Origin of the sequence: Pseudomonas sp. CFBP2511 (assembly GCF_030209255.1) — a bacterium.
GTDB classification, from domain to species: domain Bacteria; phylum Pseudomonadota; class Gammaproteobacteria; order Pseudomonadales; family Pseudomonadaceae; genus Aquipseudomonas; species Aquipseudomonas avellanae.
Genome location: NZ_JARVSI010000007.1, coordinates 1 through 57,243, shown reverse-complemented (window position 1 = coordinate 57,243; position 57,243 = coordinate 1). Strand labels below are relative to the sequence as shown.

51 protein-coding genes and 6 pseudogenes (1 of these 57 only partly in view) are annotated in these 57,243 nt (G+C 61.4%); 42 read left to right on the top strand and 15 right to left on the bottom strand.

All coding sequences use genetic code 11. From position 1 onward, the window contains the following. Positions 1-982: the 5' end (the start) of an XVIPCD domain-containing protein gene (locus QRN38_RS06570; RefSeq protein WP_057419151.1), read on the bottom strand. It extends 1,139 nt beyond the left edge of the window; only the first 982 of its 2,121 coding nucleotides appear in the window; its start codon is at positions 980-982; the stop codon falls past the left edge of the window. 595 nt (positions 983-1,577) lie between these two features. Here QRN38_RS06570 and QRN38_RS28005 point away from each other — a divergent pair. Beyond that, complete coding sequence (locus QRN38_RS28005; RefSeq protein ID WP_081025530.1) at positions 1,578-1,907, top strand: DUF4879 domain-containing protein; 330 nt, start codon at positions 1,578-1,580, stop codon at positions 1,905-1,907. Between the two features lie 156 nt (positions 1,908-2,063). On the opposite strand, the pseudogene QRN38_RS06565 reads toward QRN38_RS28005, so the two are convergent. Next, positions 2,064-2,579: pseudogene (locus QRN38_RS06565) on the bottom strand (IS5 family transposase); the annotation flags it as partial. A gap of 116 nt (positions 2,580-2,695) precedes the next feature. Between QRN38_RS06565 and QRN38_RS06560 the strand changes: the two are divergent. Next, positions 2,696-2,860 (top strand): annotated as a pseudogene (locus QRN38_RS06560) (DUF3577 domain-containing protein); the annotation flags it as partial. A gap of 31 nt (positions 2,861-2,891) precedes the next feature. Here the strand turns inward: QRN38_RS06560 and QRN38_RS06555 are convergent. Then, positions 2,892-3,994 (bottom strand): IS3 family transposase gene (locus QRN38_RS06555; RefSeq protein ID WP_095575461.1). Its coding sequence is split into 2 segments (ribosomal slippage): positions 2,892-3,736 and positions 3,736-3,994, totalling 1,104 coding nucleotides; the frame shifts between segments, so codons are not numbered across the junction. Here QRN38_RS06555 and QRN38_RS28000 point away from each other — a divergent pair. Continuing rightward, positions 3,933-4,241, top strand: a pseudogene (locus tag QRN38_RS28000) (DUF3577 domain-containing protein); the annotation flags it as partial. The gene QRN38_RS06555 and the pseudogene QRN38_RS28000 sit on opposite strands and share 62 nt — an antisense overlap. A gap of 38 nt (positions 4,242-4,279) precedes the next feature. Here the strand turns inward: QRN38_RS28000 and QRN38_RS27995 are convergent. The 8 genes from QRN38_RS27995 to QRN38_RS28190 all read right to left on the bottom strand — a co-directional run bounded on the left by QRN38_RS27995 (position 4,280) and on the right by QRN38_RS28190 (position 20,610). After that, positions 4,280-4,540: a transposase gene (locus QRN38_RS27995; RefSeq protein ID WP_350310299.1), complete on the bottom strand. Its 261-nt coding sequence runs from the start codon at positions 4,538-4,540 to the stop codon at positions 4,280-4,282. 88 nt (positions 4,541-4,628) lie between these two features. Beyond that, on the bottom strand, positions 4,629-5,390 hold the full coding sequence (drmC, locus tag QRN38_RS06545; protein WP_033836485.1) for a DISARM system phospholipase D-like protein DrmC: 762 nt from the start codon (positions 5,388-5,390) through the stop codon (positions 4,629-4,631). 1 nt (position 5,391) lies between these two features. Then, entirely contained in the window at positions 5,392-7,251 is a 1,860-nt protein-coding gene (gene drmB, locus QRN38_RS06540) for an MrfA Zn-binding domain-containing protein (protein WP_046833629.1), read from the bottom strand. Positions 7,252-7,253: 2 nt separating this feature from the next. Beyond that, positions 7,254-11,288 carry a DISARM system helicase DrmA gene (gene drmA, locus QRN38_RS06535; RefSeq protein WP_046833630.1) on the bottom strand — a complete coding sequence of 1,345 codons (4,035 nt, stop codon included), beginning with the start codon at positions 11,286-11,288 and terminating at the stop codon, positions 7,254-7,256. 205 nt (positions 11,289-11,493) lie between these two features. Then, positions 11,494-15,855 (bottom strand): Eco57I restriction-modification methylase domain-containing protein, encoded by a 4,362-nt coding sequence (locus QRN38_RS06530; RefSeq protein ID WP_057419148.1) that lies wholly within the window; start codon positions 15,853-15,855, stop codon positions 11,494-11,496. After that, positions 15,852-18,992, bottom strand: coding sequence for a DISARM system SNF2-like helicase DrmD (gene drmD / locus QRN38_RS06525; RefSeq protein ID WP_122223099.1), 3,141 nt, complete (start codon positions 18,990-18,992; stop codon positions 15,852-15,854). The genes QRN38_RS06530 and drmD overlap by 4 nt, the downstream gene beginning before the upstream one ends. A gap of 70 nt (positions 18,993-19,062) precedes the next feature. Continuing rightward, positions 19,063-20,109: a DNA cytosine methyltransferase gene (locus QRN38_RS06520; RefSeq protein ID WP_015471943.1), complete on the bottom strand. Its 1,047-nt coding sequence runs from the start codon at positions 20,107-20,109 to the stop codon at positions 19,063-19,065. Between the two features lie 66 nt (positions 20,110-20,175). Next, complete coding sequence (locus QRN38_RS28190) at positions 20,176-20,610, bottom strand: helix-turn-helix domain-containing protein (RefSeq protein WP_425510625.1); 435 nt, start codon at positions 20,608-20,610, stop codon at positions 20,176-20,178. A 160-nt stretch (positions 20,611-20,770) separates the two neighbouring features. On the opposite strand from QRN38_RS28190, the gene QRN38_RS28185 reads away from it, so the two are divergent. Beyond that, a complete protein-coding gene (locus QRN38_RS28185; protein ID WP_040150284.1) occupies positions 20,771-21,094 on the top strand; it encodes a hypothetical protein in 324 nt (107 codons plus the stop codon). A gap of 182 nt (positions 21,095-21,276) precedes the next feature. On the opposite strand, the pseudogene QRN38_RS28180 reads toward QRN38_RS28185, so the two are convergent. Further along, positions 21,277-21,393: pseudogene (locus tag QRN38_RS28180) on the bottom strand (TrbI/VirB10 family protein); the annotation flags it as partial. Between the two features lie 538 nt (positions 21,394-21,931). Between QRN38_RS28180 and QRN38_RS06505 the strand changes: the two are divergent. The 18 genes from QRN38_RS06505 (at position 21,932) to QRN38_RS06420 (ending at position 39,660) form a co-directional block, all read left to right on the top strand. After that, entirely contained in the window at positions 21,932-22,144 is a 213-nt protein-coding gene (locus QRN38_RS06505) for an AlpA family transcriptional regulator (RefSeq protein WP_015471948.1), read from the top strand. A 46-nt stretch (positions 22,145-22,190) separates the two neighbouring features. Further along, complete coding sequence (locus QRN38_RS06500) at positions 22,191-23,066, top strand: ParA family protein (protein WP_046833632.1); 876 nt, start codon at positions 22,191-22,193, stop codon at positions 23,064-23,066. After that, positions 23,050-23,310 (top strand): hypothetical protein, encoded by a 261-nt coding sequence (locus tag QRN38_RS06495; protein WP_015471950.1) that lies wholly within the window; start codon positions 23,050-23,052, stop codon positions 23,308-23,310. Before QRN38_RS06500 ends, QRN38_RS06495 begins: the two co-directional genes overlap by 17 nt. Next, positions 23,303-24,946 (top strand): ParB family protein, encoded by a 1,644-nt coding sequence (locus tag QRN38_RS06490; RefSeq protein ID WP_046833633.1) that lies wholly within the window; start codon positions 23,303-23,305, stop codon positions 24,944-24,946. The genes QRN38_RS06495 and QRN38_RS06490 overlap by 8 nt, the downstream gene beginning before the upstream one ends. A 15-nt stretch (positions 24,947-24,961) precedes the next feature. Beyond that, a complete protein-coding gene (locus QRN38_RS06485; protein ID WP_011269741.1) occupies positions 24,962-25,522 on the top strand; it encodes a DUF2857 domain-containing protein in 561 nt (186 codons plus the stop codon). A gap of 3 nt (positions 25,523-25,525) precedes the next feature. Further along, the gene (locus QRN38_RS06480) at positions 25,526-26,752 is read left to right on the top strand and encodes an STY4528 family pathogenicity island replication protein (protein WP_012438472.1); all 1,227 of its coding nucleotides are present in this window, start codon (positions 25,526-25,528) and stop codon (positions 26,750-26,752) included. 321 nt (positions 26,753-27,073) lie between these two features. Further along, positions 27,074-27,829, top strand: coding sequence for a PFL_4669 family integrating conjugative element protein (locus tag QRN38_RS06475; protein ID WP_011269739.1), 756 nt, complete (start codon positions 27,074-27,076; stop codon positions 27,827-27,829). Beyond that, positions 27,826-28,359 (top strand): DUF3158 family protein, encoded by a 534-nt coding sequence (locus QRN38_RS06470; protein ID WP_011269738.1) that lies wholly within the window; start codon positions 27,826-27,828, stop codon positions 28,357-28,359. The genes QRN38_RS06475 and QRN38_RS06470 overlap by 4 nt, the downstream gene beginning before the upstream one ends. A gap of 73 nt (positions 28,360-28,432) precedes the next feature. Then, on the top strand, positions 28,433-28,873 hold the full coding sequence (locus QRN38_RS06465) for a single-stranded DNA-binding protein (RefSeq protein WP_012438474.1): 441 nt from the start codon (positions 28,433-28,435) through the stop codon (positions 28,871-28,873). Positions 28,874-29,152: 279 nt separating this feature from the next. Continuing rightward, entirely contained in the window at positions 29,153-31,165 is a 2,013-nt protein-coding gene (locus QRN38_RS06460; protein WP_122223095.1) for a DNA topoisomerase III, read from the top strand. Positions 31,166-31,699: 534 nt separating this feature from the next. Then, positions 31,700-33,238 (top strand): DNA cytosine methyltransferase, encoded by a 1,539-nt coding sequence (locus QRN38_RS06455; protein ID WP_042825894.1) that lies wholly within the window; start codon positions 31,700-31,702, stop codon positions 33,236-33,238. Positions 33,239-33,710: 472 nt separating this feature from the next. Next, the gene (locus tag QRN38_RS06450; protein ID WP_015471956.1) at positions 33,711-33,923 is read left to right on the top strand and encodes a hypothetical protein; all 213 of its coding nucleotides are present in this window, start codon (positions 33,711-33,713) and stop codon (positions 33,921-33,923) included. Positions 33,924-33,944: 21 nt separating this feature from the next. Further along, positions 33,945-34,337, top strand: a complete 393-nt coding sequence (locus tag QRN38_RS06445; RefSeq protein ID WP_057417699.1) for a hypothetical protein — start codon at positions 33,945-33,947, stop codon at positions 34,335-34,337. 241 nt (positions 34,338-34,578) lie between these two features. After that, positions 34,579-36,699, top strand: coding sequence for an XVIPCD domain-containing protein (locus QRN38_RS06440; RefSeq protein WP_057417700.1), 2,121 nt, complete (start codon positions 34,579-34,581; stop codon positions 36,697-36,699). Beyond that, on the top strand, positions 36,699-37,625 hold the full coding sequence (locus QRN38_RS06435) for a hypothetical protein (protein WP_011269731.1): 927 nt from the start codon (positions 36,699-36,701) through the stop codon (positions 37,623-37,625). The genes QRN38_RS06440 and QRN38_RS06435 overlap by 1 nt, the downstream gene beginning before the upstream one ends. Positions 37,626-37,846: 221 nt before the next feature. Continuing rightward, positions 37,847-38,053, top strand: a complete 207-nt coding sequence (locus tag QRN38_RS06430) for a hypothetical protein (RefSeq protein ID WP_011269730.1) — start codon at positions 37,847-37,849, stop codon at positions 38,051-38,053. A gap of 297 nt (positions 38,054-38,350) precedes the next feature. Then, entirely contained in the window at positions 38,351-39,163 is an 813-nt protein-coding gene (locus QRN38_RS06425; RefSeq protein WP_057417701.1) for a hypothetical protein, read from the top strand. A 143-nt stretch (positions 39,164-39,306) separates the two neighbouring features. Further along, on the top strand, positions 39,307-39,660 hold the full coding sequence (locus QRN38_RS06420; RefSeq protein ID WP_011269728.1) for a DUF3085 domain-containing protein: 354 nt from the start codon (positions 39,307-39,309) through the stop codon (positions 39,658-39,660). Positions 39,661-39,818: 158 nt separating this feature from the next. Here QRN38_RS06420 and QRN38_RS06415 read toward each other — a convergent pair whose 3' ends face one another. From QRN38_RS06415 to QRN38_RS06405, 3 genes and pseudogenes are all read right to left on the bottom strand, one after another. Next, positions 39,819-40,445 carry an SEN1982 family lipoprotein gene (locus QRN38_RS06415; RefSeq protein ID WP_015471960.1) on the bottom strand — a complete coding sequence of 209 codons (627 nt, stop codon included), beginning with the start codon at positions 40,443-40,445 and terminating at the stop codon, positions 39,819-39,821. Between the two features lie 304 nt (positions 40,446-40,749). Then, positions 40,750-40,983: pseudogene (locus QRN38_RS06410) on the bottom strand (IS30 family transposase); the annotation flags it as partial. Positions 40,984-41,000: 17 nt separating this feature from the next. After that, positions 41,001-41,123, bottom strand: a pseudogene (locus QRN38_RS06405) (helix-turn-helix domain-containing protein); the annotation flags it as partial. A gap of 456 nt (positions 41,124-41,579) precedes the next feature. Between QRN38_RS06405 and QRN38_RS06400 the strand changes: the two are divergent. From QRN38_RS06400 to QRN38_RS06305, 20 genes are all read left to right on the top strand, one after another. Beyond that, a complete protein-coding gene (locus QRN38_RS06400) occupies positions 41,580-42,509 on the top strand; it encodes a DUF3577 domain-containing protein (RefSeq protein WP_011269726.1) in 930 nt (309 codons plus the stop codon). 61 nt (positions 42,510-42,570) lie between these two features. Further along, positions 42,571-43,251 (top strand): DUF3275 family protein, encoded by a 681-nt coding sequence (locus QRN38_RS06395; protein ID WP_011269725.1) that lies wholly within the window; start codon positions 42,571-42,573, stop codon positions 43,249-43,251. Positions 43,252-43,343: 92 nt separating this feature from the next. After that, complete coding sequence (locus tag QRN38_RS06390) at positions 43,344-43,667, top strand: hypothetical protein (protein WP_011269724.1); 324 nt, start codon at positions 43,344-43,346, stop codon at positions 43,665-43,667. A 127-nt stretch (positions 43,668-43,794) separates the two neighbouring features. Next, positions 43,795-44,445 carry a hypothetical protein gene (locus tag QRN38_RS06385; RefSeq protein ID WP_011269723.1) on the top strand — a complete coding sequence of 217 codons (651 nt, stop codon included), beginning with the start codon at positions 43,795-43,797 and terminating at the stop codon, positions 44,443-44,445. Positions 44,446-44,484: 39 nt separating this feature from the next. Further along, on the top strand, positions 44,485-45,618 hold the full coding sequence (locus QRN38_RS06380; protein WP_258077705.1) for a DUF6094 domain-containing protein: 1,134 nt from the start codon (positions 44,485-44,487) through the stop codon (positions 45,616-45,618). Positions 45,619-45,666: 48 nt separating this feature from the next. After that, entirely contained in the window at positions 45,667-45,987 is a 321-nt protein-coding gene (locus tag QRN38_RS06375; protein ID WP_015471964.1) for a hypothetical protein, read from the top strand. Between the two features lie 88 nt (positions 45,988-46,075). Next, entirely contained in the window at positions 46,076-46,375 is a 300-nt protein-coding gene (locus QRN38_RS06370) for a hypothetical protein (protein ID WP_042825931.1), read from the top strand. 149 nt (positions 46,376-46,524) lie between these two features. After that, positions 46,525-48,804 (top strand): helicase-related protein, encoded by a 2,280-nt coding sequence (locus QRN38_RS06365; protein WP_057417702.1) that lies wholly within the window; start codon positions 46,525-46,527, stop codon positions 48,802-48,804. A 139-nt stretch (positions 48,805-48,943) separates the two neighbouring features. Continuing rightward, entirely contained in the window at positions 48,944-49,528 is a 585-nt protein-coding gene (gene pilL2, locus QRN38_RS06360) for a PFGI-1 class ICE element type IV pilus protein PilL2 (protein WP_011269718.1), read from the top strand. Further along, the gene (locus QRN38_RS06355) at positions 49,525-50,172 is read left to right on the top strand and encodes a hypothetical protein (protein WP_029996184.1); all 648 of its coding nucleotides are present in this window, start codon (positions 49,525-49,527) and stop codon (positions 50,170-50,172) included. The genes pilL2 and QRN38_RS06355 overlap by 4 nt, the downstream gene beginning before the upstream one ends. Before the next feature lie 15 nt (positions 50,173-50,187). Continuing rightward, positions 50,188-50,910 carry a TIGR03759 family integrating conjugative element protein gene (locus QRN38_RS06350; RefSeq protein WP_057417703.1) on the top strand — a complete coding sequence of 241 codons (723 nt, stop codon included), beginning with the start codon at positions 50,188-50,190 and terminating at the stop codon, positions 50,908-50,910. Positions 50,911-50,915: 5 nt separating this feature from the next. Further along, on the top strand, positions 50,916-51,497 hold the full coding sequence (locus QRN38_RS06345; protein WP_011269715.1) for a transglycosylase SLT domain-containing protein: 582 nt from the start codon (positions 50,916-50,918) through the stop codon (positions 51,495-51,497). Further along, on the top strand, positions 51,494-52,042 hold the full coding sequence (locus QRN38_RS06340) for an integrating conjugative element protein (RefSeq protein ID WP_011269714.1): 549 nt from the start codon (positions 51,494-51,496) through the stop codon (positions 52,040-52,042). Before QRN38_RS06345 ends, QRN38_RS06340 begins: the two co-directional genes overlap by 4 nt. 4 nt (positions 52,043-52,046) lie before the next feature. Continuing rightward, entirely contained in the window at positions 52,047-54,236 is a 2,190-nt protein-coding gene (traD, locus tag QRN38_RS06335; protein ID WP_011269713.1) for a type IV conjugative transfer system coupling protein TraD, read from the top strand. Continuing rightward, a complete protein-coding gene (locus QRN38_RS06330) occupies positions 54,233-54,982 on the top strand; it encodes a TIGR03747 family integrating conjugative element membrane protein (protein WP_011269712.1) in 750 nt (249 codons plus the stop codon). Before traD ends, QRN38_RS06330 begins: the two co-directional genes overlap by 4 nt. A 98-nt stretch (positions 54,983-55,080) precedes the next feature. Beyond that, positions 55,081-55,461, top strand: coding sequence for an integrative conjugative element protein, RAQPRD family (locus QRN38_RS06325; RefSeq protein WP_011269711.1), 381 nt, complete (start codon positions 55,081-55,083; stop codon positions 55,459-55,461). Then, a complete protein-coding gene (locus tag QRN38_RS06320) occupies positions 55,458-55,691 on the top strand; it encodes a TIGR03758 family integrating conjugative element protein (protein ID WP_012438501.1) in 234 nt (77 codons plus the stop codon). Before QRN38_RS06325 ends, QRN38_RS06320 begins: the two co-directional genes overlap by 4 nt. Before the next feature lie 58 nt (positions 55,692-55,749). Continuing rightward, on the top strand, positions 55,750-56,067 hold the full coding sequence (locus tag QRN38_RS06315) for a TIGR03745 family integrating conjugative element membrane protein (protein ID WP_011269710.1): 318 nt from the start codon (positions 55,750-55,752) through the stop codon (positions 56,065-56,067). A 10-nt stretch (positions 56,068-56,077) separates the two neighbouring features. Next, positions 56,078-56,488 carry a TIGR03750 family conjugal transfer protein gene (locus QRN38_RS06310; protein WP_012438502.1) on the top strand — a complete coding sequence of 137 codons (411 nt, stop codon included), beginning with the start codon at positions 56,078-56,080 and terminating at the stop codon, positions 56,486-56,488. Beyond that, positions 56,485-57,174 (top strand): PFL_4703 family integrating conjugative element protein, encoded by a 690-nt coding sequence (locus QRN38_RS06305; RefSeq protein ID WP_012438503.1) that lies wholly within the window; start codon positions 56,485-56,487, stop codon positions 57,172-57,174. The genes QRN38_RS06310 and QRN38_RS06305 overlap by 4 nt, the downstream gene beginning before the upstream one ends. The last annotated feature ends 69 nt before the right edge of the window (positions 57,175-57,243 follow it).

The following is a 57,243-nucleotide window of genomic DNA, read 5'->3' as shown; positions in this document are numbered from 1 at the left end:
GGCTGGGCAAGCCCGCATGGCGCTCGGGCGCATACTCAGTGCCGTCGTGGGCGCGCGCACCAGCGCGTTCGGCACGCGCGGCATCGGCCAGGCCTTCGCTGGCCTCGGCGGCGGCCCGGGGGGCGATGTCCTCCATGATCTGCGCGGCCTTGCCGAGCTTGCTCACTTTGCTTGCCGGCACCAGGGTGGCCAGGATCTCCACTCCGGCCGCACCGGCCGCGCTGCCGATGTATTCGCGCTCGCGCCCATCGCGTTGCGCCTGTGCCAACCCCTGTTCCCAATGCTGCCACGCCTGCGTGACGGCGCTGCGGACCTGGTCGATCGGCTTGTGCGGGTCGGCGGCGACCTCGGCGGCATAGATGCGGACCATGCCGACCACCACGTCTCGGTAGTTGGGATCGGACGCCAAGCGCACACCCATGCGCGCCAGATCGACGGTATCGCTGAGCGTGGACAGGGCGTGCGTGGCACCGCCGGTGACGAAACCGTAGCCTTGCTGAGCCTCACCGATCACGTTGCTGCCGACATTCGCTGCAGCGCGCAACGCGGGCGAGGCACCGGGATCGGCGGCCGGGTGGCGGGCGGTGCGCTGCGCAGTGGCCAGGCCATCGCTGACTTGGGCGCCGGCCCGGCTCGCCGCTTTGCGCGTAGCGTCATAGGCCTGCCCACCGGCCTCAAAGGCCCGCTCGCCCAGCCGCTCGAGCAAGCTATCGCTGAGGTTGGCCTGGTCCAGCGCATCAGCAAAGCGCTGCCGTTCCTGCGGCGTCTCCAGGCGCTGGTCGATGGCGGAAAAGAAGGCGTTACGGTCGAAGGCGGCGAATCCCGGCGAGGCCGGCAGAGCATGCACCAGCGCAGCAGCATCCACGCTCCCCAGGCCTTGGTGCTGCAGGATCAACCGTTGCGCTTCGTAGGCCATCGGATCGACCCGGCCCTGTGCATCGGTGGCAGACAGCAGTGCTGCGATCTCGGTGGTGCTGGCCATGTGGCTGCCTCCGGGCATTTAAGGTGTGCGTTCTTCCCTGCGACCGTATTTTGAGCGCGGCGCAGCCAGTACTGCAAGTGTCGGCCAGACCCAGGGGAAGTGGCCGGAATATACGTTCCCCGGCATGTTGCATTCTCTACGACAGGCATTACAGCCCCGATTTTGGCAGGATCGACGGTCCGGTCGATCACGACATGCGCGTCGATCAAGAAGGCCGCAGGTACGCCCTGCGGCCCGCTCGCTTCGAGCCAATGCCGAACGACCCCGCGGGCGTATCCACTACTGTTAGTATCGGCGTCAGACCGCATCTTGCGGAGGGCGGCCATTGATCGCCATCAGCCTGGATGGTGCATAGGTTCTGAAGTCAATTTGTATACGAATTCCGAAAGCTGCTGCGGATCGCACATTACCTACCAAAGTATTATTGCTTCGCAGCAACCCGCTGCGCCTACCAAGAAACCGCTAGGAAACGGATATTCGGAATAGCAGTTGCATTGGCAATTCTGTCTTTGCGAACTCGGCCGCCGCTGAGGAAAGACAAAAGATCCACAGAGCCATTACAGTTTTTCCGCCGATCCTGTATCCGCAAAGCGCAATGGATCGCGCATCAGTCGGAACGACAATGCTCCCGCAGGGCGGACCCGACATGCACATCTTGGCACCGGCGGCGCCTCTCTCTCGGGTTATCGTCTACGCTGTCGGCTCTACCCTGTTCGGGGGTTGGGAGTACATGACGACGGTGGGTCAAGCATCAACAACCGGCAACCATGGAGTGACACAATTGCGCGTCGTTGTTCAAGAGGTTGGCTACGATGGGAGCGGGACGGCATGGATGAACGGTGCTGTTTTGCCAAGCAGCGCAAATTACTTCAATGATCCATTTTGTCAGACTGGCAGTTCCTACACAGCATGTAGCACAGGGTAGACCGTCGTCGGGTTTTATCATTACTACAACCTCGACGGTTACGGAAGGTCTGAATAACGCGGCCTGAGAGCGCGGAATGTCGAATCGTTCCGGCGAGTCGCGTTTGGATCTTCGGAGTTTGGCCATTTCTGGCGCTTTCCGTGGGAAAACCCCGGGCTACAGGCGCACGCTCCCCATAGCAGGCAGTAACTGCTTTCGCTTCATCCACAGGTTTGACAGCGCAAACAACATCAGCACCTGCGCCGTGTTCTTGGCCAGGCCGCGATAGCGGACCTTGGTGTAACCGAACTGGCGCTTGATCACCCGGAATGGATGCTCCACCTTCGCGCGCACGCTGGCCTTGAAGTGTTCCCAACGCGCTTGTCGAGCACGCTCGCGTCTGTTGCCGATGGCTTGAAGCGTCCAACGCTTGGCAGCAATGAAAAATGCAGCCTCGCAGTCCTGCAGTTCTTCGCGCTTATCGGCACCGGTGTAGCCGCTACCCCCAAACACGCTGTCTTCCTTCCCATGCAGCACTGCGTGCGTCACCGTCACATCGGCGACGTTGGCGGCCGTGCAACGGACGTGGCGCACCAGCCCGGAAAATTCATCCACGCCAATGTGCGCCTTCATCCCGAAATACCACTGATTGCCCTTCTTGGTCTGATGCATCTCAGGGTCGCGTGCATGGTCGGCGGTGATGCCAATTTAGTCACGGCAAATATCACGATTCATCAACCCACGCGGGGGTTTTTACACCTCCCTGTCAGGGTCGGTGTGTCTCCGCATTCTTTTTCAGGAGATCCACCATGACCACATCCAACGAAAAGTCCTTTTTCGACCTGCACATCACTGGCCTCGACTATCTCAATCGCATCCGCGAAGTGAAGCCGAAGAAAGGTTCTCCTTTCTTGGCCTGCGACATCGCAGCGCTCAACGGTCCAAGCGACGACGTCTCGTATGTGCGTTTCGACGACGTCCTCCCACCCTGAGTAGTGGCTTGGTTTAGAGTCCGGGGGTAATGATATCGGTGTTTGCCAGATGTTGGGCATACGCAGCCGGGGTCATGCCGCAGATTGCTTTTTTGGGTCGGTCCTCGTTGTATTCGCGTCGCCAGCGTTCGATTTCGGTGCGCGCGTGCAGCAGTGTCGGGAACCAGTGCTCGTTGAGGCATTCGTCGCGTAGTCGGCCATTGAAGGATTCGACGTAGGCGTTCTGGTTCGGTTTGCCGGGTTGGATCAGCCGCAACTGCACGCCACGGGCATGCGCCCAGGCGACCATCGCCTTACCGCAAAACTCCTTGCCGTTGTCAGTGCGGATCACCTTCGGCAAGCCGCGACTGTGTGCCAACCGATCCAGCACGCGCGCAACGCCATGTCCCGAGATCGCGCGCTCCACGTCGATGGCGACCGCTTCGTGGGTTGCATCGTCCACGATCACCAGACACTTGATCACCCGCCCTTCGGCAGTGCGGTCGAACACGAAGTCCATCGACCACACCTGGTTGGCCTGCGATGGCCGCAGCAGCGGCTGACGCTCGCCTATTTGCACTTTTTTGCGCTTGCGCCGCCGGACCTGTAGCTGCTGTTCGCGGTACAACCGCTCCACGCGTTTGTAGTTCACGATGCGCCCTTCCTGTCGCAGTTTGAGATAGATCATCCCCACGCCATAGCGACGATGGCGATGCGCCAGCGCAAGAATGCGCTCGCGCAGTTCGCCATTGCGGTCTTCGCGCGGGCAATAGCGCAGCGCACTGGCGCTCATGCCGATCGCTGCCAAGGCACGACGCTCGCTGGCACCGCGCCCGATCCACTCGCGCACCAGCGTACGACGCGCCGGTGCGCTTACCACTTTTTTCGCAGCGCATCCTTGATCAGGTCGTTCTCGAACAGCTGCTCGGCTAGCAACTTCTTCAGTCGAGCATTCTCGGACTCAAGGTCCTTGAGCCGCTTGGCATCGGGCACGCTCATCCCGCCGAACTTGCTGCGCCACAGGTAGTACGAGGCCTCGCTGAAGCCATGGCGCCGGCATAGGTCCTTGATCGCTATGCCCGCTTCGGCTTCGCGCAGGAAGCCAATGATCTGTTCCTCGGTAAAGCGCTTCTTCACGTCCAATCTCCTCGGGGTAGGGAATTGGACTCCAAACTGGGGCGCTACTCAAAATTGGGTGGACGTCGTCGATACGCGCGTGTCGGGCTCGGAGGCTCAACATCTGGTGCGCAAGTGCGAGCAGGCCACCAAAGACAAGAAGAAGGTGCTGATCGGCTTTCGCCTGGGCGATCTGTGGACCGACGTCTTCACCTATGAAAAAGGTGAGCGCGCCAGCGAACAGGGCGTCAGTGTCAAGGCTCGTCTGCTTTATATCAGCTGGATCAAGGTCGACGGCAACATGGTCTACAAGGCCGAGCCGAAGTCCGCCGAGTCCGCGAGACGAAGCCAGCGAGCGCGCCGCCACTCCTGTCGAGCAGGAAGCACCGGCTCCCGAAGCTGCAGAGCTTCCCATAGCGCGCCCGTGCGCAAAACATAGATAATGCCATTGAGGGCTTGCTCACCAATGATACGCGGCCGTCCACCTTTGGGCGAACGCTTCACTTGCGGAATCAGTGGCTCAATGCGCTTCCACAGCGCACTGGAGATCTCTTTGCGACGTGTCATGCCCTCATTTTGCCGCTGGCCAATAATATTCAAGGGGTGTTGTTAGCCGCTCTAAGTGAACAGCATTAAGCCTGTGAGAGGGACTACTTCATATTGGCGAAACTACTTTCATAGCAACCAGCGATTTCAGATGTTGACCTAGCAATGTGGGAATATGTCCCCCGGAGATGAGTACGCCCGCTTCCATATTCTTCTCCATCGCATGCCCGGTCAGGTTCGCGCTGGTGATGAAACAAATTTTGCTATCCGCGACCGCAACTTTGGCGTGGACGCGGCCGTCGGAAAACGGGTCGTTCTTGTCGCGCCAGGCATAGAGATTGGCGGCCGGAACCAGCGTCTTCATTTTGCCTATTGCATCGAAAGTGATGCTGCCACCATTATCTTGAGACAACTCGAGCAGCATTAAGATGCCCACACCGCGATCATTTGCCGCGTTCAGCGCCTTGACGATGGTGGACACGTCGTAGGCCACGAAGCTAGTAATGAACAACAATTGTTCTGCGGAGTTGATGACCTGCAAAAGCGCTTGCTCTGTTCGACGCGCCGATACGAAAGGTGTCGTCGGGCCAGTCCACACGAGTTCGGTGGATTGCTCGGAAGCGGCTTTGACGTAAACGTGGCTGGCGGCGATGAGCATTGATGCCAGTTCGTCAGAACCGACCTTGGTGTTTTGCCAGGCTGCCGCAAGGTGCTCGACCACGCTGCCGGCTACCGGGGTTCCGACCACACTCGACAACGTCGTCGCAGCCTTGCTGGCATCAGTTCGACGAACGCGGGCGGCAACGGCCTGCACCTTCTCAGGCGAGACCAGAGAGACCAAGGCTGCAATGGCATCCAAGAGTTCATCCATGTCAGAAACCCTTGAAGAAAGCAGCGTCGGCGCGTTCGAGTGTTGGTATGAGCAGCGATCGATCCAGATAGCGATTGCCTCGCTCGCAAGAGGTCTCCGCCACTAGAGAGCACGCATGGCAAGCAGCCCCATGCAATGAGCGGTCTTTTTCGGGGTCATGTTCCGAGCAGAGCGGATCGGATGAGCATATCTTCGAGCGATTCAGTGCTTGCTCCAGCAGGCGACCTAGGTTTTCTGGTTTGCCAAGATCAACAAGGCCGCCCAGCGTGCCGTCAGAATCTGCTGCTGCGGTGTAGATAAGGATGCCCGCCTGCGGGCTGTCGCCCGACGTATCGGCATAGATGCGCTCACGAATGCTCGCAGCGTTGTACCCGCACTCCAGCGCCAGTTCACGAATCAGCAAATGAGACAGGGTGTGCAGCATTGCATAGCGAATGCCGGGGTAGCCTTCGTTCGGTTCGAGATGACGCGAATTGCGCCATCCCTTATGCCCGCCACGGAGCATCTGGTCGACCTTTTTCACGCCATCCAATGCCTCCCATTTGACGAGCGCGGCTTCGTTAAACTGCACGAAGATTCCTTCGCCATGAACCTGATTGGCTGGCACCCAGTCTGGCTTGCTGCGCGACAGACTGGCCATCTGAGGGCGTTCATTCGGATCGCCAGACTCTTCGGGTGCTTCGACCCGAGTGAAGCCCAACAAGGCATTCACTTCGCGCAAGCGCTCAAGGAGCAAGACTCGACTGATAGGGCCGCTGAATCCTGATGGCGTGCGGACTTTCTTACTCATGAAGTGCGGGTAGTCCGTGGGCGGGTTGGCCTCTGTCAGCACATCCCACTCGGGCCCTTTGATGTCGGCCTCACCCACGGCCTCCTGCCCGCCGCCTTTGCGGTGTGCATCAATGGCCGACCAGATCGACGCCGCCTGATACTTGTCGATTCCTGGCAGCGCCCCGGTCTTCTTCAAGGTCTTCACCGTCACCGACACCTCGGCTTCGGATTCGAGTTCATCGAAAAACTCCCAGCCATCCTGGATCAGTTGACTGAGCGGGTCCTTGGTCTGAGGGATTGCAAGTGCGGAGAGCGTGATCGGGAACCAGCTATTCGTGGCACCCAATAGCACCGCCCGTGCTTCCTCATCGCATTCCTGGTCGAAGTGGTCTAGGTGCGGATGCCGTCCCCGGCACCCAGGAAGATTCTCTTTTCCCGCCTTGCCGAAAGCATGGGCCATGCTTCTGGATGCCCCACAGGCATCACACTTCACCCACAGGTTTTCCGTTTGCAGCGACGCGCCGCTCTCGAAGAAGCGCAGCGTGCCCTTGCACGAACTATTACCGCCGTGGACGAAGTAGTGCCAAGGGAAGTCATCAAGATGGCCGTCTCGGCAGGCCAGCAGGAAACGTGCGGGAACGGCATCCGCGTCCTTCGCAGGTTGGTCGCCTTTGGAGCCTCGGCAGCCTTTGTGTACAAAGCGGGTTCGCTCCGGCCTGAAGCGGTTCTCCTTGATCTCGAACAGACCGGCATCAAAGGGTGATAGCAGGCCGCACTTCACGCAGCGCATCCAGCGCGGGAATGGCCGAACGGGAACACCGATGTTGGCCTCTGCCGACCAGACATCGACGAGCTCACTCTTATGGAATGGAGGCATCCGCAGGTTTTCGACCTGCGCACCCAGAACCTTCCGAACAGCAGCGAGCAGACGTGCCTCCTGAATCGGCTGGCAGCGATCCTTTTCCCATCGGTCGATGCCAAGCGTCACCACTGACAGGCTCGGCAGGTCAATCAGAGCTCCGGGCCCATAGGTCCACAGCAATTGGCTGGGGCGTACTTCTCCGACTGGAGTTTTGTTGTTGATGATCATGTTCAATCCTCATCCTTCGTTGCGGGACGAGGCTTCCAATCGTGATCGTCCGTAATATGGCTCGTATTCATGATCAGGCGCACACCGGGCTCCACTTCCCGCATCGACATCGGCACGGTCCAGTTGTCCCAGGCTTGAAGGCCGGGCGATTTGATCAATGCAACGGTCTTGTCTTTTTCGGGGCCACGTTTCTCATACGACAAGATCCGTCCGCCCTTGCTGACTTCTTTCGCCCATTCGTCTGCGCGCTCTTTCAGCTCGGTCTCAGTCAGCTGCTTGCGTGAGTTGTCTTCAGCAACATTGCCTGCACGAGTCGCCAATACCTTGATGGCATCAGTCATCTCGGCCTGATTGGACATGCTCAGTTGACCAGCGCCTTCGTTCGGGCTGAAGACATTGTTCTTAAGGCGCATCAGACTCAGCATCACACCTGTCAAACCACGGTCCATCGCGCGCGGTGAGAACGGCGTTACCGATTGCGCCTCGACGTGTTTGTAGAACGTAGCGTGGTAGTGCTCAAAGGTTTCGTAATGCGACAGGTCCCGGGGCCTGGCCCATGTCAGCACCGTGCAGACCAAGCCCGGGAAGGAACGCCCGACACGACTGGTGGCCTGAATGTATTCAGCGGTTCCTTTGGGCTGCCCGTTCACTGCCATCAGCCCGAGTCGGTTCACGTCGACCCCTACGGACAGCATGTTGGTCGCTAGCACGACATCAATGGCGCGCGTATCGCCTTCTTGCCAGCGGGTCACGTACTTGCCGGTTGCAGTGTCGAACTCGGACTTGAACTTGATCTCCAGGTTGTCGAGGTACTTGGGAATATCCTGACTTGATACCCGAGACGTCAGCTCGCGAATGTTGCTGATACTGCGTTGCGCCAGTGCGGGCCGCTCGACCATGCTCATTTGCACACGGTAGGAACGTGTCTGCACATCGTCCTCTGCCAAGCGCTTCATCCCGCCCAACTCACGCAGGGAATTGAAGTAGCCGACCATGGTCATGTACGGGTCGGCGGGCTCGCCGAAGTGGTCGAATAGCTCCTGTGTTGCCGTTAAGAACGCCGTGTAGACGCGGATCAACATTGCGGGGCGTGAACTGCCGGGTGAGCACACCCCGAGATAACGCCGTCCCGGCTTCTCTGCGATTGGTCGTTGCACCGAGAAGAAGTTGTCTTCCACGTCTAGGCCGTGCGGAGGAAACACCGAAACCCGGCGCATGAAGACGTTGTTCACTTGCTCCTTGGCTTTGCGCACCGTCGCCGTGGAGGCGATGACTTTCGGTTTGACCGTCTTGCCATTGAGCGTCCAGCCGCACAGTTCATCCACGGCGGTCTCATATAGGCCCACCATGGTGCCCAGCGGCCCACTAATCAGGTGGAACTCATCCTGAATGATCAGGTCAGGCGGGCGTATCGAGTTAATGGCCTTCACCTTCGAGGAAGGAAGCCCCTTACCAGCTTGGTGATTGCCATTGCAATCGGCACCTTGCCAAAGCAGTCCGTGGCGCTCGCATTCCTGCCCGACACGACCAAACAGCGTGCGCACCTGACCACGCCACGCCATCATTGCGAACTTGTCCACGGTGCCGATCATCATCGTCGGTGGGCGGTGATAAATCTCCTCGTCGACCACCAGCACCGGAAGCCCCGGATGGGGCTGCTTTCTGGACTTGCCCTTAGAGAAGTCGCAGCGGCCCTTCTTGTCTCCGCAATAGACGAAAGTTCGGCCAGAGCCTTTGTCAACCTCAACATCTCGTCCGGGAGCCACTTCCGAGCCGCACCACGGGCAACTGGTGAGCTGCGCGGGTGATGCCGTTCCGGCGTTGTATTTGCCGGGATTACGCATATCCTCAATGGCTCGGTGGCTGTCCTTAGTCGTGCCCGGTGTGACCTTGTTGCCAACCCACAGGCCGATGGTAAAAGGCTCCGTGCCGAGGGATTTGTCGCCCTTGTCGAGCGCCTCTCGCCGCAACACTTCCATGGCGCAAATCAATGCGGTGGCGCGCTGGAATTGCTGTAACGTCAGCAAGCGCAGCGTGTAACGCATAATCACGGCCAAACCGCGTGAGCCGTCATACCCGCCGAGATTGCCCTGCATGCGCCGAATGGCCATGGTGAAGGCCGCCACGCCCAAATAGGCTTCGGTCTTGCCGCCACCGGTGGGGAACCACAGCAGATCGGCGTAGGCCTCGACAGGCTCAACACGATCCGGGTGGTTCGGATCTGCCAGTGACGGGATCGAGAGCAGCAGAAACGCCAGCTGGAATGGACGCCAACTGCGGTTCTTCAGTAAATCGAACTTGCCGATGGTGACGTCCTCGCCCCGGCGCATGGCCAGCGCGTATTGGCTGCGCACGCGTTGTGTGGCCATAGATCGGTTGGCAAACCGGAACGCAGCCAGCGCTTTCTCATTGCTTTTCAGCGTGTCGATACCCTGTTGCAGGCGTGCGTGGATCTCCTGGCAGCGGTCTGTCGCTTGTTGCGCCTGGGTGTCGTAGCCGGTGACCTCGGCCCCTACGCGAGCGCGCTGTTCATCAATCCACGCGGCGTAGTCTTTAGTCAGCATGCTCAAGGCATCAACGAGCGGGCCTATCTCCAAGGTCGCCAGCCGCTGCATATCGAGCAAGCCACTGCTGATCATTTCGCGCATCGCCGGACGATCGGATGGATCAAGACCGGGAGTCTCCGTTACCTGTACCTCGTACTGCGGCATCACCGTGGTGCGTACCTCGGTAGCCAGCGTCACGTCGTCTGCGGTTTCGGCATGGACGGCAACGCCATGCCCCACGGCGAATTCCACACGGTTACGGTAGATCATCTCCAGCGCTTCACGCTCGGGGTCCATGCCGTCTGCGTCAAGCACCGGCCTGCGCCGGAAGATTGCGCGCTTGGCGGCATCCCTCTCAGAACGAACGATCAGCTCGGGCTGGAACACCCATGCCGTATCGCGGTTGGTTTTTGGCTCCTCCTGTGCATTCACCAGGAACAGCGTGACCAGCCGATCACCATTGGCATTCTTGGCCCGAATGGAACCCTGCACACGAACATCAGGAAACTCGTTGTCAGGTGCCTGATGCGGAATCACACCTTCGGTCAGCGGCAGCACGATCTTGCCGCCACAGGGAATGCGTTGCCAGACCTTGGCCTTGGTCTGCACTTCGGCACCGGATTCCTTATTCTTGCGGGTGCGGAATATCTCATGCTCATTAGTGCGCTCGTACCGACCCCAGAGTGCTTCGATCTCGATCCGATCGGCATCACCATCCACGCAGAAGGTCATGCCCAGACTGCTGGGCACCAACGACTGGTTGCTAGCGGCATCAATCTCGTCAGCTGAGTCCGACTCCGGGTCCACACGCCCGGTAGCTGTTCCAAACTCCGCACCGGGTTCGTGCCGTCCGGGCGCCTTTGCCTCCATGGGCTCTTCGGCGTCGTCATTGGCCAAGGGCCCGTCCAGCCCCTCAATGCCGCCCTGTGCAGTCTCACGAGGGGCCAGTTTGCCGACCAGGTAGCGGTCGCGCACACCCATGTCGACAATGCATTCATGCGGGCCGCCAGCCGGGCCGAGCAGGTCGTCCATCACGGCCAGTTGCAGCAACTCGCGGATATAGGCGAGCTCCTGCTGATACGAAGGCGACTTGTCATCAGAACCAATCACTGGTACTTCGGCGATGGTCTTGTGTAATGCCTTCGGGAGCGACTCAAGGAAATCCGTCCATTGAATACGGCCAACGCTGCCGGAGGATGGTGGTGTGAGTGACGTAAGACCAATCGAAACCGCCGGTTCGACCAACAACATGCGGTCGAAGTAGATCGTAGTGGTCTCCAGATCAGAACGAACCCGCAGAACCCGCCCAACCCTCGTGATGTGACCGGCGGTGTTCAGAATCAACACCCAGTCGTCATCGGCGATGGTTTGAAAAAGCGAACGCTCGCCTTTCAACCGCAACGTATATGCTGCCAGCACGGGATCGGCAGCCAAGCTATGATCATTAGCGATCCATGCGTTCGATGATTTTTGTGGGTTGACTTCGGCCATTCTGATCCCCTTTGTTCTTTTCGCTTTTTTGCAGGCGTTTAAGCAACTTGGCAATCGCCGTCGCAGCACTTGCACAGTTCGCAATCAGCGTTTGTCCCTGATGCAGCTCGGGGCCTGATGGGCTGGGCTACTCTGAGCAGTATCCAAACTGATGATGCAAATTTCCGGCAGCAAATTTCAGCCATTTCGAACCAAGCTTGAGCCATCATTTCGTAGCTCTCCCGGTGCCTGCCGCTCTGTATCGCGCCCCGCGCCTCTCGCCTTGGCGCTCAACTTTGCCAATTGGTATAAGGTCGGCAATTGCAGCGTTCCACTGGCCGTCCGTGATACCAGTGGCGGTGAGGATATCTGCTTTGGCGTGCCAGCCGTCGCGCACGCGCAGGAACTCGAGAATCGCTGTGGCGGGCGTCGCGCCATTGACAGGAGCAGGCCAGCTCTCGAAATTAAGTGATGGTTGAAACGTCACAGCGTTGGAGGTGCGACGGGCTCGCATGCTACGAGTCGAGGCGCGTGCCGTAGCGTCGCCGTGCAGGCCTTGTGCAACTTCTTCTTCGTTTCGCTGCCGGTTCAACTCTGAAAGCCGCCGCAACACTTCGATACGCGCAGTCTCCGAGATGGTGAAGCGGATGCGGTCGTTCTCCGGTAGATATTGCACTTCGTGAAAGCCGTGATTGAGGTCGAGATCGGCCCAGCCGTATGCACGAGCCACAGCGAGATCGGTCTCGGTATGAAGCTCGCGACAAGTTGCGAAATCTGAATCTTGCTCGGTCGAATCGTGGAAGCGGTTGTACAGGTCGGTCAGGCCGAGGCCATGCGATATGCAGAGCTTCCGTCGATGGGCTTCATATCGGGTACCAATCTCCTCAAGCTGTCGCTCTGTCAAATCACAAAGAGGGAGCGTTTCAAATGCGTCACTGGGTGCATAGTTGAGCCGAGTCTCAAGCGAGGAAGAGTTTTTGCGAGCCCAAACATCATTGATGGACGACGCCAATAGGGCAAATGCGCCCATCGACTCAGTCGCGAAGACAGCTAAGCGATGCGCGAAGATCCAGTCCGCCGGAAGGGATGCGACACCAAGATATTTGGAAACCAGCGAGCACGCCAGTACGCGCTTCTGTCTATGCTGGGACGGCATCCAGTCTTTGGGGTGCTGCTCGAAGTGATGACCTCGTCCGATCGCGTGGTACAGACCAGGTCGCTTGTCGCCATACTGCCACCAGCGTTCCGGAAGCGGCTTTCTCAGAACGAACTTACCATTCTCGTCTCGCCGCTGACGCTCTGGTTTGACATGTTCAGTTACCCACTCCCAAGGTTGCTTGTAACTACGAGCCCTCTCTTCAGACCAGTCCCAAAAACTAATTACCCATCGACTTGGCCGTTGTTCTGAGTCTGAGTTCAAATCTTCACCGTTCAGATAAGGAAAGATCACCTCCGAGTTCTTGGGGTCGGCATCAAGCATTCGCTGTGCTTCTTCAGGTGAAAGCACGAAGCCCTTTCCGAGCACATAGGAACCGATGAAAGCAATGTTCTTTGCCGCCTTTAGCGCTTTCGGGCTCCACTCCTCTCGATCAGAAAGGTATGCCGACACAAATGTGGCAGGACGCCCGCCCAACGAGCATTCGCCACGCCACTCGCCTTTGTGGACGTGGATGCGACTGGTGATGACTGCTGCTTTTCCAGGCCATGGCTCGTTCGGATACGCAGCATGGATGACAGCACCTGCCTTCACCATCACCTCAAGGCCGACCTGCCGCGTGTCACCTTCGGCAATAGTGTTGACCGCAAGGAGTCCGAAGCCTCCTTCATTGCGGATGAGGCTCCATGCGCGCAAAAAGAAGTACGCAACGAGGTCGGCAGAACCGCGCCTCCCCTCGGCGATGTGTGAGACCAGCCAATCACGGAATGCAGTTCCTGTGATTCCGCTAATACGTTTTCCTCCCAAGAAGGGGGGGTTGCCAACAATGGCATCGAAGCCGCCGCGTTCGTGCGTGAATACCTCCGGAAACTCTAACGGCCAATGGAAAGGCCGACGCGCAGATTTGTCAGCGGGAAGATCGGTTGTGAGCGCGGCGATTGATCTCCGGCGCATAGAGGCGAGTACGTCCCGGTCACCGTCAATGGCCTGTCCTGCCTGAACAGATAACGACACCATTGCACCTTCAAATGCTGTTCCATTTCCTCCTGACGTAAATACCTCTCCGATCAGCACGTCGGCGATGCTTTCCGGCACTTCGAGTCTGCGACGTGCATCACCATCCAGATTTGCCATGGCTTCCACGTCACGAATGTCACGGATCGGCATCTCGCGTAACTGTAGCCGGAGCTCTATAGCCTCGCGCACAGCTCGCTCAATATTTTGGCCGAACAGACTTTGCTGCCGCTTACCCTTGGGGCGCATGGCAAGCTCAATGAGCTGCTCCAGTTTGTGGATGCCGAGCAGGCTATCCCCACAACGCAAATTGTGATCAAGGAAGCCAAAGGGACGGCCCTTGGACAACGTCACCAGCCAGATAGAAAGTTTGGCTAGTTCGACTGCCAGTGGGTTTAAATCGACGCCGTATAGGCAACGCTCGGCGATGAGTCGGCGCGCAATGACAGTGCGTGCTTCGCTGTCGCGAGGCAGAGGTTCTTTGGTTGCTGCCGCGTCCAGAGCGTCACCATCCACGCTCACTGTTTTGCCCAAAGCCTCGGCCTGTGACCACGCTTCGAGGAGGCGATCAGACAGCCAACGGCAGGCTTGCACCAGGAAGGCACCCGAGCCCATGGCTGGGTCACAGATTTTGAGGTCGAGTAGTTCTGCGGGGGATTTGAGCACCCATTGATCGCGCGGCGTTCCTTCTGCCGGGCCGACATAGGTCAGCGGCGTGAGCGTTTCGGCGACGATAGCTTCGGTCAACGATTTTGGGGTGTAGTGGGTACCGGTTTCACGCCGGCCGGAACCGCTGGTGACGATGAAAGAGCCAGCCGGATACACCAGCGGATAGCCCCATGGATCGGTGCGCAGCAGATGGGTATAGGGTTTGACGCGATCTCGGAGCTTGGTGTCGCCCTGACAAGCAGTCAGCAGGCGGTCGGCCAAGGTGTCTTCGACGGGTTTTTCCAGATCATTACGCACCCGGCTAGCAGAGCTACCAGAGCGTTCTTGCAGCAACTCGGCGATTCGAGACGCACCATCCAAGCGAGCCGAATCCAGTTCGGCCAGCTTTACCCACGGGATCTTGGCATTCTTGGTGGCATCCAGTTCCAGCGTGACTTCATTGATGCGTTTGACGGTCCGTTCGAGCAGGCCTTCATACACGTAGCCGATCTGTTCGACGTCCAGCGCGCGATAAGACAGCGTGCGGCCTTGGAATTGCTGGATGGCTTCCAGCAACAGCAATACGGTGCGGTTGTCGATGGGCAGTGGCTTGGCTGCATCAATGCGCCAGTTGGAGGCCTTGGCTCTGCCTTCGAGGAAGGGGAAACGGTCCGGATCGAACAACGAACCGCCCAACGCAGGTAGCCTGAGGTTTTCATGTTCAATGCCGCCAAACACTGCGCGGAAGATCGCCAGCAAGCGAGACCAGGCATCCCAGCGGCGTTCAAGGATCTCCTCAGACTCTTTGCGCAACTGCATGCGCAAGGTGGAAAGAGCGTAGTTGGCCTCATAGCGTTCATCGCCCATTAGGAGCAAACCACGCTCTTCAGCTGAGAGCAGGAACACCAGACGCATCATCACCGTCAGCGCAGCTTCATACAAGTCGGGCTCCGTGATGTCGTATAGGAGCTCTCGGTTGCGGTCTTGGTCGGCTTTGTCGAGGGTCTGTATCAACACTTCGACGGCGCGGCGTACTTGCTCGCCGAGGGCGTCCGTAACTTCGTCCTGGAACTTCAGGGAGCGATCGAACAGTGCGGGCAGTTGCTCGGATTCGTCGACAAAAAAACGACGAATGCCGAGCAGGTGCACGAAAGCCTGCAGAGTGATGGGCTCTTGGCTCCAGATGCGGGCATACCAACTCGCAAAGGTGGTAACAGCACCCACCGGGGCATCCACGAGCATCCAGCGCTCGCCGTTGGTCACCAGCCCGAGGCGACACCCCAGTGAACGGCACAACCGCACCATGCGATCGGCAGGTGTCGCGGCCCAGCTATCTTGTTTCAGGGTTGCATCTAGGTCGACATCCTGCATATAGGTCTGGATAAGCAGCAGTGGCTTGTTGGCGCGTTGCTCATCGATCACTGCAAAGTCGGGCGACAGGGTCACACCGTGCTCGGGCAATCTGGCTTGTAGATTGGCGGCGCACCAGTCCGAGCGCTTGAGAACGTCGCCTTTGTCGTCTTCATCGAACTCAAGGCCTCGCGATAGCACCTCGTCGATCCAAGCCACGTGCAAATCTGCGAATTGCGTGTCTTCCAGCTCCAGCGCTTCGCGCCATTCCTCGTAGGCCTGGCGTAGACGCTTGCGTTTGCTCCCATCAAGTTCCTCCAGTCCTAGAGTAAAGGCTTCCTTCAGAACGGGAACAGCGAGGAAAGGGCCGGAAATCTCGATTAGCGACAGCCAATCATAATGTACGCTGGGAGCACTCATACGGCACCTCCCTGAACGGCCGATGCAGGCACAAGAAAGATAACGGCGACTGGAAAGGTGCGGTCGTTGAGTTTGGCGTAACGGGTTTCGATAGCCTCGGCTTCCTGTTGGCGCTCGGCTGGAATGCGGGCAAGACGCGCTTCCAGGGCGGCGGTATCGCGCCTGAGCTGTGTTCGTTCGTCTTCCGAGAACAGGGAGAGCTGTGCCGGTTGCTGGTCTTTTTTCAGCTCCAACTGAATGGCTTTTTCAAGCTCGTCTAGCACGGTGCCAATGTCGGCCACTTCCTGCTGTTTGCGGGATTGAAGTGTATTTGTCAGGAACTTGAGCCGGTCTTTAGACCTGGCATCGACTGAATGGAGGATTGCACTTTGCGCACGATCGAAACGCATGCGGAGGGCATTGAACAGAGAATCTGCGGCCATCAGCGGCTTGGCCTGATCCAGCCATTGCTGGACCTTGGTGACGCCTTCTTCTCGGCGGAAGGATTTATCTCCGAGATATCCCCCGGCCACCGTCAGCTCTTCATGGAGGCGATGATGGTTGCCGCCAGTAACAACTAGCCGTGAGATGACGACCACGGTAGGGGCGTCGATCAGAGCGTCAGGCACCGAACGCACCGTGACGCGATGCAGCTTTTTCACATCGTCTTGTGCCCAGACCTCGGCACGCAGCAATCGCAGGCACATCTGCACCAGTCTGTGGTTGAGGTGAACCAGCACCACGTCGTCACGCCCGGTGGCGACGGCATGGTCGAATGTGATAGGTCGAATTTGCAGCGTGTGGGGGTGACGCAGCCCTTCGAGGCAGCGCGCCCACGAGCCCGACAGCGCGGGCATCTTGAATACGGTGCCAGCCGGGGCGTCAGACAAGGCAAAAGGTTCTAGCGGGGGGCGGCCTGCCAACACAAGGCCCGTCTTGACCGCGATGAGGATGTGTTCTGGCGTGAGGTGGAAGTCTTGCTGCGTAGTCAGGAGCCGTTCGTGCAGCTTAGCGACCCGCTCTTTCAGGTCGCGCTCAGCGCGCACGAAGTGCCTAGCCTTGGCGATTTTGGCTTCAGCCAAGCGGGTATCGAGGTCTTTGAGTGAACCTTCAATCAGCCCGGACATTTGCGGCGCGATGACAGGGTTGACGCTACCCATGTCCGACCGCATAGATTCTAGCTTGCGTAGTGCCCGGATGATGTCTTCGCCGTGACCGCCAATGGTTTCTTTGCCCTGTTCTCCGCCATCGACGGGGTGCCAAATCAATACGTCCTTCTGACGCTGACCGTGCCGGTCGATACGGCCATTACGCTGTTCCATCACATTGGGGTTGTAAGGAATCTCCAGATGGATGAGGCAGTTACAGTAGTTCTGCAAGTCGATACCTTCAGAAGCGGCATCGGTGGCCAGCAGGATGCGCACCGCTGAATCTTTGGGCGAAGTCTGGAAGGCCGCTTTGACCCTCTCGCGTTCATCCTGCGGCATGCCGCCATGAAGGACGGCCAGTCTATCGCCACCGAAACCGTGGCTGGCGAGGATCTCGTGCATCCACTGATGGGTGGTGCGGTATTCGGTGAACAAGATCACCCGGCGCTCATTCCACTGACCGTCGAGTTTGAGATTGGTAGTGAGCCAATCAAGGACCGCTTTGGCTTTGGCGTCGACCTGATTCTTGGCTGTCTGAGCCCACGACCGCAGCTCGTGCAGCATTTGTTGCTGCTCCGCCGTCAGTGGTTGCGCGCATCGTGAGGCCTCTTCGACGGCCTCGGACTGGGCGCTCTCGACCTCCTGGTCATTGGCATAGTCTTCTTCGACTCGCAGAATGGCTTTGCGCAAAATGCGGTCGGCCATTGCATCCTTGTCCTTGCGTTGGCTGCCATTGGCCAGGGTAGCAATGTGCTTCTCAAGGGTGGATGCGAACGCTGCGGGTGAAGAAAAGAGCCGCTTCTTGAGCAACTGGTTGACGAACGACGTGCCGAACCCGTTGCCGACTTTCTCTGCGTCCAGCTCGCGGCTGGCGCAGTAGTCGTTCAGCTTTTGGTGAATGGCGCGCTCTTGTGGGGAGTACAAGGCCAGCAGAGCTTGCAGCTTACGCTGGGCATAGAGCGGCTTGCCTTCGGCATCGACCAAATCGCTTTTGAGGCGGCGGATCATCACCTGACTCAACTGCTTTTCATCCGGCAGAATGTTTCGGGCGAAACGCTGGTCGTCCAGCAGTTCCAGCAGCGATGTGAAGGATTCGGTGTAGCCGTTGTGGGGGGTAGCTGTCAGAAACAGGCGATGCTGAAAATGCGGACTGATGGAACGGATGAAGCGTGTGCGCTGGCTCTCCAGCGCGTAGTTCGCACTGGCAGCCGGGGCGATGTTGTGTGCCTCATCGACGACCAGCATGTCGAACTTGCGCGGGTAGCTGGTGTGTGCGGGCAGGACGTCGCGCATGGTGCGCAGTCCTTCGCCGCTCTTGACCCAGTCCATGGACGCGATCAGGCGTGGATGGGAAGTCCAGGGATTGGCATGGATGCCGCGATCGCGGCGCAACTGCTTGATGTAGGCCGTGTCGACAACCCGGAAATCAAGGCCGAACTTTTCGAGCATCTCGAAACGCCACTTTTCTTGCAGCGATGCGGGGCAGATGATCAGGACGGTGCGAGCACGGTGCCGTAGCAGCATCTCTTGGATGACGAGACCGGCCTCAATGGTCTTGCCCAAGCCGACGTCATCGGCGATGAGAAGATTGACGCGGGCCATGTCGATGGCACGTACCAGCGGGTCAAGCTGGAAATCCTCAATGCTGACGCCGCTGCGGAACGGTGCTTGCAGAAAACCTCGGTCGGCATTGGTGGCAGCACCCCAGCGAACAGCATCAAGAAAAGCGTCGAGGGTGTTGGAGTCATCCTGGCCAGTAATTGACGGCAGACCTGCATGCTCAATGATTTGCGCGCCGGGCTCAATCTCCCAGATGACCTCAAGCTCCTCACCTAGGCCATCCTCGTCGATGGATGAGAGGGTCACCGCATTCTGTTGCGCAGAGGTTGATGTCAGCGTGGATGAGGCGACTTCGGCAACGACCCATTGGCGTCGCCTGACCTCGACCAACTGCCCAGACTCTGGGCGCGCGCGATAGGCCTGGCTATTCTGTGCGTTCGAAATTTCCATGCGGTCTACCGTCTTCTTGTTCTGCGGGTTCTATGCGCCCCAGCAAATGGCCGGGGCAGCATTAATCGGGTCATGGTTGTGGCGCAATCGCGGCAAGATGAGAATTGATGCTGCGCGCGATCGCGCGACCAAGGTCCACAGGAACGGCATTGCCGATCAGGCGCCCCAGTACCTTGAAGCTCACCTCACCGCCATCGGGAATGAACGCGTAGTCACGCGGGAAGCTCTGAATAATTGCCGCTTCCCTCAAGGTGATCGCGCGATCCTGTTCAGGATGCCCAAACCTGCCATTGCCGAACCCATAGCACTGCGTGGTCATGGTGGGGGCAGGCTTGTCCCACTCCATGCGGCCATAGACGCCTGGGTAGGTCCTGCCGCTTTCTGCGCGATGGCAGTCAGCGACGAGATGCTCCGGCCAGTCGCGCCAAGTGCCGCCTGGCTTCGATACCTTGATGCGTTTGAGATTCTTCTCTGACAATGTAGATGAAACGTGCAGCTTGTCTCTCGGCGCCGCTTCACCAGCGCTCAGTGCGCGCAGGCGACCAATCACCTGCCTCACGGTTTTGGGCTTATCAATCGTGCGTTCGATCATCCTGATATCGCCATGCCTTGATGCCAGCAGCACCATACGGCGGCGAGTTTGTGGCACGCCGTATAGCGAGCTGTCGACGACATCGGACCAGACGTTGTAACCAAGTCGCTTGAGCGCGTCGACGAAGTCGTGAAACACCTCGTGCTTGGCAACGGCTGGGACGTTCTCCATCGTGATGACATCTGGCCGAGTGCCCTTTGCCAAGCGAGCGAACTCGTACAAGAGCCCCCATTTGCCGTCCTTTCCATCCAGCTCGTAGCGTTGTGCATAGGTGGAAAAAGGCTGGCAAGGAGCACACCCTGCAAGGATCTTCAAATCGGCATCGCCGAAAAGTTGATTCAACTCGGCGGTGGTAACTTTGCTAATATCTCGCTCTACAAATTTGGCGCTGTTGTTAGCCTCATAAGGAAAACGGCAGGCGGGGTCCATGTCGATGCCCGCAACGACTGGCACGCCTTCGAGCACGAAGCCATGCGTCAGCCCGCCAGCTCCACAGAACAAATCAACGCAAGAAATTTTCGTCATTTCAACAATCCTCTATTCGCTTCGACCGCAGGATGAGGCGGTCGAAACCCATCGATAGCAAGTCAATCATTCTTTGCCTCGACCTTCATTTTCTGCTGCTCCACCAGAGCGCACCCACTCATCGACTTCTTCTGACTTGAACTTCCAAAGTCGCCCGATTCGGTGAGCAGGCATATTCCGTTTACTGATCCAGGCATAAACGGTGTCCTTACTCACGCCGAGGTACTCGGCGATCTCTTCGACCGACAACCAGCGATCTGACATGGCAAGGGTTTCCATCAAATATCTGAAATTGACAATTCTGTAGATGATCTCACGGACGATTCGATCAGAAGGCGAAATTCTCCTGATTAGATCCGGTTTGATATGATCTGGCAAGGTTAGATGCTTGCCGCCTGGGTAGTTCACCGCGGTTGACTGTCCAAGCTGTGTCGTATCCGGAAGCGCCGGTGCTAGCGCGACCATGCCACCAGGCGAAAGCCCGACGATGTAGGCTATCAAGACCACGTCGTCTAGTGAGCTTCTAGACGTTCTAAAATATCGTTTCTGTTGACTGACGATATGAACTCGCATCAATTCGATTTCAGGGGCGTACCAGACGAATCTATCGGCGCTGGAATTAATGCGTCACCTTGGGGTGGGCTATCCGACGGTGTGGAGGATGAAGCACAAGTTGATGCAGGCCATGGCCGAGCGGGAGGCGGGACGAGGCTCGGAGAGCAAGCGCCCTTTCGTGATCGCCGTGGAGACCACGCAGGACGGTCGCCCCCGGCAGGCAGTGATCGCCGCGCCCTCGTTGCAGAGAGGTGGTCCCGCCGCCGAACGACACAGAATGCGAGTCGAGCAGTGCCCTCGCCTTCGCGCCAATGTGGACGCAGAGTTCCTGCGCGGTCGCGGCGATACCCAGCACTTCTACCAATTGCTACTCAGCCTGGTCGCCAAAGGTGCCGCGCGCATCCCGTGCAGCCCTCACGAGTGCCGCTGAAGCATCAGCGCGCTCCTCCGAAATGCGGTTCAGGACCGAGCCCCGTTGCCAGGCCAGATTGTAGTCAGCGAGCGCACCGATCCGCGTCGGCGCCAAGGCCAAACGGTCCTTCCACGCGAGTGTCTTCACCAGCCCTTGCTGGTAGGCGTGGTCGGAGATGAGACTCCAGGACGGCTCCAGGTAGGTGCAGCCAGCTCGGCGCCGACGCCCCGCAAGGTGGTCAGCACCACACCGGCGAAGATGCGATCCCGATGCCTATCGACGCCATCCTCCAGGCCGGCGTAGCCGGCCGGATCGGTGAGCGACACAGAGCAGCTTCAAACAATCAAAAGCGCATCATCACTGGATGCTATGTCGATATATCAAGATGCCGAATCAAGCATGACATGCTTGAATTTCTCTAGGTTTAACTAGGCCTTGAGCAAGCCAGCGCGCCCTGTAAAACCGTGGCGATATCAGACCATATCGAAACGGTCTTGATGGACTTGCTGCTCCCCATAACGCTGGCACCGTGAGCGCCGATATCGAGCGGGCTTTTCCTCATTGGTCGATGGGTCTACAGCTGTTCAAGTCTCGCACACCGAGTAACAGAGGACTACCCGTTGCAAGATGCTAGTTCTTGTCCGTCCACGTTCTAGGCATGAGCCGTTGGCATAACGACATGACAGCCCTTAGTAGGAGCCAATGTCTAGAAGGATGTCCGTAGCGCAGCCGCGTGACGGTTTCCAGCACGTATGCGGAATCGCGGAGATTGCATTTTCAATGTCTTTCCGCAGCCATGTCTATTGAATGGAGCTCACGCCAACAAACGCCACTGAGCGTTCAGGAGTGACCGCCATGTCGCAAGCACCTGTATTGCCACCGCAAGAGCGCCGCATCCTGCGGCTTGATGAAGTCGAAGCGAAGTCCGGGTTCAAACGCGCCCACATCTACAACCTGATGAAGAAGCGCCAGTTCCCGCAAGCGCTGCGCCTGGGCGTGCGTGCGGTGGGCTGGGATTCGGTTGAGATCGACCAATGGATCGCCGAACGCCTCAACAACCGGACCTGATCCGCTCCCCTTCTCGGATTTCCCCATCCTTCAGACGGAGAGCGCCATGCAGGTTGTATCCATCATCTCGACCAAGGGCGGCGTTGGCAAAACGACCACAGCCGCCAACCTCGGCGGGCTCGCCGCGGACGCGGGGCTGCGCGTCCTGCTGCTCGACCTCGACGTGCAGCCAACGCTGTCCTCTTACTACGAATTGGCCCACCGCGCCCCCAGCGGCATCTACGAGTTGTTGGCATTCAACGAGCGCGACTTGGACAGGCTCATTTCGCGCACGATCATCGCGGGCCTCGATCTGGTGCTCTCTAACGACCATCGGGGCGAGTTGAGCACCTTGCTTTTGCATGCACCGGATGGGCGCCTGCGTCTGCGACACCTACTGCCGATGCTGGCGCCGCTCTACGACTTAGTGTTGATCGACACCCAGGGCGCGCGCTCCGTTCTGCTCGAGATGGCGGTGCTTGCCTCCAATCTGGCCCTGTCTCCGGTCACGCCCGAAATACTTGCAGCCCGCGAGCTACGGCGCGGCACCATGCAGTTGCTGGAGGACATCGCGCCGTACCGACACCTCGGCATCGAACCACCGCCGCTGAACCTGCTGATCAACCGCGTCCACACCGTGTCCGCTAACGCGCGGCTGATCCAGCAGGCCTTGCGTGATCTGTTCCAAGACCATGCGGACATCCGCGTGCTTGACACCGACGTACCGGCCATCGAAGCCTATCCGCGTGCCGCGACCCGTGGCCTGCCGGTGCATCGTGTCGAGCATCGCCAGCCACCGGGCAGAGTTGCGCCCTCCGCGCTCGACACCATGAGCGCGCTCGCCAGCGAATTGTTCCCTGAGTGGCAAGACAGATTTGTCCATGTATCCGGCCGTCCATCGCGTCCTCTTGAAACCGGGAGGCCTCATGGCGAACGCACATGAACTGGCCCGTGGCCACAAGCGGCTGCGCGCTCTGATCGAGTTTGCTGTGAGCGAAGGCTGGCACGTCAAGCGCACACCTGGCGGACACCTCAAGTTCACCAAGGCCGGCTGCGCCGCTATCTACACCAGCTCAACAGCAAGCGACCACCGGGCAACCCTCAACGCCCGCGCGCAGATCCGCCGTGCAGAGCGCGAGGCTCACATGGCACGGGCTGCTAACGCCGAGGGACGCGGCCATGGCTGAGATGACGTCCCAGGATATGGCCGGCAAGCTGCTTGCAGCTGGGTTCGAGCGCAGCGGCCCATCGGCCACGGCATTGAGCGACCCAATCGCCGACACCCCGATGGTTGTGACGTTGGACCAGTTGCGGCCTTACGACCACGATCCCCGCAAAAAGCGCAACTCGGCCTACGATGAAATCAAGGCCTCCATACGAGAGCGCGGCCTGGATGCGGCACCAGCCATCACACGCCGTCCTGGCGACACGCACTACATCATCCGCAACGGTGGCAATACAAGGCTAGCGATCCTGCGTGAACTCTGGGCAGAGACGAAGGACGAGCGCTTCTTCCGCATATCGTGCCTGTTCCGGCCCTGGCCTGCGCGCGGAGAAATCGTTGCGCTGACCGGACACCTCGCCGAGAACGAGCTGCGCGGCGGCCTCACGTTCATCGAGCGCGCCTTGGGCGTCGAAAAAGCCCGCGAGTTCTATGAAGAGGAAAGCGGCGCCACACTGAGCCAGTCCGAACTGGCCCGCCGCCTGGTCGCCGACGGCTACCCCGTACAGCAGTCGCACATCAGCCGCATGGCCGATGCGGTGCGTTACCTACTGCCCGCGATTCCGACCGTGCTCTATGGCGGTCTGGGCCGCCACCAGGTCGAGCGACTGTCGGTCATCCGCAAGGCCTGCGAGCGCACCTGGGAGTACTATGCCAAAGGCCGCTCCCTTCAATTGGACTTCGACAACTTCTTTCAAGAGGTGCTGTCGCAGTTCGACACTCAGGCTGACGAATTCGCACCTCAGCGGGTGCAGGACGAGCTGATCGGTCAAATGTCCGAACTGCTGGGCGTCAATTACGACGTGCTGGCCTTGGACCTGACCGAATCCGAGAACCGCTACCGTGTGCTGGTCAGCGACCCGACTCCGCCGTCGGCACCACCTGCGTTGCCTGACCCAGGAGCCATCGCACGGTCGCCCGCCGGACCGGCGCCGTCCACCGATACGCCTTCGCCAACTAAAGCGCGGTCAGCGAGCGGCCCGCTCACGGGCGAGAATGATGCGACCGCTGGCAATGCATCCGCAGGAAGCCCAGCGGCAGCGGCTGGAGAGCTGCTGCAGGAGCATATCGTCTCGCCGGCACCGACGACAGAGCGGCTCCAGTCCATCCAGCGGATGATCGCGGACCAGTTGGGTGATGCGCTACCGCCCGACTTCTCAGCCCGCGTATTGCAGTCGATCCCGGTGCAAGCCGGTGGCCTCTATCCCATCTCCGACGTCTGGTACATCGACCCCGGCCTGGAAGCGCCCGACCGGCTGCGCATCCATATCGCGCAATTCGCGCGCGAGATCGCCGGCGAGGCGGATTTGGACGAGTTCATCGAGGACCGTCCCGACGGCATCGGGTTCGCATGTAGCGCCCAGGCCCCTTTGCCGCGTGGACACGCCGTGCTGGCGCTGCTGGGGTCTCTGTCCGGTCAGCAGCCGACCGATACCAGCCCCTACGGGCAATTCGTCACCGATCTGCCGGCACTGCTACACGGTCAAGGCGATGTCACCAAGCGATTGAGCGATACCGCGCTGGTCAAGTTGTTCCGGTTGCTGCGGCTTGCCCGACGCCTGCTGGATTTGGAAGCCGGTGCCAGGGCTCCCGATTCTTGAACGAGGAAGGCGAGCATGTCTGCACCACACCCCCTCAACCAAGCTGTCATCGCCCAAGCACTCTACGACCTGCGCAATGGGCAATTGCGTCGTTGCAAATCGATGGGATTCGGTGAGGAAGAGCTTGATGCGCTCAAGCACCCAGTGCTGATCAGCGTGCTGGCAAACGCCAGCGTCTCGTGGTGCTCCGTAACGGTCAACCGCGAAGTGCTCCTTCGGCTACTAAAGCAGGCTCAGGACGTGGAGAAGGAAATCGCCACGGTTGATCGCATGCTGAGGTTGGCAGCAAGTACGGAAATGGTGAGCCGCTTCTACGGGCTGACCCATCAGGAGGTCGCCCTTCGCCGCGAAGTCCTTGGTCTGCCCAAGCGCAAGGGGCGCCATGCCGTTTTAGACGAAGCCCAGGACACGGAGTTGTGGCGGCAATGGAAGGCCGTGACCAGCAGCAGAAACGTCGATCTGGAGGACGACACCTCGATTCTCGATGCGGCCATGGACCTGGCAGAAGGCATGTCATTGCCGCTGTCGGTGGTCTGGGCGGCGATCAAGAAATGGATCGACCAAGGATTGGGATGACCCATGGCCGTGGATGAAACAGCACCGCGAACACCACGCCAAGGCCCAGTAGCCCTCGCCGATTTGTTCGATAGTGCGCTGAAAGACCTTGAGCCTAAACCTAGTGTGCCTGCGCCTGCTCCTATCCCTACATGCGGGGACGGTTTCCTTTTCAGCGGTAACCGGCACGAGAGCGTGCCGCGGCGCCTGTTCCTGGATCGTCGGTTGACGCCACTGGAACGTAATGCCTGGCAAGTCTTCCGGCTGATGCTCAACAACGACGGCGTGACGGCGTTCCCCACCTATGAGCAATTGCGCCCCTGGCTGGCATCGATGCCCAACGCAGGAAAGGCTTCGCATGAAACCGTAGCACGTGCCTTGACGCTGTTGCGCCTGACACGCTGGTTGAGCCTCGTGCGCAGGCGCCGCGATCCCAAGACCGGACGCATCCTCGGCAACCTCTATGTGCTGCACGATGAGCCCTTGACCCCATTCGAGGCTATGCAGCTTGACACCGACTATCTGGAGCTGGTCAGCCAGTCACTGGGCCATTCTGCGAAGGCCGTGCAGATGGTGGGGCTCAACACCCTCAAGGAAATCGAGGAAGACCCGCTGCTGTCCGGCCGCACGTTGCCGTCGCGGTTGCAGGTGCTTGCCGAACGCCTTGCCCAACAGGGCATCGCTGCCCCCGAGAGTTATCCACAAGAAGACGCCACCCACGATTCCGAAGAAAGGGTTTCGAACCTTCTTCGGAATGGCGAACAGCATTCTTCGGAATCCGAAGCAGGGCTGGAACCCACGCCGGACGGTGCTCTTCGGAATCCGAAGCAGGACCGTACTGTACGTAGTAAAAGTAATAAAGAAATACGTACTACCGCGCGTGAACATGGGCATGTGCGCGCGATGCCAGGTGTTCGCATGCCTGATCGCTTCCTGAGCCTGAAGGAAGAGCAGCAGGCCGGCGCACTGGTGGCGTTACAGCAGGTCGATGCGCCATTGAGGCAAGCCGTACTGGATGAATGGGCGGATCGCTGTCGAGGCTCGACCATTCGCAATCCCGCAGGGTATTTGTTCGGCATCATCCAGCGCGCTATCCGGGGCGAGTTCAATGCATGGGCCAAGCAAGTCGGGACGGCACCACCGGTACCTGCTGCGTATGATCGGCCACCGGAAGCACCACGTAACGTGGTTCCGACCGAAGTGGCTCTGCAGCACATCGAACGGCTGCGCGAGCTTCTGCGTAAGGCCTGACTTTTCGGGGCCGCAAGGTCATGAAGAAGATGCCCATAGCCGTCAGTAGCGCTATCCCCTGGGGATAGCCGCGCGGAGGTTCAGGACGGCAAACAGGTGTGGGCAGGCATCGGGATGCCATGCACTGGATCATATGTGTGCGATCTGTCCTTGGCGAACAGCGTTCCTTGGCGCGCCATGGAGCTATCCCCTGGGGATAGCTCGTGCCGCTCGCAGCGGCCACAACTTAAACCAGGGCTTGGCCAATTTCGGTTTGTTGACTGACTGCCTTCCGCTGCATGCCGATGCTGACCGCTCCTTTTCCAAAAGCGAACGGACACCATGGCAACCAATGAACCTTTGCAATTGAATCTCGGCTCACTGCGCAGCGCGATGTCGCTGACGCTGCATACCCATCACGCTTCCCGCATCTGGCATGGCCGCGCTGCCGCCGAGGGGCGACCGGGCATCGTAGGCCTGAACGGCTACATCGCCGTGATGAACAAGATGAAACGCGGCTCAGAGCAGGACGACCCGTACAGCGACTGGTGGATGCTACGCATCGAGGAAAAACTCGACCAGACCAAGGCCACGCTGCAATCGCTACGCGAACAGGTGGACCAGGCACTGGCAGACGTCCCCGCCGCGTTGAGCCTGGGCGAAAACCTAAACGTGCAGCCGGTTAAGTTGCCTCTCTTCGTTAACGCCCAGCTCGGCTTTGCCGCAGTCTATCTCCTGGCCGATTACGACGACATCGCCCGCAAGCTGATCCTCGCCCATCACACCGCACTCATCGACCGCAGCACACTGGAGCGCTGGCTCAACGAGGGCGCACATGCGCTGCGTAGCCTTTTCAGCCTGGCACAGCAATACCGTTACTCGGGCTGCACCCGCGATGATTTCGCGGCGAAGAATGCGGCGGCGCGGGTCGCGATGGACAAGTTTGGCGAGCTGCCGCAGGACGTACTCGAAGGCACGCGACGTTCGAAGTTTTCGCCGCCCATCGCGCGCCAGGGTCTGCAACAGCGCAGTGTGATTTCTGCCGCAGCCGTCCTCCCTGGCGAAGAGGCCAACACCGACGGGGACCAGTCGGCATGAGCGATCAGGATCAGGACCGGCCCACCCTCTACTTCCAAAGTCTGCAACAGACGGCCTTCATGAGGCTGGAACACGCAGCCTCTCTAAAAGGCCTTTTAAAGCCTTTTAAAGGTAAGGGGACATTGGACACATGGGCCAGCCAGTGCTTTGCCATGCGCGACGAGTTGATGGCCCTGGCGCAGCGGCAGGTGCTGCCACAGGCGTGTGGGCATCCCTTCCACCTGCTGTCCATTGAGCTGGCCCAGCAGTCCACTGGCGCAGGCACGGCCTTTCTGCGCTGGCGCAGGCACGACAGGTCGGCCATGGGCGTAGCGCTGTGGCAGGAACTGATCGCCAGCACCAACACGCCGGTCAACCTGCTGGCCGATCTGCACGCGATCGAGCTTCAGCGCATCACGTTGAACATGCAGATCAGCGTGCTTCACACCCTGGGCAGGCAGGCGCAGGAATGCGCAAGCAAGGCCGGCGAAGCGGATGCCGTCTATCTGCACCGGCTCACATCCCTCCCCGCTGCAGTGCGCAATCAGTGATTGCGCCGGGCATCCCCACACGCGCCCGGGGCCGATGAGGCACGAGTATTTCAACCACCACGGAGATTGCATCATGAGCACGCATTTTTGGGGCGAAGGCAACGTCGGCTCGCCACCCGAGTACCGCGAATTTCCCAACGGAAACGATGAACCGCGCCGGCTGCTGCGCCTGAACGTTTACTTCGACAACCCCATTCCAAGAAAAGATGGCGAGTTCGAGGATCGCGGAGGCTTCTGGGCGCCCGTCGAACTCTGGCACCGCGATGCCGAGCACTGGAAGGATCTTTACCAGAAAGGCATGCGCGTGCTCGTCATCGGCCGCATGGAGCGTGAACCGTGGACGGACAACGAGGATCAGCCACGCGAGACCTGGCAGATCAACGCACGCAGCGTCGGCATCCTGCCCTACCGCATCGAATCCGTGGCCCTCAGTCCGAAACCGCAGGATGCAGAGCCGAAGCCCCAAGCCGCCCAGGAATCGACTCCGCCGAAAGACGCGAAGCGCAGGAAGTGAACCAGCATGGAGGGCGGCGGTGCAGTTTTTCGCCGCCTTCCATTCACCCCCAAGCTATCCCCAGGGGATAGCTCCATCGAAGTCCACCGACTTCCACGCGCTCTCGCCAATCGCAGCTTCCGGCCGGCACATCTGCACCCACGCTCGATCCCCACCCAAGCCATTCCATCCCGTGAAAGTGGTCGCCACCGCATGCGGCTTGTTTGCTGCTGCTCTTGGTAGCGCTCGGCATCCTCGATTCCAGCAACTCAATGAACCACGGAAATCGGGTGGACGGACATGCGGCTGTTCTTGTGCGAGAAGCCTTCCCAGGGCAAAGACATTGGCCGGATTCTCGGCGCCACGCAACGCGGTGAAGGCTGCCTCAACGGTTCCGGCGTCACCGTCACCTGGTGCATCGGCCATCTCGTAGAGGCGGCGGCACCCGAAGCCTACGACGAACAGCTAAAGCGCTGGTCCATCGAGCAGTTGCCCATCATTCCCCAGCGTTGGCAGGTCGAGGTCAAACCGAAAACCGCCACGCAATTCAAGGTCGTCAAGGCGCTACTGGCGAAGGCAACACAGCTTGTCATCGCCACCGATGCCGACCGCGAAGGCGAACTGATCGCCCGCGAGATCATTGACCTGTGCGGCTACCGCGGCCCCATCGAGCGGCTGTGGTTGTCGGCACTCAACGATGCGTCCATTCGCGCCGCGCTAGGCAAACTCCGGCCATCGGCCGAGACGCTGCCGATGTACTACTCGGCACTAGCGCGCTCGCGTGCGGACTGGCTTGTGGGCATGAACCTCAGTCGGTTGTTCACGGTGCTGGGTCGGCAAGCCGGCTACGACGGAGTGCTGTCGGTCGGTCGCGTCCAGACCCCGACGCTCAAGCTGGTCGTGGACCGCGACCGCGAGATCGCGGCCTTCGTGTCCGTGCCGTACTGGGCCATCGACGTGTACCTGACCACAAGCGGCCAAGCCTTCACCGCGCAGTGGGTTTCGCCCGACACCTGCACCGACGACTCGGGCCGCTGCCTGCAGCAGCCGGTGGCACAGCAGGCGGCGCAGCAGATCCGCGCCACCGGCAGTGCCCAGGTTGTCTCGGTCGAAACCGAGCGCGTGCGTGAAGGCCCGCCGCTGCCGTTCGACCTGGGCACCTTGCAGGAGTTGTGTTCCAAGCAGCTTGGGCTGGATGTGCAGGAAACCTTGGACATCGCTCAGGCCCTGTACGAAACGCACAAGGCCACGACCTATCCGCGTTCGGATTCCGGCTACCTGCCGGAGAGCATGTTTGCCGAAGTCCCCATAGTCCTCGACAGCCTGCTCAAGACCGATTTCTCGCTGCGCCCGATCATTGACCAACTCGACCGCACACAACGCTCACGCGCTTGGAACGACGCGAAGGTGTCCGCGCACCACGGCATCATCCCGACGCTCGAACCGGCGAACCTCTCGGCCATGAGCGAGAAGGAACTGGCGGTGTACAAGCTCATCCGGGCGCACTACCTCGCGCAGTTCCTTCCTCACCACGAGTTCGATCGCACAGTGGCGAACCTCTCTTGCGGCCAGCAGACGCTGACGGCCACAGGAAAGCAGGTGGTCGTCAAGGGCTGGCGCCTGGTGTTGGCCGAACCGCAACCCGAGGAGGATAGCGACACCGCGGCGCGCAGCCAGGTGCTGCCCGCGCTACGCGAGGGCGTGTCATGCCAGGTAGCAGATGTCGATCTGAAGGCGCTCAAGACACAGCCATCTCGACCCTACACGCAGGGCGAATTGGTCAAGTCCATGAAAGGCGTCGCCAAGCTGGTCTCGGATCCGCGCTTGAAACAGAAGCTCAAGGATACGGTCGGCATCGGCACCGAAGCGACACGGGCTAACATCATCAGCGGCCTGATCGCACGCGGCTATCTCATGAAGAAGGGGCGTGCGATTCGCGCCTCGGATGCGGCATTCACCCTCATCGACGCCGTGCCCGCAGCGATTGCCGACCCCGGGACCACCGCCGTATGGGAACAAGCGCTAGACATGATCGAAGCGGGACAACTCACGCTGGACGTGTTCATCGGCAAGCAGGCCGCATGGATTTCGCAGTTGATCACGCAGTACGCCAGCGCGTCCCTGTCAATCAAGGTTCCCCATGGGCCGGCTTGCCCGCAGTGCGGCGCACCCACGCACCAGCGCAGTGGCAAGAGCGGCCCGTTCTGGTCGTGCAGTCGCTATCCAGACTGCAAAGGCACGCTGCCGGTCGAGTCCGGCACGTCCAAGCGCGTAGCCTCACGCTCGCGCCGTGGCTGCCGAAAAGACTCCTGATCGACCCCGCCCCCCCGTGAGCCGTGCTCGCCTTCGGCGGCGCGACTCGTGTCCCGCACGCCCTGCTGGACGCCCAGCGCACAACACCTTCTTGATCCGTGTGCGCGTCCCGCTCAGCCGTCCCCGGCCGCGGGACCTGAAGGTGACTTCTCCACGAATGGCGTCACTTGCATTCTGCTGATCTGCTTTTCTTCCGCCTATCGCGAAGGGTCCCCCGATGGCTTGCTCGCCCGCGCAAGCCATCGGGAGACCCCTTTCGGTCGGCGGTATTCAGTGCCGGTGCCCGCCGGCGCAAAAACGGGCTCCTTTTGTGCGCGGATGTGCGCCAGACGATGCCGGCCCCAGCCACGACATGGGCCGGGTGTGCTTGCTGACAGCAGACGGTTCTTCCGACGACCGGGACTGCCAATCAGCCCACGGGTGGCTTCTTCTTTCCTCCCGAGCCGAAGGCCCTGCGGCCTTCGGTGCCTTTCTCCTGCCCATCAACGTCCCGGCCCGGCCATTGGCCTGGGTCATACGAACAGGAGAGCTGATATGCACCCTCAACCTTGCGCGCCGCTGCTTTACGGCAGCGTGTGCAGCGGCATCGAGGCCGTGAGCCTCGCGTGGCAACCGCTCGGCCTCGAAGCCGCGTGGTTCGCCGAGATCGAACCGTTCCCGAGCGCCGTGCTCGCCCACCACTACCCGCACGTGCCCAACCTGGGCGACATGACCACGATCGCCCGCCAGGTTCACGCCGGCGCCGTGCCGGCCCCCGACATCCTGGTCGGCGGCACGCCATGCCAGTCGTTCAGCGTGGCCGGCGCGCGCCGGGGACTGGATGACCCACGCGGAGCCTTGACCCTTGCCTATGTGGAGTTAGCCAATGCCATCGACCAAGCCCGTCACCAAAATGACCGCTCGCCGGCCACCCTTGTCTGGGAAAACGTCCCGGGCGTCCTCAGCGACCGCAGCAACGCCTTCGGGAATTTCCTGGGCGCATTGGCCGGAGAAAGCCGTGCGCTCCAACCGCCAGGGGAAAAATGGGCGCACGCAGGTTACGTGTCTGGCCCTAGGCGCCGCATCGCCTGGCGCGTGCTCGACGCTCAATATTTCGGCGTCGCCCAACGCCGCAAGCGTGTGTTTCTTGTGGCAAGTGGTGGAGATGGTTTCGATCCCGCCGAAGTACTTTTTGAGCGCACGGGCCTGCGCGGGGATTCTTCTGCGGGCAGCGCGCCGTGGCAAGAAGCTGCCCGTGCTGCTGGACCAAGCGCTGAAGCAGCAGGCGGATACGCAGGACTGAAACCGTCCTACGGTGAGGTCAAGACGACGTTCGGATTCAGTGGAGGCATCGGCCCTGTCGATGTGGCCGCATGCCTAATGGCGGCTGGCCCCAAGCATGACATCCGCACGGAGACGTTCATGGTGCAGTCGGTCGCCGGCAGCATCACCCACACCCTCGACACCGCCAACGGCGGCAAGGGCAGCAGCGAGGACGGTACGGGCAAAGGTGTGCCGATCATCGCTTTCACCGCCCAGGGCAGCGGCGCTGATGCCACGATGGATCTGACGCCGACGCTGCGTGCAGGCGGGCATCGCAGCAGCCATGCGAACGCAGGTGTCGTGCCTGCTATCGCCTTCGCGCAGAACCACCGCTGCGAGGTGCGCTTCGAGTCGGGCCACGGACAGGTGGCTTGCACCGTGCTGTCCAACGGCAAGCCGGGGTATGGCGTGCCAATGATCGCCTGCGTTGCCCTGCATGATCGTCAGAACGGTCTGGCTGCTGAACTGGGCAGCGGGGCCAATGGGCATGTGCTGGCGCCTGACCACGAGGCGCATTTCCGCTATGACTGGAATGACCCCATTCCAAGGGGCTGGTCGCAGTGGCGGGTACGGCGGTTGATGCCCGTGGAATGCGAACGTCTGCAAGGCATGCCCGACGACTACACGCTGGTTCCGTATCGCGGTAAGCCGGCTGCGGACGCGCCGCGCTACAAGGCAATCGGCAACTCCATGGCCATGCCGTGCGTCGCCTGGCTAGGCCAGCGGCTGGTGCAGTGCTTGCACAAGATGGGATCAATCGCTTCGGATTGATGCACGACGCCGCCAACGGGCCGCGCCATTCTCGTTCCTGTATTGCCGACATGTCGGCAGCCGCCAGGGTGTCGAGGCTGCCGTGGGTTGCACCCATGCCACCCGCCAGTTCGCATCTGCATCCGCATCCCTCCGGCGATCCAGCATCACGCACCGTCCTGACAGCCCCGCACGTGTTGCGGGGCTTTCTTTTTTTCCACTTTCGCCAATCGGGGCTGTGCCGGGTTCCGATTCTCGGCTGACGTGGCTCGCCTCGCACATGAAGCTGCCCGCATGTGTCGCTGATCCGTCAGCACCATGCCAGCAGCCAGGGTTTCCAGGCTGCCGCGGAGTTTCTCCGCGCTACCCGCCAGTCCGCCATCGCATCGAGTCTGCGGACGCGCGTCCTCGTGATGCCGGTGCTTTTTTTAACCGCTAGCGGGAGCTGCCATCCCGTTAGGGACAGGGCCCCGCTTTTCCTAGGAGCCTATCCATGTCCCAGCAAGCCTCTTTCAGCCAATTGGCTTTGATCTATTGCGGCAAGTTACTGCCGCTCGAAGTCCTGCAGAGCGCCGCAGGCCACTACATCGGCACACGCAATAGCGAGGGACCCGTTTCGCGGGAATCTCGCGAGTACTTCCGCAGCTACGCCGCGGCTCAACGTGTCCTCGAAAGTGGCGGCTGGTCCCAGCTGGCCAATCCCTGATCCAACTAGAGGAGCCACATCATGAACCCACATCTGCCTCTGGAAATCGTCGGTCAGATCATGCAGGAAGTGCAGCATTTCGCTGATGCGCCCCAAGCCTTCTTCGAGGCGTGGAAGCGTGGCGTCGAGATCGCTGGCGCCGAGTGGTTCGGCGAGGGCACCCCTGAAGGCCTGAACCAGGCCAAGAGCAAATGGGATTTGCGTCCCAACGTGCTGCGGATCAACGACGCCCTCGGCGTCCTGAGCAGCGGGGAACGCATGTTCCTGTCCGCCATGGTCAGCTTCTACAACGCGCGCGATGGCGGTGCCATGCTCAAGCGCTGCCAGTTCCACGGGCTGTCGGATTTCGACGGTCTCGACCTGGAACGCCGCAAGATCATCGCCGATCTGCTGGTGAACTACAGCGGCTGGTGAGCATCTCTCCGGCATACCACTACTTTCTCGTCCCCCCAATGAGGAACATGCGCCCGCAAGGCCCTGTTCCTCATATTTTTTTCCCCATCACCCAGCGCCACTAGCCTTGGGCTATTAGCAGGATATTGACTGTCTTGATCTGCTGCTTGGGTCAGACGCTACAGTGGAACTTGCAGGGCTGGCCCCGCCGCGCTAAAACCGTGGCCGAAGGAGCACAGCTCACACGCTTGGAGACAGCCACATGGCCAGCACCACCGAAATCGCTGCCCTGTTGGCTGCGACCGACGCGCAGGGCCGCGTCGATCCGCTGGCCTACGAAGCGCAGCGCCTAATCCTGCAGCATCAAGGTCTGGGTAGCGTAGATGCGGCCGCACTGGTGCGCGCCCTGCCGGCCTCGCCGGGTTTTACCGCCTTCGACCGCACCACGCTCTTTTCCGCCATCGACCAGCGCCTGGATACGCCGCAGGAACGGCAGCGTTTCGCCGACGCGCTGGACCAGGCCAACCTCAGCGACGGATGGCTCGAACGGCTGGGCGAGCAGGCGGCCGAGGTCGGCGGCCAGGCCTATGACAGTACCCGCACCGCAGTGCGCTGGGCCGATACCCAGGTCAGTGACGGCTTGGCCGCCGCGCAACGCAGCACCCGCGACACTGCGGCCGCTCCTGGCGTGTTGCCCGGCCTGCGCGCCGAAGCGCAGGCCGGCAACAATCTGGTCGGCAATGTGCAGCAAGGCTATGGCTTCGTCACTGGCGGGGCGGGACATGCCGTGTCCACGCTCGGCGATACCGTCGACCTGGTGCGCATGGGCACGCGCTTGGTCACCGACCCGAACTATCGCGATGTGGTGGTCGGCATGGTCCGTATTTATGCGGCCGAGGTCGTCGCCGACCCGCACAAGCCGATCGACCAGGCCCGCAGCGCCGCCACCCAGGCGCTGCAGCAGTGGCAGCAGGGGCTGGCGCAGGCGCAACGCGAAGGCCGCGAGCACGAATATGTCGGCAGCGCAGCCGGCGCGGCTGGGGTGGAGATCCTGGCCACGTTGGTCCCGGCCAGTAAACTGGGCAAGCTCGGCAAGGCCGCGCGAATCATGGAGGACATCGCCCCGCGCGCAGCCGGCGAAGCCAGCGAGGGTCTGGCCGATGCCGCCCGTGCCGAGCGCGTCGGCACCGGCGCGCGCGACGCGGGCGAACTCGCACCCGAGCGGGGCGCGGCATTGCCCGGCCGCGCCGGCGCCTACGCCGAAGCGCTGGAAGAAGTCGGCCAGGCCGCGCAGCGCGGCGGTGCGGCGGGCGAAGGCGCGCAGCAATTGCTGCGCGGGCTGGTCGGCCAGGCGCGCCAGGACGGCCACCTGGACGACTTGGTCCGCGCCGCCCGCGCCACTGATAATGTCGAAGGCCTGCTACGCAGCGGCGAACTGGCACCGCGCGAACTCACCGCCATCCTCAAGCGCAACCAGGATGTCTTCGATGGCAGGATCGACTTCCCGACTGCGCTAGACCACAGCACGCAGGGCGTGGACCTGACCCGGCTCACCACGCGCCAGCTCGGCGACATCGGCGAAGCCATCCAGACCCACGAACTGGTAAAGCAAGGCTATAGCGACATCGTCGCGATCAAAAACCGCTCCGGCCACGGCATCGACCTGGTCGGCCGCAACCCCGACGGTGATCTGGAGTTCTTCGAGATCAAGACCTCGGCCAAGGGGATCGCGCCGGCGCAACATGGGGATCCGGAAGAATTCGTGGCCAAGCGAATTGACCTGGCGATCCGTGCGGAAAAGCACTGGGATCCGAAAAACACGATTCCCGGATTGAATGACATAGCCGATGGCATAAGAAGAGAGATCGGCCCCGAGGCCGAGAACATCAACGTCACGTGGGTGCGGCTCAATCTGAGTCGCAGCCCAGACTCGCCGCACCTGCAGATCGAACGCAAGGTTGACCCATGGGTCAAGCCCACAGCACCGAAACAGACCATGCTGACCCCTGGCGATGCCGGCCACCCGGACCATGCGGTGTTCGACAAGATGCTACGCACGGTGCAGCGCGACGGCCGCTGGAACGAGGGGCAGAGCCACAACATTGCCGCAAGCCTGCTGCAGGAGTATAAAGCCGACGCGCTGTGCAAGACCCTGGATTCGGTGCGCATTGGCGGCAGCGCCGATGCGCCACGCGTTTTCGCGGTCAGTTCGCCGCACGGCGAGAAAGGCCCGGATTTCCATGTCCACGTCGAAGCGGAGCATGCCGCACAGCGCCCGGTGTCCGAGAGCTTCGCTCAGGTCCAGCAGCTCAATCAGCAACAGGCGCTGGCCCAGGAAACAGAACAGCAGAACCAAGCCCAGCGCGGCCCGAGGATGAGTTAATGGCGGCAGGCAAGAGCGACAAACAGTTGCCAGTATGGCATCCCTCGCTGAAGAAGCTATTCAAGTCCTGTGACAGATGGATTGAGTGGGCGCTCACCACGGATCGCAGGCCGACGAAATATCTGGAACGCATCGAAGGGTGCCTGGCGCAAACTGGTATCCTGAAAGGCGAGGTCTGGCTGGATTTAGGCCAAGCCGGTCACACCTACGCCATGCAAACCTGCGCCCTCAGCGGCCAGGGCCGACTGGACGAACTCGCCCAGCCGCTGCGCTGGGCAGTGGCAATGCGCTCCATCGCATTTCGTTTCGAAGCCGCCGTAACCCTGGCCTGGACCACCGAGCGGCAACCGTTGCTGTCGTTCGGGACAAGCATGAAAGTGGCAGCGACCGCGATGCTCTCGCAATGGGACGCCACCGAGGCCGGCGCCCGCTTCCTGATCCAGGTCGCGCACAAGGACCAGGCCCTGAAGCCGGACGAGTGGCGTCGCGAGGGTTGGGGCAAAGGCACCAACGACGCCTTCCTGATTTTCCTGTTCGCGCAGGCCTTCGGCATCCCCACCCATTACCAACCGGTGCATCCGCTGATCCCCGAGTATCAGGCGGTGCTCGACCAGTGGCGCAGCACCGACGCAGCGGTGTTCCAGACCGCGATGCAGGCCGCGGCCGACTGGCATATCACCCGCAGCAAAGACAGTACCGAGCGCAATACCTATGAGTTCGATGAAAGCTTCAATGGCGTTTACCCCGCCGAATTGCTTGCCGTGCAGGCCCTGCGCCAGCGCGACGGCCTGCCACATTTCGATACTGGCCATCTGCTGATCGACACGCCGTGGGCCATCCTGAGCAAGCTGCCCGAGTGCCCGCCGCATCCGCTCGCTATGGCGGTGGAAGAGCGGGTGCGCCGGGACTATCCGGATTACAACTGAAGCGAATACCCCAGACACAATGGGGCGATGAGCCAGTACAGATTTCCCATGGCCGCCGGAGTGGGCTGGTGCGACGCTGCCGCCATGTTCCGCTGAACTCGGTCAGCAACATGCCCAGAGCGCTACGCGCCCGCCGGCACTAAGGAAGACGGTCGAGACGAACACGCCCGTGAGCGACCGCATCCGACTTCGAGCACCAGCTTGGAGCCTGCGTCAACGCCATGAACCAGCACGACTCCATCGGCCAGATCCTGGTGTTCGCGCGCATGAGCGGCACGCTGCACATGCGCCAAATCGCCAGCGCCGACCTAGTGGACGCCGACATTGATGACTACGAAATGGTCGTGTTCGACGGTGGCAACACAAGCGGCGACACGTGGAAGCACGTGTTCTTCCCGCGTCAACGCGAACACTACTTCGTGTACTAGGCCTGCCCACCACCAGCCCCTTTCGAGGGGCTTTTTTCTTGCCGTCGCGCAGGAATATGGGTGCGGCAACGTGCCGTTTCCTGCGAGCAGGTAGCCCACTCCAGGGCCATCCTTTCCCCATGTTCGTCGGCGTTGCCGACACATGCCCAGGCAGCCGAGACCTTCAAGGCTGCAAGTGCGGGAAACCGCACAGGTCGTTTCATTCCAAGGACGCGTCCGCGTCCATCAACGCCACCCACAAGGGACCTCTCCCTTGCGGGCGGGGAATCCCTTGTTTGTTCCTCAAGGAGATTTCCCATGGACCGTTCCCTCGTCAAATCCATGATGCCTTCGCTTGTCGCAGGCCATGTCCCTCGCAACGTGCGGTCGTTCAAGTACCGCGTGTTCGATGATCAGCCGCAGTCTTCGACATTGGGCTTCGCCATCGATCCCCTACCCTTCGATGGGCGCGTGGTCGTGGTGACGGACGACACCATCGTCGTCAAGCTCAAGCCCAGCGAGTTCGCTGTGCTCGATCCCAAACTGGTGACCGTCGTTCCCACCGAAGGCGCCACTGTGCATGTCCAACCCTACGCGCGGCGCCGTTTCGACGGACTGCGCGCGGACACTCCGGAAGTACGCACCGAGATGACGTCGGACGGCGTCCCCTACACCGTCAAGACGCACCTTCTTGGATCCGCGCAGGCCAAGCTTCCCATCCCCACGCCGCAGTGCATGGAGCTGGGCCAGCTCATCGAGCAACTGGAGGAAATGCCGGCGCCCGATGGCTTCCGACGCATTACCCATATGCTGGTCGATGCGGGCGCTCGCGATTTCTCCTGGGTCGATCCGAAGCCGTCCAAGATCATCGAGACGCCTCCGGCGATCACCTTCACGGTCTCGACCGCGAAGTTCGAGGGTCAGGTGAAGGTGCTGTACGACCGCGCGGGGGATACCTACGTGGTGGAGCTGCACCGAGACGGCGAATTGGTCGATCGGCATGACGAAGTGCATTTCGACATGCTCGGCGAAGTGCTAGAGCAACTCATCGACGACGGGCGTTGGCGCCTGATCGACGTGAGTGTCATCAAAGCGAAGGCGGCTCGACCACGCCAGGCGCTGCCGGCATGACGCCCCGCACCGAAGCCAGACGGTTCTTCGGCTGATCCGAGCCGCCGTCACGGCGTTACAGCCCTTCTGTCCATGTGCCCCACAGGCTCTCCATCCATTCGGGTGGAGGGCCTTTTATCTATCCGACACAGGAGATTTCAACCATGTCACTGCGATTCAAAGGCTCCGACCTGCGCCCCGTGTTGACGGAGGCGATCGCCAACCAATGCCGCGTCATCCTAGTCAAGGACCAAGGCGTGTACTTCCTTGCCGAGCACGGGGAGCGTCGCCCGGGTGGACGCGTGAAGCTGCTGGCCTATGCCGTCGGCTGCAACCCGGACACCGATCCGTTTGACAACTGGTGGGAACTGGCGCGCGACGAACTAGGCGGCGACGACTTCGCGGAGTACTTCGATCCGAAGGATGGCGTATTCAATCGCATGCTGCACTCCGCAGACGATCTGATACTGTCCGCCACCGCCACGCATCTGTCGCTGGAGGTAGTGCCTTCCGCATAGCGCGGCTTGCTGAGTCAGATTTGCGATCGAGCGGTCGGCAATGTCCCGAGTGAGCGAATATCCGGACCGGCCCAGGCATTAATGCAGTATTCCAGAAGAAAAAAGGCCCTTCACTCATTGAGTAAGGGCTTTTCTTTTCTGAATGGATTCAGAGCTATTTATCCACGCTTGAACAGGCGTTCGTGCATCCACCCATCGTTGGTCAGGATGACTGCCGCCTTGGCCTGTACATCTCCCTGAGTCTGCTCCGCAAAATTCTTATAATTGGCACGCATGACTTCCGATTTGGCCCAGTCATCTGCACCGTCCACCTTGTAGCGGTAGTTCACCTGCGACAGCTTTACGCCCATCATGTCGCTGGGTTCGGTGAAGTTGTCCACTTCCACGACGGTGTACTTGCCGGTGCAGAAGGCATCTTGTGCAGCCAGCGTGTTTGCACCGTTGGCGACGAGAAATTTCTTGCCGGTATCAGTAATTTGGTATTCGGTGGCCGGCTCCATCTTGTTGCCGAACATGGCTTTGACTTCGGTGTCTCGCTTAGTCAGCAGCCCCGCATCGACCAGCGCATCGGCGCGCTTCTTGTTCTGGCCGCCCATCATATCTTGGTTCGCCAGGGTGAACGGCAAGCCCTTTGCAGGAATCGCAGCGCACAGACCCTTCTGAGTGTCCAGGTACGCCTGGATGGCCTTGCTAAAGTTGCTCTTGTTAGCGTCTTTGGCGCTGCCGCACGCGGCAAGCGTAAGGGCAAGACTGCTAATGGCGACGATTTTGATGGCGGTATGCAAAACGAGCTTCCTCTGTAGGTTAAGACAAGCGGTTATTCATTTTGGCAACGCGATTAGGCGATGCGCGGTTCTCGGCATGGCGGGTAGCTTATAGTCGGTTTGTAGAAGCGGACGGAGCGGTCCGAGGGTGCGGTGAAGCGTCTGTACCAACTGTTCCGCTCGAACGTGGGTGTTGCGCTTGAGCATCTGCATAGTAGCCATGAGTACTCAAGAATGAGGCTCACGCCGCATCACTTTACCGAAAATGTAACTGACCACAACTTTAGAAAATCCCCCAACGATGCGGGACCACACCACGTTCCAACTATTCAAGGAGCGTTTTGAATCCGAGCATCTTGCGCGGACGATTGTAGAGCCGCTGCTCAATCGACCGCAGGTGCGCATTGGTGATGGTGCTGAAATCGGTCTGTCGTGGCAAGTACTGGCGGGTCAACCCGTTGGCATTTTCGTTGCTTCCTCGCTGCTATGCGCAGCACGGATCTGCAAAATAGAAATCGCTCTGCAAGCAGGCAGCAATGAGCCGATGATCAGCGAAGCGTGCTGGTTGCGGCGCAGTTCGCGGTTGATCGTGCTGGGCGCACGCGGCACTGCGCCGGCGATGGCCCGCATCGACATACAAATTTCATATAACGCATGCAGACGGTATCGTTCTGCCAGATCCAGGCGGCGGGATGACATGGGCAACTCCACTTGGCGGTGAAGTCGTTCAGGTCTGGTGGCCTGCACCACTTCACAACCGTTGGTGTTGCGATCCACAGTTGGAGCCGCCAATTTTATTAATATTTTTCTGATTATGTCATCTCTACCGCTGTAACTGATGTGGCAGACGTTGGTCGCCGTGGACAAAGGGAGGCGCTCGGTTACCGATTCATTGCTGCTCCACACATGAGGCCCGGCCATGCTGCCCCCATGCCTGCTGACGTTGTCAGCAACATGCCAGGCAACCATCGGTCTTCGAGGTTGCGGCGCAGTTCCCACTGCGTGACCGAGCCAGCTCGCACCGCATCCATCTGCGAGCGACCACCGGCCTGTCCGGTGGCGGATGCTTTCGCCTTATCAACCCATCGCGGGGTTACGCACCCTTCCCCGCTTGCGTGGCTTGGTGTGCCTCCGCTTTTCCCAATGGAGATCACCATGAACACCACGTCCAACGAGAAATCGTATTTCGATCTGCACACCTCGGGCATCGGCTATCTGCAACGTGCTCGTGAAGTACCCGTCAGGGGCGGCCGCCGTGCGCAGCCTTTCCTGGCATGCACCATCGCCGCGCTGGTCGGCCCCGCCAGGGACCCAAGCTACCGCTACTTCGATGTCAAGGTCTCGGGTGCCGAGGCCAAGAAGCTCGTTCAGCGCTACATCGGCGTTGACGATCCCAAGCAGCGCCCGCTGGTGCGCTTCCGCCTCGGCGACCTATGGGGCGATGCGTACATCCGCGACAAGGGCGAGCACCAGGGCAAGGCCGCAGCGTCCCTCAAGGCGCGACTGCTCAAGGCCGAGCTGATTGAACGGGACGAATTGGCTTCGATCAAACAGCACGAGCTGATCACCCGCGGCATCGGCTACCTCAACCGTCCGAAGGACGTCACCCCCAAGGATGGCGATCCGTTCCTGTCGTGCTCCATCGCCGCGCTGGCCGGACCTGTCGATGAACCGGAGTATCGGTACTTCGACACGATCGTCTCCACCCCTGAAGCCGAGCATCTGGTTCGCCGATGCGTGCAGGCCATCGAAGGGGATCGCAAGGTGCTGATCGCCTTCCGTCTCAACGACATGAAGATCGATCCGTACATCCGCACCAAGGGCGAGCACGCTGGGGAACCTGCCGCGAGCCTTGAATCGACGTTGGTTCACATCGGTCTGATCAAGATCGACGGCACCCAGGTCTATCCGACGAGCCAGACGCAAGCCAAGGCGCCGCCGGCGGAGGACGCATCCGCGCCCAAAGCCGACAACGTCATCGACACGGCCGCCGACACCGTTTCCGACCAGCCTATCGAGTCCGCCGAGCGCGAGTCCGAAGGTGCAGTCGAGGAGCAGGAGCCTGCATTGGTTGCTTCGTTCTGATCCGGCTTGGCCCCTCACGGGGCCTTGCCGCTTTTTCCTAGTTTCTCAAAGGAGAGCCATCATGGCAGTCACATCGGTGCCCGATAGATCGGTATCGCCCATCGTCGTCCCAGGCCAGCTCACACTGCGCATCATCCGCGGTAAAAACGGCCCGTTCCCGGTCGGTCGCCTCTCCACACATCTTGGTGTGTTCGAGGTCAAGGACCCTGAACTAGAGCAGTACCCCGAAGGCAAATACGACGGGGAGTTCGTCATCAGGTACATTTTCCCGAAGTCCTACCCGGTCGGCGGCGGCATGCGATTTGAGATCCGCGCCAGCCTCGACGGAATGACGCTCAACGGCATCGATAAACTGAGCTGTGACGAAGCACGCAGCTTCGCCACCCATGACGTCGATCCCCTCGATGAGGAACTGGGCACGCAGCCGGTGGCAACCCCGGCCAGAGCATCCCGGCCCGCCAAACCTGCCCCCGTGCAGGCATCGGCAGACCCGCTGGTCGATACCACGCCGTTCGGTGTGGATGCGCAGCCGCTCGATACGTCTGCCGCCCCCGGCAGCACCGAAGATCCGGACGCCACGCTTTTCGGCGGGCTGTGGCCGCTGGGCGAATCTGTGAAGCTTGATTCGACCATCGACCGCCGCGCCCTGCGCGCGCAGATCGCCCGCCTTGGCGAGCTGGGTTTCGCGCTGGACTTCAAGACGCAAGAGTGGAGCCGACAGGCCGAGCTGCAACCTGCGTGATCACAAGCACCGCATCCGTGGTGTCCTTCATCCACCCGTCGGGGGTTACTTCCCCATGCGGGGAGGCTCCCGGTTTTTTTCCTGGAGGTCTCATGTCCATTATCACTTGCGATACACCCCGTTGCGCGCTGGATGAATCCGCGTGGCGGGCTCTCTGCGAGACGGCAGCCGCACAAGCCATGAAAGGTTGCGGTCTGTCTCACGACTACTACGTTGAACGCTTCAGTTCGGCAATCGACACGCAAGTTGGTCGATTGCCCGAATCACAGCGCGCACAGGCCTTGCAGATTGCTCAGAAATGGGACTACGCAACACCTGCCGCTCGGCAGGAAGCCCAGGACTGGAATGCTGAAAACGGCTACTGCTCGCATGGCATCGAACTGGGTTACTGCCCGGCCGGTTGCGATTCGTACTGAGAACTAGCAGTGAGTTTCATAGCCGCACACTCGGCAGTTCGAGCCGGACTGAGCGACTTTCTTCCACCCCGTGGGGCAGTACCTGCCCCACGGGCGGTGCTGTCCCCGCTCATCCGAGGACACCACCATGTTTATAAACACTTCTTCCACCACGCTGTACCGCATTGACGAATGCCCGGACGTGATGGCCGACGCTTGCGTCGGCGATGACCAGGGCAACCTGATCTTCCTGTCGATATGGGCGCGAGACACCGCCGTCCAGCAGTTCCTCGCTCGCCTGACCCTCGGGCGCGATGAGCAGGGACTAGACCAGTTCCACGTCATCACTGACCAGGGCGGCAGCGTCCCGATGTTCATCGGCAACGTCGATCGCCTGGAAAAACGCGTCACGCGCGCCTATCGGCGAACGCGGTTCGGCTCTCTCTCCAACGTGTGGCTGTTCGACCGGCGCTGCGTCAAGCCCGACAAAGCCAACGCCAGCGCGCTGGCATTGCTGCCACGCGACAGCGCCCACCGGCTCGACCGCCTGTGGATGCTAGTGCGGGACACCTGCCCGTTGCCGCTGCTCGATCACTGGCGCGAGACCGTGCTGGAACTGCTGCAAACCCGCGAGATGCTGGCCCGCCTTCCGTTCGCCCTCGGGCCGCTGGAAGGCCATCGGCTCGCCATCGACGTGCCGACGCTGACTCTGGCGCTGGGCTCCCTGATCCGCAGTGATGTGCTCACCGCCTATGCCCATCCGGCCAAGATTTCTACGCCGGAAGCGGTAGCGGCTTGACCCACCCGTGGAGCACGCCTTGGCGTGGTTCCGTCATTCATCCCCGCCAACCAGGAGATTTCCATGGCCCTCATGTTCCCGCGGCTAGCCCGCAATTTCGTGAAAACCGGGTACTTCCCCACGGATGAACCCACGCTCGAAAGAGCCCTCAACGCACTGATGCCCAGCGATGGTCCGATGTGCATCCTCGATCCCTGCGCAGGCGAAGGCGTGGCGATCGCCGAAGCCGCCCATGCTCTCGGGCGCGAGCAGGCCAAGGCATTCGCTGTCGAGTTCGACGCGGAGCGGGCGCACCATGCCCGCGGCCTGGTCGATCACTGCCTGCACGCGGACCTGATGGACACGATGATTTCCAAGCAGTCCTTCGGGCTGCTCTGGCTCAACCCTCCATATGGCGACCTGTCCAAGGACGTCAACGGCAACATCGGTTACCAGGGCCAGGGCCGCGCCCGTCTCGAAAAGCTGTTCTATCAGCGAACCTTGTCGCTGGTGCAGTACGGCGGTGTGCTGGTCTTCATCGTTCCGAGCTATGTGCTCGACGCGGAGCTGGTCGGCTGGCTGACGCGTCACTACACGGACCTTCGGATCTACCGAGCAGTGGAGACGCAGTTCAAGCAGGTGGTGATCTTCGGCCGCAGGATGCGCCAGCGCGAGCAGGCGCCGGATGGCGTCAAGGCCATGCGTAATCTGCTGCTGCAGGTTGGGCTTGGCGAAGTCGAAGCCGAGGAGCTGCTAAGCGAATGGCCGTTTCTGCCTTACATCGTCCCCGCCAGTCTGGCCGAGCCGGAGCATTTTTTCCGCGTGACGATGGAGCCGGAGCAGTTCGCCGATGAGGTTGGTCGGCTCCAAGGCCTCTGGCCGTCGCTGGACACGCACCTGGGGGCCGCGCAGCAGTTGCTGCGTCCACCGGCGCGTGCTCTTTCCCACTGGCATCTCGCTCTGGCCCTGGCCGCGGGCGCGATATCCGGCGTGGTGCGTTCCAAGACAGGGCGCCTGCTCGTCGTCAAAGGTGACACCCACAAGGAAAAGACGCTCCAGAGGGAATTCACCGAACGCGACGACGGCTGCATCGCTGAAACCCGGATCCTCACCGACAAGTTCGTCCCCGTCATCCGCGCATGGGATATGACGCCTGGCTCCCCGACACGGGGCGAGGTGTTGACCATTCGCTAATCCCCGGACGCCTGACGTCCCGCTGCACTTCATCAAAGGAGAAACACCATGCTCTCACGTCTGTTCCAGCGGCGTGCGCCGCAAAAGCAACCGTTGTTCGCACCGGCCTCCTTGCAGTTGAGCGAGAAGGTGCATTGGCTGGCCCGCAGAGGCCTCATCGATCCCTTGGCTTATGTGCAGCGCCATGTGCGCGGCGATTGGGGAGAGATCGACGAGGCGACCGGCCAAGCCAACGATGTCGCACTCCAACAGGACAACCTGATGATCTCCTCCTACCGGATCACGCCGGAACTGGTGCTGATCGTCAAGACCAGCGAAGACCACCAGACCACGGTGGTCCAGCTTTCCGAAGAGCGCGACATGATCTGAAGGCAGTACATCGTCATCCCGTCCACCTGACGGAGCCACTTCACTCCGCCAGGGGGTCGTGGCTCAAAGTTTCTTCAAGGAAGAGCCCATGGCATCACATCGAATCGAAACGTACTGCCGGGAGCTGCTGTTTACCCCCGGCGCACTCGTCCTCAGCGCAGACATCGACCGCTTGGTTCGCGCGGGCTGCCTGGATCCGCTTCCGTACTTTCGTCGCCACGTCCGTGGCGACTGGGGTGATGTTACCGAGGAGCAGTGGCACGCCAACTGCATCGCACTGCAATCGGGTGCATTGCTGGAATCGCGCTACTTGGTCAGCCCTGATCTGAGCATTCGCATCGTCACCGATGAGAAACGCCATTTCACCCTCATTGTGCTGCCGTCCTAGGACTGAGCACGTTTCCCCCGCAGGCCGCCAGCGCCTGCGTTTTCCATCCACAGTCGGCCGTGTGCCGATTGAGATTGATCTTCCCACCCGGGGCATGCCATTGCCCCGCTGGGGGTGGTGCATGCCCCATTTTTTTGTGGAGCATCACCATGTCCCTCGATCTTGAATCTACTGCTGCACAAGCCACGCCCGTGCAGAGCGAACTGCTCGACGCGGAATCTTCCCCTTTGACCCTGAGCCTTCAGGATTTCGTTGGTGAGTTCGGCGACGAACTGCTCGACTCCCTCAATCGCGCCAACCCGCCGGTCTATACGGGTCAGCCGCAAACGCGCCGTCAGCTCATCGTCGCCAGCCTCAAGCGCAAACTGTTTGAGGCCCAGGCGGAAGTCGTCCATGCCGCCGCCGAGTTGCTGATCGACCGTGGCGAACGCGCCGCGATCGTCAACGGCGAGATGGGTTGCGGCAAGACGACCGTCGGCATCGCCACGGCCGCCGTTCTCAACGCCGAGGGCTACCGCCGCACCCTGGTTCTTTCGCCACCGCATCTGGTTTACAAGTGGCGGCGCGAGATCCAGGAGACAGTGGCCGGCGCCAGGGTCTGGGTACTCAACGGCCCCGACACGCTGGTCAAACTTATCAAACTGCGCGAGCAGTTGGGTGTGCAGCCCACGGGCCAGGAGTTCTTCGTCCTGGGGCGTGTGCGGATGCGGATGGGCTTCCACTGGCGGCCCGTCTTCACCCGGCGGCGCACCCGCCACGGCGACGTGGCAGCCTGCCCGGACTGCGGCCATGTCATCACAGACCTCGACGGCGAGCCGGTCAATCCGATCGAACTCGACGCCGAGGAGTACCGCAGGAAGTGCAGCCATTGCGCCGCACCCCTGTGGACGCTGATCCGCCCGAGAAGCCTGTCCGGTAGCGACCAGTCTTCGGCCGTCCTCAAAGCCTTGAAACGGATTCCCACGATCGGGGAAGTCACCGCGCAGAAGCTCATGAAACGCTTCGGTGACGGCTTCCTCGCCTCGATGTTGGGAGACAACGTGCATGAGTTCATCAACCTCATGGACGGCAACGGTGAGCTGGTGTTTTCCGACCGCCAAGCCACCCGCATGGAACGGGCGATGGCGAACATGGAGTTCGGGTTTGGCGAGGGTGGCTACCAACCGTCCGAGTTCATCAAACGCTACCTGCCGCAAGGCACGTTCGACCTGCTCATCGCTGATGAAGCGCACGAGTACAAGAACGGCGGCAGTGCCCAGGGCCAGGCCATGGGCGTGCTGGCGGCGAAGGCGCGCAAGACGCTGCTCCTCACCGGCACCTTGATGGGCGGCTACGGCGACGACCTGTTCTACCTGCTGTTCCGCGCCCTGCCTGGGCGGATGATCGAAGACGGTTACCGCCCGTCCACGAGCGGCAGCATGGCCTCGGCCGCGATGGCGTTCATGAGGGACCACGGAGTCCTCAAGGATATTTATTCGGAAAGCACAGGTACGGCGCACAAGACCGCGAAAGGCTCGAAAGTCAGTGTCAGAACGGTCAAGGCCCCAGGTTTCGGCCCCAAGGGCGTGCTGCGCTGCATCCTGCCGTTCACGGTCTTCCTCAAGCTCAAGGACATCGGTGGCAACGTCCTGCCTCCGTATGACGAGGAGTTCCGTGAAGTCGCGATGGACACGGCACAAGTCGCGGCCTACCGCGACCTGGCGGGTCGGCTGACCGCAGAGCTGAAGCAGGCTCTGGCGCGACGCGATACGACTTTATTGGGGGTGGTCCTCAACGTACTGCTGGCCTGGCCGGATTGCTGCTTCCGGTCGGAGACCGTCTTACATCCGCGCACGCGCGACACCTTGGCGTTCGTCCCGGCTCAGTTCCACGAGTTCGAGATCAGCCCCAAGGAGCGTGAGCTGATCGACATCTGCAAGCAGGAGAAGGCGCAGAGGCGCAATGTCCTGACCTACACGGTCTATACCGGCAAGCGCGACACCACGTCACGCCTGAAGGTGCTGCTGGAGCAGGAAGGCTTCAAGGTGGCGGTGCTGCGCGCGAGCGTAGATGCCAGCCGCCGTGAAGACTGGATCGCCGAGCAGTTGGACCGCGGCATCGATGTGCTCATCACCAACCCCGAACTCGTCAAGACGGGATTGGACCTGTTGGACTTCCCGACGATCGTGTTCATGCAGTCGGGCTACAACGTGTACTCGCTCCAGCAAGCGGCACGCCGCTCCTGGCGCATCGGGCAGAAAGAACCCGTGCGAGTGATCTATCTCGGCTACGCCGGCTCATCGCAGATGACCTGCTTGGAGTTAATGGCCAAGAAGATCATGGTATCGCAGTCCACCTCGGGCGACGTGCCCGAATCGGGGCTGGATGTCCTGAACCAGGACGGTGATTCTGTCGAGGTCGCGTTGGCCCGACAGCTTGTCGCCGCCTGACTATCTCCACTTACGGCCCTTCGGGGCCGTTTTTTTTAACCGTTACCGGCAAATCAGACGCGGCGTGATTCGCATTGTTTGCTGTTGCACACGTCGTTAGCGGTGATGGTGAGGGCTCGATGTTTCAGGACGCCGAGCTATGTGCCCTTTTCCACTCTGGTTTCATCATCCCGAACGCCGCCTGCTGGCGGGAACCCTCGGCCTGCTCTGTTCGGTGCTGGCTGGCGGCTGCGCGACGACTGCGGCGCCGCACGCGCCCGATGCCATCAAGGAAGCCTCGCCCGCACCGGAACTCGAGGCACCGCAGTTCATTCCGGTCGTGCGCTATGGACGCTACACCTTGGTGGAACTGGCCCCGATGGCGGCGCAGCGCGACCTGCTGCTGCAGACCGTCGATGTATCCATGCCCGCAGATGCACGCGCCACGGTCGGCGACGGACTCCGGCACGTGCTCAAGCGCAGCGGCTACCAGCTTTGCGAGACGGCGCACGCCGTGATCGAGCTATACCCGCTGCCGCTGCCGGTGGCGCACCTGAATCTGGGCCCCATGACCTTGCGCAATGCGCTGCTCACTCTGGCCGGCCCGTCCTGGGAGCTGCACGTGGATGACCGCACGCGCCAAGTCTGCTTCGAGCAGGTCCACGGCGACGCTACCGCGCCGATGCCCGAACCGCCTGCCACCGACGCGATGCAGACGTTTCCCCTCGCGGGAGGCCAACCATGAACAACGCCTCGCAGCCTTCCCGGCGAGCGACTGCCGCCGTAGTCGTGCAAAGCCTGCTCTGGCTTGGGCTGATCAGCCTGAGCGTCTTCACTGCCGTGAACTATCAAGCGATGAACGACCTGACCGACCCCAAGCAGGTCGATTCCGGTCTGCAGCGCCTCCAAGCGCAGGTCGCCGGGCTCACCGAAACCACCCAAGCCTTGCAGCAGCGGCCGGCAGCGGCAACGGCGGCAGGACTGCAAGACACCCGCCAGGCCCTGGACGCCCGCATCGCACATATCGAGCAGACGCTGTTCGGTCTTGCCTCCATGGACGACCTTCAGGCGCTGCGCGTCGAGGTCGAGCAGATCAAGACACGACAGGCGACGACACGTTCGGCTACGCCTGTGAAGCCGCGCCCACAGAGCAAGCCCACTGCCGCCAAGTCTGAGCTGGCCCCGCTGCCATTCCGCATCGTAGGCGCTGAACTGCGTGCCGGCCAGCGAAGCGTATCCGTCGCCCCGGCCGAGGGGAATTTCACCGCCGACCAGGTGCAGGTACTGCTGCCCGGCGACGCGGCCGGTCTGTGGCGCTTGCAGGGCATCGAAGGAAATACCGCCGTGTTCCAGGCGGGCGAGCAGACCCGCCGCCTAGCGATTCCCTGACGCAGAGACCATGCGATGAAACACTGTCCCGTTCTCATTCTATCGCTGCTGGCAGCGCTGCACCTGCCGGCTTCGGCCCAGCAGCCTGCCACCGCTCAGTCCCGTAATATGCCCAACCAGGAGCGGCCCCTGGCAGGCCGCATCCTGGACGACCGCGTGGCGCGCGACTGGGGCCTGCAACCGCAGGATTGGGCGCGCTACCGCGAGCTGATGGAGGGACCACTCGGCATCTACTCACCGAACCTGGACCCGCTATCGGCCTTGGGAATCGAGGCCCGCACCGACGAAGAGCGGCGGCGCTACGCAGAGTTGCAGGTGCAGGTCGAAGCGCGTCGCGTGGAGAAGCTGCTGGCGTACCAGCGCGCCTACGACGAAGCCTGGCAGCGGCTGAACCCTGGCATGCAGCGCGTGAACCTGCCCGATGACAAACCAGGCGCCGCCGTGCGCAGCAGCGGCCGCATGGCAGTATTCATTAAGGACGGCTGCGCCGCATGCGGGCAGCTCGTGCAACGCCTGCAAACTTCGGGCACCGAGTTCGATCTGTACATGGTCGGCAGCCGACAGGAAGACGCGCGTATCCGCGACTGGGCCAAGCGCGCGCAGATCGATCCAGCACGAGTGCGCAGCGGCAGCATCACGCTCAACCACGACGGCGGCCGCTGGCTGTCACTCGGCCTAACCGGTGATCTGCCGGCCGCCGTGCGCGAGGTGAACGGTCAATGGCAGCTTCAGCCGTAGCCGCTATGCCCGTCTTGCCGCACCTGCGTGCAGTGGTGCTAGCTGCGGGCCTGTACGCCTGCGCCGCCCAGGCCCAGGAGATGCCGCCGCCGGCCTACCAGCTTGCCGCGCAGAGCGCCGGCATTCCTTCGCCGGTGCTCTACGCCGTGGCCTTGCAGGAGAGCGGCATCCGGCGCCACGGGCGCGTCGTCCCATGGCCGTGGTCCCTCAACATCGCCGGCCAATCGCGCCGCTATGCGACCCGCGCCGACGCCTGCGCCGGTTTGCAGCAAGCCATCCGCTCCACGCCGCACACGCGCATCGACGCTGGCCTGGGCCAGATTAACCTCGGCTACCACCAGCAGCGCTACGCCAGCGCGTGCGACTTGCTCGACCCGTACCGCAATCTCGCCATCGCCGCCGAGATCCTGCAAGAGCAGCACACCCCCGGCGAAAACTGGCTGGTGGCGATCGGCCGCTACCACCGCCCCGCCGGTGGCGAGCCCGCAGCCCGCTATCGGCGCAGCGTGTCCCGCCACCTCGCGCGCGTGCAGGGCACGCGCCCAACCACCGCAGTCCTCGCCGCGCGGCAGGAGACCTCCCCATGACGAAATCCCATCTGGCCCATCTCGCGGCGAAGGGCCTGCTCGTGCTGTTGGCGGGTCTGCCGCTGACCTCGCGTGCCGGTGAGTCGCTGATCGTGGTCGAAGACCGTGGCGGCACGTCCGCGCTACCGTACTACGAAGCCCTGAACCTCCAACCGCGTGTCAACTCCCCTGCCCGGCCGCAGATCCCGACGCCCCAGGTTCCCGCCACCCCCGCAGACGAGGCCGCGATGCTGCCGGTGCGCAGCACCAAGCTCACGCCCGGCACCGTCGCGCGGCGAGTGATCGAGGCCCCTGGCCTTCGGCCTTTCGTGGTCGCCGGCGACGACAAGGCTTCCCAAGACTGGCTGCGGCGCAATGCGGCCTCGTTGCACGAGCGCGGCGCGGTCGGCCTGGTGGTCAATGTCGAGACCGTGCAGGCATTGGCGCGGCTACGCGCATTAGCGCCCGGCGTTCAAATGGCCCCCGTGGCCGGCGACGACCTGGCAGAGCGCTTGGGCCTGCGGCACTACCCGGCGCTGATCACCGCCACCAGCATCGAGCAATGAACCCATGTCGGGCAAACAGCCGGTTGAAGTTCTACTTCGCCCAGCAGTGGAGCTATACACCGTCGCAGCGTGTGCAGGCGCCGCGTTTCTGTCCTTGGTGGCCCCGTGGTCGCTTGCGCTGAGTCCGGGCATGGGCGTCGGCAGCGCGCTGGCATTCAGTGCCTACGGCGCGATTCGATACCGCGATGCCCGCATCATACTGCGCTACCGGCGCAACATCCGCCGCCTGCCGCGCTATGTGATGACGAGCAAGGACGTGCCGGTCAGCCAGCAGCGGCTCTTCATCGGCAAGGGCTTTCTGTGGGAGCAGAAACACACTCATCGGCTGATGCAGACGTACCGGCCGGAGTTCCGCCGCTACGTTGAACCGACTCCTGCATATCGGCTGGCAAGGCGGCTGGAAGAAAGATTGGAGTTCGCGCCGTTTCCGCTTTCGCGCTTGCCTGGGCTCACGGGCTGGGATGTGCCTTTCAATCCGGTGCGGCCGCTGCCGCCCGTGGGTGGCCTCCCGCGACTGCATGGCATCGAACCGGAGGAAGTGGACGTCAGCCTGCCGCTGGGCGAGCGCGTCGGGCATTCGCTGGTATTGGGTACAACGCGCGTGGGCAAGACACGGCTCGCTGAATTGTTCGTTACCCAGGACATCCGCCGCAAAAACGCCGCAGGCGAGCATGAAGTCGTCATCGTCATCGACCCCAAGGGCGATGCTGATCTCCTGAAGCGCATGTACGTCGAGGCCAAACGCGCGGGCCGCGAAGGCGAGTTCTACATCTTTCACCTTGGATGGCCGGAGATTTCCGCGCGCTACAACGCCGTGGGGCGCTTCGGGCGCATCTCGGAAGTCGCCACCCGCATTGCCGGTCAGCTCTCTGGTGAAGGCAACAGCGCAGCTTTCCGCGAGTTCGCTTGGCGCTTCGTGAACATCATCGCGCGGGCATTGGTGGAGCTGGGACAGCGCCCGGACTATATGCTGATCCAGCGGCACGTCATCAACATCGACGCGCTGTTTATCGAGTACGCCCAGCATTACTTCGCAAAGACCGAGCCCAAGGCCTGGGAGGTGATCGTCCAGATTGAGGCCAAGCTCAACGAGAAGAACATCCCGAGGAACATGATCGGACGCGAGAAGCGCGTCGTGGCGCTTGAGCAATACCTCTCCCAGGCGCGCAACTACGATCCAGTGCTCGACGGCCTGCGCTCGGCGGTCCGGTACGACAAGACGTATTTCGACAAGATCGTCGCATCGCTTCTGCCTCTGCTGGAGAAGCTCACCAGCGGCAAGATCGCGCAGCTCCTGGCGCCGAACTACTCAGACCTGGCGGACCCGCGGCCAATCTTCGATTGGATGCAGGTGATCAGGAAGCGTGCCGTGGTCTATGTGGGCCTGGATGCGTTGTCCGACGCCGAGGTCGCCGCAGCGGTCGGAAACTCCATGTTCTCCGACTTGGTATCGGTTGCTGGGCACATCTACAAGCATGGGATCAACGATGGCCTGCCGGATGCATCGGCGAGCGCGCTGGTGCCGATCAATATCCATGCCGACGAGTTCAACGAGCTGATGGGCGATGAGTTCATACCGCTCATCAACAAGGGCGGCGGCGCCGGGCTGCAAGTCACCGCCTACACGCAGACGCTCTCCGACATTGAAGCCCGAATTGGCAACCGCGCGAAGGCCGGTCAGGTTATCGGCAACTTCAACAACCTGTTCATGCTGCGGGTCCGGGAGACGGCCACTGCTGAATTGCTGACCCGGCAATTGCCCAAAGTCGAGGTCTATAGCACCACCATCGTCTCGGGCGCCACCGACAGTTCGGACATTCGCGGCGCGACAGACTTCACGTCCAACACCCAGGACCGTATCAGTATGTCCAGCGTGCCTATGATCGAGCCATCGCACGTGGTCGGCCTGCCCAAAGGACAGTGCTTCGCGCTGCTGCAGGGCGGTCAGCTCTGGAAGATCAGAATGCCGCTGCCTGCCCCTGCCCCCGATGAGGTCATGCCGCAGGATCTGCAACAGCTCGCGGGCTACATGCGTCAGACCTACACCGACGCCACGCAGTGGTGGGAGTACACCAGCTCTTCGGTTATGCAGGACGCGGCCTTGCCTGGCGACCTGCTTGATGAGGTGGTCACCGCTGTGCCCATCGCCGACGCCGGCGCGATAGATGACAGCGGCAACGAGGCCTCGCCATGAGAGACGTCGCCTCAACCGCGCAACGAGAGCAGAACCAGAGCCAAGGCCTGATCGTCGGCACCCTTACGCTACCGTTTCGGCTGCTCGCGGTGTTGATCGGCTCGCTGCTGTTTTCGATCGTCGTGGAGTGTGTCGGCATGCACCTGTTCTGGAAGGACCAGGGATGGCGCCACTCCCAGCAGATGTTGCAGTCCGAACTGGGGCACCTCTCCAGTCACTTCACGCGCAGCATGGTCGTGCAGGAGCCGGGGCGCACGGCGCACGAGCTGGTGGATACCGGCTACGAATGGGTGTTCGTGCGCTCAGGCTTGTTGGAACGGATGAGCCAGACCGCCGAGCGCGCCCACGCGCCAAGCAACGGACAGACGCGCAACTTTCGCTACTACATTAGCCAAGTCTACGTCTTGACCGAGAGCTATCTGATCGCTGCTGCCTTCACGATGCTGACCTTCATCGTGCGTCTGCTGGTCCTGGTTCTCACGCTGCCACTGATCTTCACGGCAGCATTCGTTGGTTTGATCGACGGCCTGGTGCGGCGCGACGTGCGTCGATTCGGTGCGGGTCGGGAATCTGGCTTTATTTATCACCGGGCAAAAGCGAGCCTGATGCCGCTGGTCGTGCTGCCTTGGGTGACCTACCTCGCGCTGCCGATCTCAGTGCACCCGTTGCTGATCCTCTTGCCCAGCGCAGCCTTGCTGGGCTGGGCTGTGAGTCTGACCGCCGGGAGCTTCAAAAAGTACCTCTAGACCATCAATCCGGTCGCCCACGAGTTCCGATTGTTTGCGGCCTGAAGTCGCCTTGATCTCCACGATCAAGCCATTGCTGAACACACAGGAATGGCGCGATGGTGGCTTCAACTTGGCTACGCGCCGCGCATCGCGGCGTGCCCACTTTTCTCTTGACGGCCCTCTTGATGGGGCAGTCCCCAATGGCGTTGGCCGAATCTCCGGCACAGCGCCAGGAACTGGTCGCCGCGCTGCGCCAGCTTGATGCCCTGGAGCGCACCGTCGCGAACAGCGCCGCGCATACCCCCATCACACCGGGCGAACGCTACCACTTCGACTACCCGCGTCTCCTGGCTGATCTGGCGCGCGTGCGCGTCGGCATCCAGGACCACCTCACGCCATCGCGTGCCCAGCCGCGTGATTCCTCCGAACTGGCCGGTGACTACCGCACCGAGCAGCGCACCGAGCTGCCGCGGACGACCGCGGAGGGCGAGCCATGAACGGTGCCCAGATCTCGGCATTTCAAGCCAACAGCGGCATCGCGCCTTCAGCGATGGCGACCGTGCTGGTCGGCGTCGTGTTTGCGGTCCTGCTCGTCTGGGGCGTCTGGGCCATCCGAACCGCCTACGTGGGGTGGTCGGAGAGCCGCCTCAACCAGCGCCAGTTCCTCGGCGTCTGCATCCGCTTTGTCGCGATGTACCTCGTCCTGAGTTTCTTCCTCCTCTCCTGACCTGAAAGGACTGACCATGCAAAGCCGTATCCTCACGACTCGTCTTGCCCAACGCGCCATGGTGGCCCTTGGCACCGCAGCGCTGCCCGCGCTGTCGTTCGCGCAGGGCCTGCCTCAGTTGGAGAACCCGACCAGGGGTACCGGCAACGGCATTATGGAGACCATCCGCAATTACGGTTACGACATCATCATGCTCGTGGCCTTGCTGGTGGTGGCGTCGATGTTCATCGGCGTCTGCTACCACGCATACGGCACCTACGCGGAAATCCACACCGGTCGCAAGACCTGGGGCCAGTTCGGCCTCACGGTCGCCATCGGTGCCGTACTGCTCGTGATCGGCATCTGGCTGCTCACCGAAGCCACCGGCATCCTGTAAGGGGCTGGCCATGTCCGAACACCAGCACGTCCGTGCCGACGGGACGGTGACGTTCCTTCCGCACCGGCTCAACCGCCATCCCGTTGTTGTGCGTGGACTCACCGCCGACGAGCTGTGGATTTGCTGCGGTCTGTCCGGCGGCGCCGGCCTGCTGGTCGGCGCGCCGCTGTCCTGGGTGTTCCGCACGATCGCACTCGCGCCCACGTTCGTCGTCCTGGGCGTGGCCCTCGGCGTGTTCATCGGCGGCGGCATCCTCCGTCGACTCAAGCGTGGGCGGCCAGATACCTGGCTATACCGGCAGTTGCAGTGGCGGATCACCATGCGCCATCCGCTCGCAGCCAACTGGGTGGGCGGCCGTACGCTGATCTCGCACTCGGGTTTCTGGTCCACCCGCAGGTCCATGCCAAGGGGGGCGCGATGAGCCGCTTCAAGAACGAGATCACCCACCTGCAGGCGCACATCAAGACGCTGCGACTGGGCGCCGGCGCGCTGGTGATCCTCGCCCTCGTGATGGGCGGCGGCTGGTGGAGCGCACCGCGCGACCTGACGATCCACGTCCCACCGGATTTGCGCTCGGGGAGCACCCGCAAGTGGTGGGAGGTCCCGCCCGAATCGGTCTACTCCTTCACGTTCTACGTGTTCCAGCAATTGAATCGCTGGCCGACCAATGGCGAGGAAGACTACCCGCGCAACCTGCACGCACTTTCGCCGTACCTCACACCGTCCTGCCACGCCTTTCTGCGTGCCGACTTCGATTACCGGCGCAGCACGGGCGAACTGCGGCACCGCGTGCGCGGCATCTATGAAATCCCTGGCCGCGGCTATGGCGATGATCCCAACGCCCGCGTGCGCGTGGTCTCCGACCGCGACTGGGTGGTGACGCTGGACATCAGCGCCGACGAGTACTACGGCGCCGAGCAGGTCAAGCGCGCCCTGGTGCGCTACCCCATCAAAGTCACGCGGGTGGACGTCGACCCCTCGCACAACCCGTTCGGCTTGGCACTGGACTGCTACGACGGCACGCCCCAGCGCATCAGCGCACCGGAAGCCTCCCGCCCAGCGGCTGGCGGCCTGTCTCCGCAAGCGCCCCAAGGAGAAACACCATGAAGCACCCTGTACTCGGGGAGCCTAGAGAATTCGGAAAAAATCGTACGCTAAGGTTTTCCGAGCTGTCGT

Excerpts from the sequence above, each read along its gene's own strand:
- QRN38_RS06500 (WP_046833632.1), top strand. The coding sequence starts at position 22,191 with ATGCAGGTTGTATCCATCATCTCGACCAAGGGCGGCGTTGGCAAAACG.
- QRN38_RS27995 (WP_350310299.1), bottom strand. The coding sequence starts at position 4,540 with ATGACACGTCGCAAAGAGATCTCCAGTGCGCTGTGGAAGCGCATTGAG.
- QRN38_RS28185 (WP_040150284.1), top strand. The coding sequence starts at position 20,771 with ATGAAGCACAAGTTGATGCAGGCCATGGCCGAGCGGGAGGCGGGACGA.
- QRN38_RS06470 (WP_011269738.1), top strand. The coding sequence starts at position 27,826 with ATGAGCGATCAGGATCAGGACCGGCCCACCCTCTACTTCCAAAGTCTG.
- QRN38_RS06375 (WP_015471964.1), top strand. The coding sequence starts at position 45,667 with ATGCTCTCACGTCTGTTCCAGCGGCGTGCGCCGCAAAAGCAACCGTTG.
- QRN38_RS06475 (WP_011269739.1), top strand. The coding sequence starts at position 27,074 with ATGGCAACCAATGAACCTTTGCAATTGAATCTCGGCTCACTGCGCAGC.
- QRN38_RS06305 (WP_012438503.1), top strand. The coding sequence starts at position 56,485 with ATGAGCCGCTTCAAGAACGAGATCACCCACCTGCAGGCGCACATCAAG.
- QRN38_RS06325 (WP_011269711.1), top strand. The coding sequence starts at position 55,081 with ATGGTGGCTTCAACTTGGCTACGCGCCGCGCATCGCGGCGTGCCCACT.
- drmD (WP_122223099.1), bottom strand. The coding sequence starts at position 18,992 with ATGGAAATTTCGAACGCACAGAATAGCCAGGCCTATCGCGCGCGCCCA.
- QRN38_RS06480 (WP_012438472.1), top strand. The coding sequence starts at position 25,526 with ATGGCCGTGGATGAAACAGCACCGCGAACACCACGCCAAGGCCCAGTA.
- QRN38_RS06365 (WP_057417702.1), top strand. The coding sequence starts at position 46,525 with ATGTCCCTCGATCTTGAATCTACTGCTGCACAAGCCACGCCCGTGCAG.
- QRN38_RS06340 (WP_011269714.1), top strand. The coding sequence starts at position 51,494 with ATGACGAAATCCCATCTGGCCCATCTCGCGGCGAAGGGCCTGCTCGTG.
- QRN38_RS06355 (WP_029996184.1), top strand. The coding sequence starts at position 49,525 with ATGAACAACGCCTCGCAGCCTTCCCGGCGAGCGACTGCCGCCGTAGTC.
- QRN38_RS06445 (WP_057417699.1), top strand. The coding sequence starts at position 33,945 with ATGAACCCACATCTGCCTCTGGAAATCGTCGGTCAGATCATGCAGGAA.
- QRN38_RS06485 (WP_011269741.1), top strand. The coding sequence starts at position 24,962 with ATGTCTGCACCACACCCCCTCAACCAAGCTGTCATCGCCCAAGCACTC.
- QRN38_RS06520 (WP_015471943.1), bottom strand. The coding sequence starts at position 20,109 with ATGACGAAAATTTCTTGCGTTGATTTGTTCTGTGGAGCTGGCGGGCTG.
- QRN38_RS06435 (WP_011269731.1), top strand. The coding sequence starts at position 36,699 with ATGGCGGCAGGCAAGAGCGACAAACAGTTGCCAGTATGGCATCCCTCG.
- QRN38_RS06440 (WP_057417700.1), top strand. The coding sequence starts at position 34,579 with ATGGCCAGCACCACCGAAATCGCTGCCCTGTTGGCTGCGACCGACGCG.
- QRN38_RS06450 (WP_015471956.1), top strand. The coding sequence starts at position 33,711 with ATGTCCCAGCAAGCCTCTTTCAGCCAATTGGCTTTGATCTATTGCGGC.
- QRN38_RS06460 (WP_122223095.1), top strand. The coding sequence starts at position 29,153 with ATGCGGCTGTTCTTGTGCGAGAAGCCTTCCCAGGGCAAAGACATTGGC.
- QRN38_RS06350 (WP_057417703.1), top strand. The coding sequence starts at position 50,188 with ATGAAACACTGTCCCGTTCTCATTCTATCGCTGCTGGCAGCGCTGCAC.
- QRN38_RS06490 (WP_046833633.1), top strand. The coding sequence starts at position 23,303 with ATGGCTGAGATGACGTCCCAGGATATGGCCGGCAAGCTGCTTGCAGCT.
- QRN38_RS06320 (WP_012438501.1), top strand. The coding sequence starts at position 55,458 with ATGAACGGTGCCCAGATCTCGGCATTTCAAGCCAACAGCGGCATCGCG.
- QRN38_RS06395 (WP_011269725.1), top strand. The coding sequence starts at position 42,571 with ATGGCAGTCACATCGGTGCCCGATAGATCGGTATCGCCCATCGTCGTC.
- traD (WP_011269713.1), top strand. The coding sequence starts at position 52,047 with ATGTCGGGCAAACAGCCGGTTGAAGTTCTACTTCGCCCAGCAGTGGAG.
- pilL2 (WP_011269718.1), top strand. The coding sequence starts at position 48,944 with ATGTGCCCTTTTCCACTCTGGTTTCATCATCCCGAACGCCGCCTGCTG.
- QRN38_RS06385 (WP_011269723.1), top strand. The coding sequence starts at position 43,795 with ATGTTTATAAACACTTCTTCCACCACGCTGTACCGCATTGACGAATGC.
- QRN38_RS06465 (WP_012438474.1), top strand. The coding sequence starts at position 28,433 with ATGAGCACGCATTTTTGGGGCGAAGGCAACGTCGGCTCGCCACCCGAG.
- QRN38_RS06495 (WP_015471950.1), top strand. The coding sequence starts at position 23,050 with ATGGCGAACGCACATGAACTGGCCCGTGGCCACAAGCGGCTGCGCGCT.
- drmA (WP_046833630.1), bottom strand. The coding sequence starts at position 11,288 with ATGGCCGAAGTCAACCCACAAAAATCATCGAACGCATGGATCGCTAAT.
- QRN38_RS06430 (WP_011269730.1), top strand. The coding sequence starts at position 37,847 with ATGAACCAGCACGACTCCATCGGCCAGATCCTGGTGTTCGCGCGCATG.
- QRN38_RS06330 (WP_011269712.1), top strand. The coding sequence starts at position 54,233 with ATGAGAGACGTCGCCTCAACCGCGCAACGAGAGCAGAACCAGAGCCAA.
- drmB (WP_046833629.1), bottom strand. The coding sequence starts at position 7,251 with ATGATCATCAACAACAAAACTCCAGTCGGAGAAGTACGCCCCAGCCAA.
- QRN38_RS06505 (WP_015471948.1), top strand. The coding sequence starts at position 21,932 with ATGTCGCAAGCACCTGTATTGCCACCGCAAGAGCGCCGCATCCTGCGG.
- QRN38_RS06425 (WP_057417701.1), top strand. The coding sequence starts at position 38,351 with ATGGACCGTTCCCTCGTCAAATCCATGATGCCTTCGCTTGTCGCAGGC.
- QRN38_RS06310 (WP_012438502.1), top strand. The coding sequence starts at position 56,078 with ATGTCCGAACACCAGCACGTCCGTGCCGACGGGACGGTGACGTTCCTT.
- QRN38_RS06420 (WP_011269728.1), top strand. The coding sequence starts at position 39,307 with ATGTCACTGCGATTCAAAGGCTCCGACCTGCGCCCCGTGTTGACGGAG.
- QRN38_RS06315 (WP_011269710.1), top strand. The coding sequence starts at position 55,750 with ATGGTGGCCCTTGGCACCGCAGCGCTGCCCGCGCTGTCGTTCGCGCAG.
- QRN38_RS06400 (WP_011269726.1), top strand. The coding sequence starts at position 41,580 with ATGAACACCACGTCCAACGAGAAATCGTATTTCGATCTGCACACCTCG.
- QRN38_RS06390 (WP_011269724.1), top strand. The coding sequence starts at position 43,344 with ATGTCCATTATCACTTGCGATACACCCCGTTGCGCGCTGGATGAATCC.
- QRN38_RS06455 (WP_042825894.1), top strand. The coding sequence starts at position 31,700 with ATGCACCCTCAACCTTGCGCGCCGCTGCTTTACGGCAGCGTGTGCAGC.
- QRN38_RS28005 (WP_081025530.1), top strand. The coding sequence starts at position 1,578 with ATGGATCGCGCATCAGTCGGAACGACAATGCTCCCGCAGGGCGGACCC.
- QRN38_RS06345 (WP_011269715.1), top strand. The coding sequence starts at position 50,916 with ATGCCCGTCTTGCCGCACCTGCGTGCAGTGGTGCTAGCTGCGGGCCTG.
- QRN38_RS06530 (WP_057419148.1), bottom strand. The coding sequence starts at position 15,855 with ATGAGTGCTCCCAGCGTACATTATGATTGGCTGTCGCTAATCGAGATT.
- QRN38_RS06370 (WP_042825931.1), top strand. The coding sequence starts at position 46,076 with ATGGCATCACATCGAATCGAAACGTACTGCCGGGAGCTGCTGTTTACC.
- drmC (WP_033836485.1), bottom strand. The coding sequence starts at position 5,390 with ATGGATGAACTCTTGGATGCCATTGCAGCCTTGGTCTCTCTGGTCTCG.